The organism is Cytobacillus sp. EB106-05-05-XG126 (assembly GCF_058791715.1).
The window spans coordinates 440,821-497,433 of sequence record NZ_JBYTDU010000002.1; the positions used below are offsets into that span (position 1 = coordinate 440,821).

Annotated in this window: 62 protein-coding genes, 1 tRNA gene and 1 riboswitch (2 of these 64 cut by a window edge); of the genes, 50 read left to right on the forward strand and 13 right to left on the reverse strand. The window is 41.8% G+C overall.

Annotated elements, in window-relative coordinates; all coding sequences use genetic code 11:
- Positions 1-114: the 5' end (the start) of a hypothetical protein gene (locus AC3WTL_RS12620; RefSeq protein WP_248348399.1), read on the reverse strand. Its footprint begins 366 nt before the window's first position; 114 of the gene's 480 nt are visible here — the first part of the coding sequence; the start codon lies at positions 112-114; its stop codon lies off the left edge, out of view.
- 87 nt (positions 115-201) lie between these two features.
- Here AC3WTL_RS12620 and AC3WTL_RS12625 point away from each other — a divergent pair, with 87 nt between their 5' ends.
- Positions 202-837: an MBL fold metallo-hydrolase gene (locus AC3WTL_RS12625; protein ID WP_492369474.1), complete on the forward strand. Its 636-nt coding sequence runs from the start codon at positions 202-204 to the stop codon at positions 835-837.
- 204 nt (positions 838-1,041) lie between these two features.
- Positions 1,042-2,100 carry a class I SAM-dependent methyltransferase gene (locus AC3WTL_RS12630; RefSeq protein ID WP_492369507.1) on the forward strand — a complete coding sequence of 353 codons (1,059 nt, stop codon included), beginning with the start codon at positions 1,042-1,044 and terminating at the stop codon, positions 2,098-2,100.
- 45 nt (positions 2,101-2,145) lie between these two features.
- Here the strand turns inward: AC3WTL_RS12630 and AC3WTL_RS12635 are convergent, their stop codons facing one another.
- Together AC3WTL_RS12635 and AC3WTL_RS12640 are read right to left on the reverse strand one after the other, a co-directional pair.
- Positions 2,146-2,391, reverse strand: a complete 246-nt coding sequence (locus AC3WTL_RS12635; protein ID WP_009332938.1) for a DUF2626 domain-containing protein — start codon at positions 2,389-2,391, stop codon at positions 2,146-2,148.
- 153 nt (positions 2,392-2,544) lie between these two features.
- Positions 2,545-3,243, reverse strand: a complete 699-nt coding sequence (locus AC3WTL_RS12640; protein ID WP_492369475.1) for a helix-turn-helix transcriptional regulator — start codon at positions 3,241-3,243, stop codon at positions 2,545-2,547.
- 246 nt (positions 3,244-3,489) lie between these two features.
- Between AC3WTL_RS12640 and AC3WTL_RS12645 the strand changes: the two genes are divergently transcribed.
- Positions 3,490-3,843 carry a Spx/MgsR family RNA polymerase-binding regulatory protein gene (locus tag AC3WTL_RS12645; protein WP_048008265.1) on the forward strand — a complete coding sequence of 118 codons (354 nt, stop codon included), beginning with the start codon at positions 3,490-3,492 and terminating at the stop codon, positions 3,841-3,843.
- A gap of 49 nt (positions 3,844-3,892) precedes the next feature.
- Here the strand turns inward: AC3WTL_RS12645 and AC3WTL_RS12650 are convergent.
- A tRNA-Gln gene (locus AC3WTL_RS12650) sits at positions 3,893-3,964 on the reverse strand.
- Positions 3,965-4,112: 148 nt separating this feature from the next.
- Here AC3WTL_RS12650 and comGA point away from each other — a divergent pair.
- The 9 genes from comGA to AC3WTL_RS12695 all read left to right on the forward strand — a co-directional run bounded on the left by comGA (position 4,113) and on the right by AC3WTL_RS12695 (position 8,851).
- Positions 4,113-5,183, forward strand: coding sequence for a competence type IV pilus ATPase ComGA (comGA, locus tag AC3WTL_RS12655; protein WP_492369476.1), 1,071 nt, complete (start codon positions 4,113-4,115; stop codon positions 5,181-5,183).
- On the forward strand, positions 5,170-6,201 hold the full coding sequence (gene comGB / locus AC3WTL_RS12660; RefSeq protein WP_492369477.1) for a competence type IV pilus assembly protein ComGB: 1,032 nt from the start codon (positions 5,170-5,172) through the stop codon (positions 6,199-6,201). Before comGA ends, comGB begins: the two co-directional genes overlap by 14 nt.
- The gene (comGC, locus tag AC3WTL_RS12665; protein ID WP_197247508.1) at positions 6,201-6,524 is read left to right on the forward strand and encodes a competence type IV pilus major pilin ComGC; all 324 of its coding nucleotides are present in this window, start codon (positions 6,201-6,203) and stop codon (positions 6,522-6,524) included. Before comGB ends, comGC begins: the two co-directional genes overlap by 1 nt.
- Positions 6,521-6,961: a competence type IV pilus minor pilin ComGD gene (gene comGD / locus AC3WTL_RS12670; RefSeq protein ID WP_048008261.1), complete on the forward strand. Its 441-nt coding sequence runs from the start codon at positions 6,521-6,523 to the stop codon at positions 6,959-6,961. The genes comGC and comGD overlap by 4 nt, the downstream gene beginning before the upstream one ends.
- Positions 6,945-7,274 carry a phosphatase gene (locus AC3WTL_RS12675; protein WP_492369478.1) on the forward strand — a complete coding sequence of 110 codons (330 nt, stop codon included), beginning with the start codon at positions 6,945-6,947 and terminating at the stop codon, positions 7,272-7,274. Before comGD ends, AC3WTL_RS12675 begins: the two co-directional genes overlap by 17 nt.
- The gene (comGF, locus tag AC3WTL_RS12680; protein WP_492369479.1) at positions 7,231-7,704 is read left to right on the forward strand and encodes a competence type IV pilus minor pilin ComGF; all 474 of its coding nucleotides are present in this window, start codon (positions 7,231-7,233) and stop codon (positions 7,702-7,704) included. Before AC3WTL_RS12675 ends, comGF begins: the two co-directional genes overlap by 44 nt.
- A complete protein-coding gene (comGG, locus tag AC3WTL_RS12685; protein WP_492369480.1) occupies positions 7,694-8,077 on the forward strand; it encodes a competence type IV pilus minor pilin ComGG in 384 nt (127 codons plus the stop codon). Before comGF ends, comGG begins: the two co-directional genes overlap by 11 nt.
- A gap of 12 nt (positions 8,078-8,089) precedes the next feature.
- Positions 8,090-8,587: a shikimate kinase gene (locus AC3WTL_RS12690; RefSeq protein ID WP_492369481.1), complete on the forward strand. Its 498-nt coding sequence runs from the start codon at positions 8,090-8,092 to the stop codon at positions 8,585-8,587.
- Between the two features lie 78 nt (positions 8,588-8,665).
- Positions 8,666-8,851: a YqzE family protein gene (locus AC3WTL_RS12695; protein WP_035329975.1), complete on the forward strand. Its 186-nt coding sequence runs from the start codon at positions 8,666-8,668 to the stop codon at positions 8,849-8,851.
- A 43-nt stretch (positions 8,852-8,894) separates the two neighbouring features.
- Here the strand turns inward: AC3WTL_RS12695 and AC3WTL_RS12700 are convergent, their stop codons facing one another.
- Both AC3WTL_RS12700 and AC3WTL_RS12705 read right to left on the reverse strand, forming a co-directional pair.
- Positions 8,895-9,689 (reverse strand): YqhG family protein, encoded by a 795-nt coding sequence (locus AC3WTL_RS12700; protein ID WP_492369482.1) that lies wholly within the window; start codon positions 9,687-9,689, stop codon positions 8,895-8,897.
- Positions 9,667-11,355 (reverse strand): DEAD/DEAH box helicase, encoded by a 1,689-nt coding sequence (locus tag AC3WTL_RS12705; RefSeq protein ID WP_404322376.1) that lies wholly within the window; start codon positions 11,353-11,355, stop codon positions 9,667-9,669. The genes AC3WTL_RS12700 and AC3WTL_RS12705 overlap by 23 nt, the downstream gene beginning before the upstream one ends.
- Before the next feature lie 180 nt (positions 11,356-11,535).
- A riboswitch (glycine riboswitch) is annotated at positions 11,536-11,624 on the forward strand.
- Between the two features lie 159 nt (positions 11,625-11,783).
- Between AC3WTL_RS12705 and gcvT the strand changes: the two genes are divergently transcribed.
- Genes gcvT through gcvPB form a run of 3 tightly spaced genes read left to right on the forward strand, consistent with a single transcriptional unit; the run spans position 11,784 to position 15,703 of the window.
- Positions 11,784-12,887 (forward strand): glycine cleavage system aminomethyltransferase GcvT, encoded by a 1,104-nt coding sequence (gcvT, locus tag AC3WTL_RS12710; protein ID WP_492369483.1) that lies wholly within the window; start codon positions 11,784-11,786, stop codon positions 12,885-12,887.
- Positions 12,888-12,903: 16 nt separating this feature from the next.
- The gene (gene gcvPA, locus AC3WTL_RS12715) at positions 12,904-14,250 is read left to right on the forward strand and encodes an aminomethyl-transferring glycine dehydrogenase subunit GcvPA (protein ID WP_492369508.1); all 1,347 of its coding nucleotides are present in this window, start codon (positions 12,904-12,906) and stop codon (positions 14,248-14,250) included.
- Complete coding sequence (gene gcvPB / locus AC3WTL_RS12720) at positions 14,243-15,703, forward strand: aminomethyl-transferring glycine dehydrogenase subunit GcvPB (protein WP_048008252.1); 1,461 nt, start codon at positions 14,243-14,245, stop codon at positions 15,701-15,703. Before gcvPA ends, gcvPB begins: the two co-directional genes overlap by 8 nt.
- A gap of 48 nt (positions 15,704-15,751) precedes the next feature.
- Here the strand turns inward: gcvPB and AC3WTL_RS12725 are convergent, their stop codons facing one another.
- Entirely contained in the window at positions 15,752-16,135 is a 384-nt protein-coding gene (locus AC3WTL_RS12725) for a rhodanese-like domain-containing protein (RefSeq protein ID WP_035329981.1), read from the reverse strand.
- 182 nt (positions 16,136-16,317) lie between these two features.
- On the opposite strand from AC3WTL_RS12725, the gene AC3WTL_RS12730 reads away from it, so the two are divergent.
- The 4 genes from AC3WTL_RS12730 to AC3WTL_RS12745 all read left to right on the forward strand — a co-directional run bounded on the left by AC3WTL_RS12730 (position 16,318) and on the right by AC3WTL_RS12745 (position 22,515).
- A complete protein-coding gene (locus tag AC3WTL_RS12730; protein ID WP_163143372.1) occupies positions 16,318-17,154 on the forward strand; it encodes a lipoate--protein ligase family protein in 837 nt (278 codons plus the stop codon).
- Positions 17,155-17,503: 349 nt separating this feature from the next.
- Positions 17,504-20,065: a vitamin B12-dependent ribonucleotide reductase gene (locus AC3WTL_RS12735; protein WP_492369484.1), complete on the forward strand. Its 2,562-nt coding sequence runs from the start codon at positions 17,504-17,506 to the stop codon at positions 20,063-20,065.
- A gap of 434 nt (positions 20,066-20,499) precedes the next feature.
- On the forward strand, positions 20,500-21,525 hold the full coding sequence (splB, locus tag AC3WTL_RS12740) for a spore photoproduct lyase (protein ID WP_492369485.1): 1,026 nt from the start codon (positions 20,500-20,502) through the stop codon (positions 21,523-21,525).
- 105 nt (positions 21,526-21,630) lie between these two features.
- A complete protein-coding gene (locus tag AC3WTL_RS12745) occupies positions 21,631-22,515 on the forward strand; it encodes a patatin-like phospholipase family protein (protein ID WP_492369486.1) in 885 nt (294 codons plus the stop codon).
- Between the two features lie 61 nt (positions 22,516-22,576).
- Here the strand turns inward: AC3WTL_RS12745 and AC3WTL_RS12750 are convergent, their stop codons facing one another.
- Positions 22,577-22,963, reverse strand: coding sequence for an SA1362 family protein (locus tag AC3WTL_RS12750; protein ID WP_282172653.1), 387 nt, complete (start codon positions 22,961-22,963; stop codon positions 22,577-22,579).
- Between the two features lie 427 nt (positions 22,964-23,390).
- Here AC3WTL_RS12750 and AC3WTL_RS12755 point away from each other — a divergent pair, with 427 nt between their 5' ends.
- The 4 genes from AC3WTL_RS12755 to efp all read left to right on the forward strand — a co-directional run bounded on the left by AC3WTL_RS12755 (position 23,391) and on the right by efp (position 26,238).
- Complete coding sequence (locus AC3WTL_RS12755; protein WP_076258072.1) at positions 23,391-23,921, forward strand: YqhR family membrane protein; 531 nt, start codon at positions 23,391-23,393, stop codon at positions 23,919-23,921.
- Between the two features lie 224 nt (positions 23,922-24,145).
- A complete protein-coding gene (aroQ, locus tag AC3WTL_RS12760) occupies positions 24,146-24,592 on the forward strand; it encodes a type II 3-dehydroquinate dehydratase (RefSeq protein WP_492369487.1) in 447 nt (148 codons plus the stop codon).
- 1 nt (position 24,593) lies between these two features.
- On the forward strand, positions 24,594-25,655 hold the full coding sequence (locus AC3WTL_RS12765; RefSeq protein ID WP_492369488.1) for a M24 family metallopeptidase: 1,062 nt from the start codon (positions 24,594-24,596) through the stop codon (positions 25,653-25,655).
- Positions 25,656-25,680: 25 nt separating this feature from the next.
- Entirely contained in the window at positions 25,681-26,238 is a 558-nt protein-coding gene (gene efp, locus AC3WTL_RS12770) for an elongation factor P (RefSeq protein WP_035329990.1), read from the forward strand.
- 33 nt (positions 26,239-26,271) lie between these two features.
- Here the strand turns inward: efp and AC3WTL_RS12775 are convergent, their stop codons facing one another.
- The 3 genes from AC3WTL_RS12775 to AC3WTL_RS12785 form a co-directional block, all read right to left on the reverse strand.
- A complete protein-coding gene (locus AC3WTL_RS12775) occupies positions 26,272-26,439 on the reverse strand; it encodes a hypothetical protein (protein ID WP_035329991.1) in 168 nt (55 codons plus the stop codon).
- An 83-nt stretch (positions 26,440-26,522) separates the two neighbouring features.
- A complete protein-coding gene (locus AC3WTL_RS12780) occupies positions 26,523-27,209 on the reverse strand; it encodes an SIMPL domain-containing protein (protein ID WP_197213527.1) in 687 nt (228 codons plus the stop codon).
- Between the two features lie 74 nt (positions 27,210-27,283).
- Positions 27,284-28,666, reverse strand: coding sequence for an alkaline phosphatase (locus AC3WTL_RS12785; RefSeq protein ID WP_492369489.1), 1,383 nt, complete (start codon positions 28,664-28,666; stop codon positions 27,284-27,286).
- Positions 28,667-28,856: 190 nt separating this feature from the next.
- Here AC3WTL_RS12785 and spoIIIAA point away from each other — a divergent pair, with 190 nt between their 5' ends.
- The 22 genes from spoIIIAA (at position 28,857) to spo0A (ending at position 49,308) form a co-directional block, all read left to right on the forward strand.
- Positions 28,857-29,780, forward strand: coding sequence for a stage III sporulation protein AA (gene spoIIIAA, locus AC3WTL_RS12790; protein ID WP_492369490.1), 924 nt, complete (start codon positions 28,857-28,859; stop codon positions 29,778-29,780).
- Positions 29,781-30,296, forward strand: coding sequence for a stage III sporulation protein SpoIIIAB (spoIIIAB, locus tag AC3WTL_RS12795; RefSeq protein ID WP_048008240.1), 516 nt, complete (start codon positions 29,781-29,783; stop codon positions 30,294-30,296).
- A 52-nt stretch (positions 30,297-30,348) separates the two neighbouring features.
- Entirely contained in the window at positions 30,349-30,555 is a 207-nt protein-coding gene (spoIIIAC, locus tag AC3WTL_RS12800; RefSeq protein WP_009332905.1) for a stage III sporulation protein AC, read from the forward strand.
- Between the two features lie 15 nt (positions 30,556-30,570).
- Entirely contained in the window at positions 30,571-30,960 is a 390-nt protein-coding gene (gene spoIIIAD / locus AC3WTL_RS12805; protein ID WP_172581968.1) for a stage III sporulation protein AD, read from the forward strand.
- Between the two features lie 89 nt (positions 30,961-31,049).
- Positions 31,050-32,249, forward strand: coding sequence for a stage III sporulation protein AE (gene spoIIIAE, locus AC3WTL_RS12810; protein WP_248348434.1), 1,200 nt, complete (start codon positions 31,050-31,052; stop codon positions 32,247-32,249).
- A 12-nt stretch (positions 32,250-32,261) separates the two neighbouring features.
- A complete protein-coding gene (gene spoIIIAF, locus AC3WTL_RS12815) occupies positions 32,262-32,894 on the forward strand; it encodes a stage III sporulation protein AF (protein ID WP_048008238.1) in 633 nt (210 codons plus the stop codon).
- Positions 32,887-33,555, forward strand: a complete 669-nt coding sequence (spoIIIAG, locus tag AC3WTL_RS12820; protein ID WP_048008237.1) for a stage III sporulation protein AG — start codon at positions 32,887-32,889, stop codon at positions 33,553-33,555. Before spoIIIAF ends, spoIIIAG begins: the two co-directional genes overlap by 8 nt.
- Positions 33,556-33,558: 3 nt before the next feature.
- Positions 33,559-34,098, forward strand: coding sequence for a SpoIIIAH-like family protein (locus AC3WTL_RS12825; protein ID WP_197208301.1), 540 nt, complete (start codon positions 33,559-33,561; stop codon positions 34,096-34,098).
- Between the two features lie 374 nt (positions 34,099-34,472).
- Positions 34,473-34,979, forward strand: a complete 507-nt coding sequence (accB, locus tag AC3WTL_RS12830; protein ID WP_248348436.1) for an acetyl-CoA carboxylase biotin carboxyl carrier protein — start codon at positions 34,473-34,475, stop codon at positions 34,977-34,979.
- 14 nt (positions 34,980-34,993) lie between these two features.
- Positions 34,994-36,346: an acetyl-CoA carboxylase biotin carboxylase subunit gene (gene accC, locus AC3WTL_RS12835; protein ID WP_048008234.1), complete on the forward strand. Its 1,353-nt coding sequence runs from the start codon at positions 34,994-34,996 to the stop codon at positions 36,344-36,346.
- Between the two features lie 20 nt (positions 36,347-36,366).
- Positions 36,367-36,774, forward strand: coding sequence for an Asp23/Gls24 family envelope stress response protein (locus tag AC3WTL_RS12840; RefSeq protein WP_197247544.1), 408 nt, complete (start codon positions 36,367-36,369; stop codon positions 36,772-36,774).
- Between the two features lie 270 nt (positions 36,775-37,044).
- Positions 37,045-37,434, forward strand: a complete 390-nt coding sequence (gene nusB, locus AC3WTL_RS12845) for a transcription antitermination factor NusB (RefSeq protein WP_048008233.1) — start codon at positions 37,045-37,047, stop codon at positions 37,432-37,434.
- A 94-nt stretch (positions 37,435-37,528) separates the two neighbouring features.
- Positions 37,529-38,386 carry a bifunctional methylenetetrahydrofolate dehydrogenase/methenyltetrahydrofolate cyclohydrolase FolD gene (gene folD / locus AC3WTL_RS12850; RefSeq protein ID WP_048008232.1) on the forward strand — a complete coding sequence of 286 codons (858 nt, stop codon included), beginning with the start codon at positions 37,529-37,531 and terminating at the stop codon, positions 38,384-38,386.
- A 374-nt stretch (positions 38,387-38,760) separates the two neighbouring features.
- Entirely contained in the window at positions 38,761-40,101 is a 1,341-nt protein-coding gene (xseA, locus tag AC3WTL_RS12855; RefSeq protein WP_248348440.1) for an exodeoxyribonuclease VII large subunit, read from the forward strand.
- 5 nt (positions 40,102-40,106) lie between these two features.
- The gene (gene xseB, locus AC3WTL_RS12860) at positions 40,107-40,340 is read left to right on the forward strand and encodes an exodeoxyribonuclease VII small subunit (protein WP_048008230.1); all 234 of its coding nucleotides are present in this window, start codon (positions 40,107-40,109) and stop codon (positions 40,338-40,340) included.
- A 2-nt stretch (positions 40,341-40,342) separates the two neighbouring features.
- On the forward strand, positions 40,343-41,236 hold the full coding sequence (locus AC3WTL_RS12865) for a polyprenyl synthetase family protein (protein ID WP_248348442.1): 894 nt from the start codon (positions 40,343-40,345) through the stop codon (positions 41,234-41,236).
- A gap of 368 nt (positions 41,237-41,604) precedes the next feature.
- Positions 41,605-43,497: a 1-deoxy-D-xylulose-5-phosphate synthase gene (dxs, locus tag AC3WTL_RS12870; RefSeq protein WP_159344688.1), complete on the forward strand. Its 1,893-nt coding sequence runs from the start codon at positions 41,605-41,607 to the stop codon at positions 43,495-43,497.
- A 3-nt stretch (positions 43,498-43,500) separates the two neighbouring features.
- Positions 43,501-44,346 carry a TlyA family RNA methyltransferase gene (locus tag AC3WTL_RS12875; protein ID WP_250800945.1) on the forward strand — a complete coding sequence of 282 codons (846 nt, stop codon included), beginning with the start codon at positions 43,501-43,503 and terminating at the stop codon, positions 44,344-44,346.
- 171 nt (positions 44,347-44,517) lie between these two features.
- Positions 44,518-44,967, forward strand: a complete 450-nt coding sequence (ahrC, locus tag AC3WTL_RS12880; RefSeq protein WP_009332889.1) for a transcriptional regulator AhrC/ArgR — start codon at positions 44,518-44,520, stop codon at positions 44,965-44,967.
- 85 nt (positions 44,968-45,052) lie between these two features.
- The gene (recN, locus tag AC3WTL_RS12885; RefSeq protein WP_492369491.1) at positions 45,053-46,735 is read left to right on the forward strand and encodes a DNA repair protein RecN; all 1,683 of its coding nucleotides are present in this window, start codon (positions 45,053-45,055) and stop codon (positions 46,733-46,735) included.
- A gap of 182 nt (positions 46,736-46,917) precedes the next feature.
- Positions 46,918-48,207, forward strand: coding sequence for a SpoIVB peptidase (spoIVB, locus tag AC3WTL_RS12890; protein WP_163143354.1), 1,290 nt, complete (start codon positions 46,918-46,920; stop codon positions 48,205-48,207).
- A gap of 312 nt (positions 48,208-48,519) precedes the next feature.
- Positions 48,520-49,308: a sporulation transcription factor Spo0A gene (gene spo0A / locus AC3WTL_RS12895; protein WP_492369492.1), complete on the forward strand. Its 789-nt coding sequence runs from the start codon at positions 48,520-48,522 to the stop codon at positions 49,306-49,308.
- Positions 49,309-49,698: 390 nt separating this feature from the next.
- On the opposite strand, the gene AC3WTL_RS12900 is transcribed toward spo0A, so the two are convergent.
- Together AC3WTL_RS12900 and AC3WTL_RS12905 are read right to left on the reverse strand one after the other, a co-directional pair.
- Entirely contained in the window at positions 49,699-49,839 is a 141-nt protein-coding gene (locus AC3WTL_RS12900) for a YycC family protein (protein WP_082138922.1), read from the reverse strand.
- A gap of 17 nt (positions 49,840-49,856) precedes the next feature.
- Positions 49,857-50,093 carry a DUF2627 domain-containing protein gene (locus tag AC3WTL_RS12905; protein ID WP_048008222.1) on the reverse strand — a complete coding sequence of 79 codons (237 nt, stop codon included), beginning with the start codon at positions 50,091-50,093 and terminating at the stop codon, positions 49,857-49,859.
- Positions 50,094-50,245: 152 nt separating this feature from the next.
- Between AC3WTL_RS12905 and AC3WTL_RS12910 the strand changes: the two genes are divergently transcribed.
- The 5 genes from AC3WTL_RS12910 to lpdA all read left to right on the forward strand — a co-directional run.
- On the forward strand, positions 50,246-52,309 hold the full coding sequence (locus tag AC3WTL_RS12910; RefSeq protein WP_048008221.1) for a sigma-54 interaction domain-containing protein: 2,064 nt from the start codon (positions 50,246-50,248) through the stop codon (positions 52,307-52,309).
- Between the two features lie 182 nt (positions 52,310-52,491).
- Positions 52,492-53,394 carry a phosphate butyryltransferase gene (gene yqiS / locus AC3WTL_RS12915; RefSeq protein ID WP_248348454.1) on the forward strand — a complete coding sequence of 301 codons (903 nt, stop codon included), beginning with the start codon at positions 52,492-52,494 and terminating at the stop codon, positions 53,392-53,394.
- A gap of 83 nt (positions 53,395-53,477) precedes the next feature.
- The gene (gene bcd, locus AC3WTL_RS12920; RefSeq protein ID WP_048008219.1) at positions 53,478-54,572 is read left to right on the forward strand and encodes a branched-chain amino acid dehydrogenase; all 1,095 of its coding nucleotides are present in this window, start codon (positions 53,478-53,480) and stop codon (positions 54,570-54,572) included.
- 175 nt (positions 54,573-54,747) lie between these two features.
- Positions 54,748-55,857 (forward strand): butyrate kinase, encoded by a 1,110-nt coding sequence (gene buk / locus AC3WTL_RS12925; protein WP_492369493.1) that lies wholly within the window; start codon positions 54,748-54,750, stop codon positions 55,855-55,857.
- A gap of 14 nt (positions 55,858-55,871) precedes the next feature.
- Positions 55,872-56,613 carry the 5' portion of a dihydrolipoyl dehydrogenase gene (gene lpdA / locus AC3WTL_RS12930; protein ID WP_248348456.1) on the forward strand. It continues 680 nt past the right edge of the window, so only the first 742 of its 1,422 coding nucleotides appear in the window; its start codon is at positions 55,872-55,874; its stop codon lies off the right edge, out of view.

Genomic DNA, 56,613 nt, shown 5'->3' on the forward strand with positions numbered 1-56,613 from the left:
CAAAAAGATGCTCTGCTGAAAATCGAACAGTTCCGTATTATTTTTTATTAAGTTCATGAATTCTGGCACATCTTGAATAATATAGCTGGCTTCAACGCCATATAGGATTTTCATCTTATACTCCTTTTGCAGATATAAGGCATTCCATTCTGATATAGTGTAAAATAATAGACAAATAAATCAACTATGGAGGTGTAGGCAATGGAATGGAATCAGATCCCTCTTGGCCCATTGCAAACAAACTGTTATGTCCTTTCGAATGAAAACAAAGATTGTTTAATCTTTGATCCGGGTGAAGAGAGCGGAAAACTGAGCAGTATTATCGAACAAAAAGGACTGAAACCTCTTGCTGTCATACTTACTCATGCCCATTTTGATCATATTGGCGCTGTAGACGAAATAAGAGATGCATTTTCTATCCCAGTATACATACATGAAAAAGAAGCAGCGTGGCTTCCGGATCCAGCCCTAAATGGTTCTCACCTATTTAAAATGGGCAAGCTGATAAAAGCAAGGCCTGCCGACCATATTATAACAGCTGAACAAGAGTTGAGCATAGGTGAATTTACCTTTAACATTCTGGAGACACCAGGCCATTCTCCAGGGAGTGTTTCTCTGTATTTTAGAGATGCTGGTCTTGTGGTTGCCGGTGATGCGCTGTTCAGCGGAAGCATCGGACGCACAGATCTGCCGGGCGGCAATCATCAGCAGCTCCTTGAAAGGATACATAATAAGCTTTTGTCATTGCCTGAAGAAACAGAAGTGCTTCCTGGACACGGACCGGTGACGACAATTGGCCGGGAAATGGATTCAAATCCATTTCTGAATGGATTCTGATTGGAAAATAGAAAAGCCCTTCTTCAATGAGAAGGGCTTTTCTGGGGGATGTTTTATTCATATAAAATGGGAGGGGATATAGTTAAGCTACTACATTAACAATATAACAGGGAAAACACTATGTCAATAGTGAAAACAGTGTCCAAAACAATAAAAATGGCTGTTTCCAGGGATCCAGATTTTTCAATCGAAAAGGGAGTTTATATGCTGAATTTACTAATAAATTATATAGAAAATACTCCTCAAAAAATGATCAGCTATGCTGACTATATCCAGCAGGCCCTTTATCATTCCGAATATGGATACTATATGAAAGATGATGAAAAAATTGGGCCGGGGGGAGATTTTATTACAACCAGCAATGTTTCTGATATATATGGAAGGACCATATCAAAGTGGTTTCATCAAATGGCAGAGAAAAATAAGCTGCCTTTTCAGGTCTGTGAAATAGGGGGCGGAAATGGACGCTTTGCAAAAGCTTTCCTTGATGAGTGGAATCTTATTTCTGATGAAGAGATTCATTATTATATCTTTGAAACAAGCCCCTATCACAGGAAGCTGCAGCAGGATCAGATAATATTTTCCGAACATATCAGACAAATAGATAGCTGGAACGAGATTTCTCCATTTTGCGGCCTGATTTTTTCAAATGAGCTGTTCGATGCCTTGCCTGTACATGTGGTTGAAAAAACAAATGATCAATTGACTGAAATTATGGTAACCGTAAAAGATGGAAAGCTTGCAGAACAAGCTGTACCATTAGCAAATAGAGATATTTCCTTATACCTTGAAGAAAGCGGTTTGTCACTTAGTGAAGGCCAAAGAATTGAAATCCCTCTGCAAATGGAGCAGATGATCAAGAGTATCTCTGCTGCTCTGAATAAAGGGTTTGTTCTGACAGCCGATTATGGCTATACAGATGAGGAATGGCAGGAACCGATTAGAAGGGATGGAAGTCTCAGAGGTTATTACAAGCATTCTTTAATTCCTAATGTACTCGAGCACCCTGGCGAGATGGATATAACCAGCCATATTCATTTTGATTCCCTGATCCGATTGGGAGAGAAAGAAGGGCTGAATTTTCATTTTATGATGAGACAGGATGAATTCCTGCTGTCTGCAGGCATTTTACAGGAGCTTGAAAATCATTATGATCCTAATCCGTTTTCTCCTATCAGCAAAAGAAACAGGGCAATAAGAAGTCTGATAACGCCTTCAGGCATGAGTGCAGCATTTCACCTGATCCTGCAGGGGAAAAAATAGGTGGAAAATAAAAAAGCGATGATTTCATCGCTTTTTTATCGGCTATTAGTGGCCGCCGGCACCAGGTGTCATCATAAATGTTGACCAGTAAGTGAAGCCTACGAAGAAAACAGTTAAGTATGCTCCAAAAACATAAATATACATACGTTCGGAAAGCTTTAAGTAGCTTAAAAGCAGGAAAAATCCTGTTTGGCCGAAGAAAATTAAGGACGTTGTATACATATCGCCAAGGTAAAACATAACAGCGAAAATTCCCGTCCAGAATCCTAATACTCTGTACATACGATCCATATGTATCCCTCCTTTTACCCTTACAAGTCCATCACTACAATATTATAAAGTAAATGCTTAATAAAAGTAAATAATGGTTTCTAAATAGTCCAGAAAAGGGCGGAAAAAAAGTTTAGAACGGTTTTTTTTTTCGCCATTTTTCAGCGGATGCCTTTAATTTCCAACAATTGCTTTGTATGCGCACGAATCACAGCCAGTGAGCATATTTTGCTTTTCCACCAGTTGAATGGAATCAAACAGACTTTCAAACATCCCCTTTAAAAATTCATAATGCATATTGCAGACTGGTTCAGCATGCCGGGCTGCAACCTCTTTAAATGGACAATTATATATTTGGAAATAGACGATGGTCTTTTCCTCATTTGCATCAAATTCAGGGTGAAAACCTGATAAATCGGCAGCATGCTTTAAGATGTTTATTTTCTGTTCAAAAGTAAGCTGATCTGTGTTTCCATACCGTTTAAGCTCTTGCCCGATCAGTTCACTGCCAAACTTCTTCCCTGTTGCATACAGTGCTTTTCGTCCTTCTTCACCTAAGTCAAGCATTGTTTCCATGGCTATTTTGGCCAGCAGCTGATAATCCCTGTAAGGGAAATGCAGCTGAACAACATCATCAGACAACCGATATAACCGGCTGGGCCTTCCGCCTTTGCCCGTTTTTTTTGTTTCAGAAACAAGCATATTTACATCTTCAAGCTTGGATAAATGCAGCCTTGCAACATTGGGATGGATGCTGAAATTATCTGCAATCTCCTGCACAGTAACATCTTTATGCCGTTTAGTAATGTATTGATAAATATAATAGCGGGTTGGATCGGATAACACATTTGTTATTTTTAATGTTTGCTCCATTTATTGTCACCTCAAAAGGATTATTTATTCCCGAGGTCATCAGCTGTCACTTATAGCATTTAGCTGGCGCCTTCCTGGCCTGCTTCCATTATAATACAGCCAATTAAGGTTAACACTGTAATCACTATAAGTTTAGAAAATGTTCACAAATGAAGTTTAATAACGTATGCAAAGGTGTATACATATATTGTACAATTGATATACAATGAGTATAGGCAAAATAATAAATTTTTGAGGTGAAGAGGTATGAGCCAATTGACATTTTTCACATATCCCAGCTGTACTTCCTGCAGAAAGACGAAAAAATGGCTGACAGCCCATTCAATTGATTTTGAAGAAAGGCATCTCTTCAGGGAGACTCCATCACCAAGAGAATTATTAAAAATCCTTTCTTTAACAACAAGCGGCCTTGATGAGATTCTCGCGACCCGCAGCCAGACCTACAAAGAACTGGGAGAGAACCTTGAGGAATTATCATTATCAGAAGTGGTGCAAATGGTTATTAAGGAGCCAAAACTGCTGCGGAGGCCGATTCTGACAAACGGAGATAAGATTGTCATAGGCTATAATCCGGATGCATTTAAGAATATGGCTAAATAGATTATTCTAAATTGAAAAAGGAAGGACATCCGGTGTCCTTCCACAACTACTGGGCTAGCAGGATTCGAACCTGCGCATGACGGAGTCAAAGTCCGGTGCCTTACCGCTTGGCTATAGCCCATCAATTCGCTATATCCTTTTTTTATTATGGAAAGAAATAAATAATCTATTCACAAATTCGTCAAAAAAATTTGCCGAAAAATGAAGGAAATGCTTTGGATAAGTCGAATAATTATCCAGAACAATTAAAAAAGGTGGTGCATAATTAGTTGAGTATAATTGAAAGATTGGCAGAACGAATTATTAAAGACGCGGTCAGAAGCCATGCTTCCGACATTCACATCATTCCCCGAAGAATAGACACACTCATTCAGCTGAGGTTAGGCAGCCAATTGACCCCAAGGCTTTATCTTCCCAAAGAAGAGTGTGACAGATTGATTTCCCATTTTAAATTTACAGCATCGATGGATATTGGTGAAAAAAGAAGGCCGCAGAGCGGTGCATACTCACTTGAAGTAGACGGACAAATGATTGGCCTGCGCTTTTCAACCCTCCCATCAAGCCACAGCGAAAGCCTCGTTATCAGAATCCTTCCCCAGCAGGAACAAATTCCTTTTTACCAAATCAGCCTTTTTCCAGACATGACAAGAAAAATGCTGGCACTGCTGAAGCATGCTCATGGTTTAATTATTTTCACTGGCCCGACCGGCAGCGGTAAAACCACAACTTTGTATTCCCTTCTGAATGAAACCTCCCATATGTTCCATCGCAATGTCATCACCCTGGAAGATCCCATTGAAAAAGAGAATGACTTAGTTCTTCAAGTCCAAGTGAATGAGAAAGCGGGCGTGTCTTATTCTGCAGGCTTAAAAGCAATCCTTCGCCATGACCCCGATATCATTATGGTCGGTGAAATCCGGGATGCGGAAACGGCGAAGATTGCAGTTAGAGCAGCTCTCACCGGTCACCTTGTTTTAAGCACCATGCATACCCGGGATGCCGAGGGGGCTGTTTACCGTTTAGCTGAGTTTGGAGTGAACATGCTGGAAATTGAGCAGACTTTGGTGGCGGTCACCGCACAGCGCCTCGTCGAATTGAATTGTCCATATTGTGAAAAGGAATGCTCCCCATTCTGCTATGGATATGGCAGGTGGAAAAGGGCGAGTGTGTTTGAATTGCTCGCAGGAAGGGCGCTCAATGCCTCCATAAAGAAGGCAAGAGGGGAAAGCAGCCATGTTAAGTATCGAACACTGAAGGAAGTCATAACTAAAGGGATTGCTCTAGGCTATATAAAGGATACAGAGTACAGCAGGTGGGTGCATGACGATGGAGAAGCATAAATGGACCATACAGGAACAGGGTTTGTTTTTGAAGAATACAGGGGAACTTTTGTCCAGAGGCTACCCTTTATCTGAAGCCCTGGAGTCACTGGTACATCAGCTGCCGCTAAAAAGAAAACATGAAATCAGGCAGTGCCTCTCTCAATTGAGAGAAGGGTTTCCTTTTTATCAAATACTTTCAAACATGAACTTTAATAAAAATCTGATTGGCTATGTTTTTTTTGCAGAACAGCACGGAGGCCTTGCTTCTGCATTTCTTGAAGGAAGCGAAATGGTGCTTCGAAAAGGCAGGGACACTGAAAAATTGAAAAAGCTGCTGGCCTATCCGATTTTCCTGATGCTCATTACCGCATTCTTATTTATTTTCGTTGATAAAATCCTGTTGCCCCGTTTCACTTCCTTATTCGATTCAATGCAGCTTCAGCCAAATTTCTTTACGAAAGCCGTTTATTTGTTTGGTGATTTTCTCCCATTTTTTCTCCTTATCCTGCTCTTCGGCTTGGTCGCTTTGCTTATATACTATTTTGCCAGATTCAGAAATCTTTCCCCTATCCATCAAAAAAAAATCCTGGTTAGAGTACCTGCAGCAGGCCAGTTTCTTCGCCTTTACTATACCCACTTCTTTGCAGTGCAGCTCAGTTATCTTTTAAATGGGGGCTTATCTATATCTGAGGCGCTGAGTCTTTTTGAGAAAAATGAAAAGCAGCCTTTTTACAGTGTCCTCGGCAAAGCCGTGAAGCTCAAGCTCCGTGAAGGGAATAAGCTGGAAGACATCCTTGTAAGTTTTCCGTTTTTTGACAGAGAACTGTCTAATATTATCAGACATGGTCAAAAAAATGGCAGGCTGGACCAGGAATTAACGTTTTTCAGCAGGCATTGTCTGCACAAAATAGAGGAAAAAACAGAAAAACTTCTTAAGATCATTCAGCCCGTTTTATATATGTTTATCGGTTTTTTAATAGTTTCGATGTATTTGGCAGTTTTGCTGCCTATGTTTCATTTACTGGAGGGATTTTAATGAAATGGCGTATGTTAAACAATAACAGAGGATTCACGCTTATTGAAATGATGATTGTTTTATTGGTGATTTCAGTGCTCTTAATCATCACCATTCCCAATGTAACAAAACACAATTCAAAAATAAACAGCAAGGGATGCGATGCGTTTGTTAAAATGGTGCAGGCGCAGGTTCAGGCATATGAAATCGATAAAAAAGCACTTCCTTCGAATATACAGGATTTAGTGGATGACGATTATCTAAATGAAAATAACACGACTTGCCCAAATGGAAAAGCCATTACAATTTCTGCAGATGGGAAGGTTGAATCTGAAGAGTCATGATGAAAAATAAAGCAGGCTTTACATTGATAGAGTCGCTATTCGTTCTCAGTATTTTCCTTATTATTGCCTCTGTTACAGCCCTGCTTCTAAAACCGCATTTTTTCTATCTTGAAAAGATAATGTTCTTTTCCCAATTAAAATCTGACCTCCTTTATGCCCAAAACTATGCCATAACCCACCAGACAGATGTAGCTATTCAGATTATTCCAGAGGAAAATAGGTATTTCGCTAAGGAAAAGCTTGCGGCTGATCCTATCTTTAGCAGAGAATATTCAGGAATCATTGAGATTAAGCCGGGAACAATGCCATTGTATTTTCAATATGGACCTGGCGGAATTACAAATAAATTTGGAAGCTTCTATATTAAAGCAGACAGGGAGCAATACAAACTAACATTTTTTATCGGAAGAGGACGATTTAATGTGGAGAAGGAATGAAGGTTTTTTTCTGGCTGAGCTCCTGCTGTCTTTATCAGGGATGCTGCTTGCAGCGGGAATAATATTTCCCCTTGTCATAAATGCACTTGTGCATTCTGAAGAAGTAAAACAGGATTATGAAAGCACCCAGCTGCTTTATGAAAGCCTTATGGAGGCTGCATCGGAGGGGAGTTTTCCTGGGGGGAAGACCATAAAAAAAAATCAGACAGTCTATCAAATATTCCTTAAGGAAAACCAAGGATTTATGGAGGTTTGCATAAGGTATGAAAATGTACGGGATAACACAAAGGAAAAGTGTGAGGTATTTCAGTGATAAGGGGTTTACCATGCTTGAAATGCTGTTTTCATTTTCAATATTTTTATTGATTGTTTCCTTTTTGACGGTGGGCTTAAATTTCCTTTTTCAGGACTGGAAAATGGAAGCTAGGACACAAAGACTTGAATGGCATGTATTTATCAACCAGCTGAAAAAAGAAATCAGGCTTGCTGATGCTGCAAATATAACAGCTGGATCAATTGTTTTGACTATAGACGGGAAAAGTGTGCTTTATGAAAAATATGGATCTAACTTGCGGAGGAGAGTGGATATGAAGGGCCATGAGATTGTCCTTCAAAAACTAAATGCCATTACCTTTACGTCTGTCAATGGCGGGGTTGAAATAAATGTTTCGGATCATTTTGATCAGAAGCATTCCGCGTTTCTTTATTACTTAATGGATATGGAGGATATTGATGTACCGTAATCAGGAAGGATTTTCTTATCCTCTTACTTTAACAATTATTCTGGGTGCACTCTTTCTTCTTACAATTCAATTAGACCAGTTTATTTCCGAGAAAAGGATTGTGAATCAGGCGGAAACCGTCCTAATGCAGGAATACTACCTGCTGAGTTCCTTTAAAAAAACAGAAAAAAGGCTGAGTGAAAATGCAGAACCGGAAGAGTCAGGCGTTTATTCGTTTAAAAAAGGATCGGTTTCCTATGAGATTTCTCCAGTGGCAACAAGCTTAATCCAGATTACCTTCAAAACAAAAATTGGATCTGATAAAGAAATTTCCGGTTATGCTTACTATGACACAGACCTGCAAAAAATGATAAAATGGATTGAAAAAAACTGAGTGGGGATAAAAATGAAGCCTATTTATTTAATCGGATTCATGGGTTCCGGCAAAACTACGATAGGAAAAGAGCTGGCAGCCTGCTTAAATCAGGAAGTAATTGATACAGATGAAGAAATAGTGAAGCGCGAGAATAAAAATATTAATGATATTTTCGCTCAGCATGGAGAGGGATACTTCAGAAGCCTTGAATCACTTATATTAATTGAAATGGATGGCAGAGCGGGAGTTATAACCACTGGCGGCGGCATTGTAATAAATCCTGTAAACAGAAAAAGGCTTAGCGAAACAGGAATTGTTTTCTTCCTTTATGCTTCTCCTGAAGAAATCTTCAAACGGATTGAGAAGGATCATTCACGACCGCTGCTGAAAGGCGATAAAAAAAGGCTGATCCGCGAACTTTATGAAAAAAGGATGCCGCTCTATATAGAAACCGCCCATGTGATCATTGATACAACTAATAAAGATAAAGCAGAAATTATACAAGAAATAATCGATTGTTTAGAGTGAAAACCCGTTGGACATACTTGTAAATGATAAATAGCAGGCAGCTCTTGCGATTCTGTACGGAAAAAGGCAGGTATGAACATGAAATCCAACGATTATGTAAAGTATCTTACACAGACAGTAGTAAAATATATTGATCAGCCAAAAGATGAGCGAAAACGGCATCGTATTGAAAAAAAGGATATGAAAGAGCCGTTTTTATTCAGATGGTTTGGAATGTTTTCTTATCTGTTTTACTTGGGCATGAGAAAAAAGAAACATAAATAGCTTTTATGCAAAAAACCGGCTAAATTGCCGGTTTTTTGCATTTTTAGACAGCGCTGTCTGTCAGATAAAAGAGACCGCCATTTATGATGGAGATATTAACCTTTGGTTCATATTGCTCCTGTAAGGCTGTTTTTTCGTTTTCATAACTTTCGCCCTTTTCTTCTGCCTCCTCATAAAAATGTTCAAGAAGGCTGAGATCTTTTTGCCAGCGCATACGGGCCTCATCAGCCCATATATGATCTTCTTGTTCAATTTCGGCTTTAATAAAATTTGCTACCCTGTATACTCCGCTTCCCGGCATAATAAGCGGAGACAGTGTGAACGAGTAGTCGGGGATTTTGGGCGTAAGGCTCATGCCAAGCAATCTGTCATGAAAACTTTCGACCATCTGGCCATTTATCAATTGCAGGCCGATGGATTTGAAGACATCCCGTTTTCGGTCGCATTGATAGGATACGCGAATGTTCATTCCCAGCCATGGTCTTAGCGGCACCTGCTTTCCAGGTGCCTGCCGGTGATTTTCATATAATCGGATATAGCCGGCCAGATTCCTGGCCGAATCAAAAATCTGGTGAAGCCTTGGGGAGCCAAAATGAATGACTTCCCCCTTAATATGCGGAGGGGCCAGCTGCTGGTTTGTAATAAGCGTCAGCTGCATCGGGTTAGGAATTCCGCCTGTTTTTTCGAGATAGTGCCAATAAAAGGGACGATTCATTAACTCCTTATCCAAATCAATCGTCAGCTGTACGGTCATATACCCCGGACCTCTATCAATTATTTCACACCCATTTGCGTGAAAATACCTTTCAAGGAATTTATGAATTTCCTGTTGCTGCATTCAGTTCACCTTCTTTCAGATCCTCTGCGAATTGAATCATGCTCGTCAAGTTCTCCATTTTAATTCTCATTTCACCTTCTGAAGACGATTTTCCGAAAATATCAACAAGATGATCGTCAATACTGCCGAATTCAAGCTTTGTTAAAATGTCGTCTAAATCACCGATGACTTTTTCAAAGAGATGTATTTTCTCATAAAGAAGCTTCATTATGTGTTCTTCGACTGTTTCTTTCGTGGCAAAATTATAAATCATGACATCCTTTTCCTGTCCGAGACGATGGATGCGCCCAATCCTTTGTTCGAGCCGCATTGGGTTCCAGGGGAGATCAAAATTAATGATATGATTGCAGAACTGCAGGTTTATTCCTTCTCCTCCCGCTTCTGTTGCAATCAGGACTTGAGCATTCTTTTGGAAAAGCTCCCTCATCCAGTCCTTTTTGCCTCTTTTAAATCCACCCCTGAACGGAACCGATGTGATCCCATATTGCTTTAAAAACCACTGCAGGTACATTTGCGTTGCCCTGTATTCAGTAAAGATTATGACCTTGTCATTTATTTTCTGTATTAATTCCAGTGCTTTTTGAGCTTTTGAGTTTTGCTGGACCGCTTCAACCTTTTTAATAAGGTATTGTATTTGCTCCTGGAAAGCTATTGAAGGCTGCTCCTGTCTTTTCAGCATATTCTGAAGCGTAAAATAGACAGCTTCTCTGCTTGAGCATGCCTCTCTTTGCAGGGTCATTACTGAAAACTGGCTGGAACCCACCCAATTTTCTTCACTCCGCAGCTCTGTTACAGCTTCATAGAGCTCACGCTCGGCCTGCGAAAATTCTATCGGTATGGTTTCCACATGCCGTTTGGTCCATTCAATCCCGGTATCTGCCCTGCGGTTGCGGATCATGACTTTGTTTACGAGTTCCTTTAGATGTGCATCATCGTTTAATGATCGCGAGTCTTTTTTATAATTCTCATAAAAAGCTGATTCATTGCCAAGATGTCCGGGTTTAAGGAGGGACACAAGATTGAAAATCTCACTTATTCGATTTTGAATGGGTGTTGCTGTTAATAGGAGGCAAAACTTCTTTTTAAGGTTTTGTACAAATTCATAGTTTCTCGTTTTATTATTTTTTAGCTTGTGAGCTTCGTCTATAATGATCAGGTCATAATCAAGGCTGTAAATAATGTCTCTATGAGGATTGCGTTTGGCTGTATCGATGGATGATACCACAACGTCGCATTGTTCCCATACATAGCTTTTCCGCTGCGCCACAGCCGGAATAAAAAATTTGCTGTTCAGCTCCATGGCCCACTGGGAAACGAGGGAAGCTGGAACGAGTATTAGGACTTTTTTTACGAGTCCCCTGATCATATATTCCTTTAATATCAGCCCAGCTTCAATCGTTTTTCCAAGACCGACCTCATCAGCCAGGATCGCCTTGCCGTTCATGCTTTCGACTACCTGCTTGGCCACTTCCAGCTGATGTGGAAGAGGAGTAAGGTTCGGAAGATGCTTTGGAGCCTGCAAGCCTTCAAATTCAGGAATAGTTGTATGGTTCTCAACCTCAACAGCCAGTTTATAAAGCTCCCAATTTCCCCATGGGCCGTCGTCATCAATCCTTTTTAAGAATTCATCCTGCCAGGCAGAATCAAAGCCAATTTGCACTGTCATAAAAACAGCTCCTTTTATCTATATAAAGATATTGCCCAAACCTTGTTTAGGTGGTACGATGTTAATAGCTTTGAAAGTTTTGAAAGTTAACACATTACATTTAGTGAACCGAAGTAATGGATGGTTAATTTTTTCTGTTTGGTATAAGTATGACCATCTTGGAAAATTTTATAAATGCGAATGACAACAAGGGGAGAGACTACATTAGTAGCGCCGAAGGAGCAAGCAAAATCTGTGAATCTCTCAGGCAAAAGAACTCTTGTTTGACGCAGCTCTGGAGAGTGCTTTTTAATAAGCCACCCAAGGGGACAGCCGGTTTCGGTAAACTTTCAGGTGCAAGGACAGAGATCTTCTCATAATTGAGGGGATATTCTGTCCTTTTTTATGTTCCTAAAACAAATTTCAAGAGATTTAAGGGGGACGAGTAAATGTCACAGTTAAAACGCACGCCTTTATTTGAGGTGTACAAGGATTACGGAGCAAAAACCATCGACTTCGGCGGCTGGGACCTTCCTGTTCAATTTTCAAGCATTAAAGAAGAACATGAAGCAGTCCGTACAAAAGCCGGCCTTTTTGATGTATCCCATATGGGTGAAATCGAAGTGAAGGGGACGGACAGTCTTAAATACCTTCAAAAAATGATGACGAACGATATTTCCAAACTAAAGAACTCAGGTGCTCAATATACGGCCATGTGCTATGAAAATGGCGGAACTGTTGATGATTTACTTGTCTATAAAATAGAGGATGACCACTATTTGCTGGTTGTAAATGCTTCCAATATCGAAAAGGATTTCAACTGGCTGCAGGACCATGCTGAAGGCAATGTGGAATTGAAAAACCTTTCAGAAGATATGGCACAGCTGGCAATTCAGGGGCCGCTTGCAGAAAAGGTGCTCCAAAAGCTTGCTGGCACGAATCTGTCGGATATCGGATTTTTTAAATTCCAGCAGGATGTTGATTTGAATGGCAAGAAAGCCCTTGTCTCCAGAACTGGATATACAGGAGAAGACGGATTTGAAGTTTACTGTGGTGCCAAGGATGCAGCCGCATTATGGAATGAAATTCTTGAAGCAGGCAAAGAAGAAGGCGTTCTCCCATGCGGACTTGGCGCAAGGGATACCCTTCGCTTCGAAGCCAACCTGGCACTATACGGCCAGGAGCTCTCACCTGATATCACGCCGCTTGAGGCAGGAATCGGCTTTGCTGTCAAGGTGAATAAAGAAGCGGATTTTATCGGAAAAGAAGTGCTTAAGAACCAAAAAGAAAACGGAGTGCCGCGCAAGCTGGCCGGAATTGAAATGATTGACCGCGGTATTCCGCGCCATGGATATCCTGTATATAAGGGAGAAGAGCTGATCGGGGAAGTGACAACAGGCACTCAATCTCCGACATTGAAAAAGAACATCGGCCTTGTTCTTATCAAGAAAGAGCATGCGGAGCTTGGATCTGAATTGGAAGTGGAGATTCGCGGCAAACGGCTGAAGGCTAAGATTGAAGCAACACCTTTTTACAAAAGAGAAAAGAACTAACCGGGGGGAGAAAATGATGAAACATCGCTATTTACCGATGACAGAGTCTGACCAGAAAGCAATGCTTGAGAAAATCGGCGTCAGTTCTGTGGAAGAATTATTCAGTGATATTCCCGAGAGTGTAAGATTTAAGGGCGAATATAAAATCAAGCCGGCGAAATCAGAGACAGCCTTACTGAAAGAGCTTACTAAAATGGCTCAAAAAAATGCTGATCTTCGCACAAATACATCTTTCCTTGGTGCGGGAGTTTATGATCATTACATGCCGGTCATTGTCGATCATGTTTTATCCCGTTCAGAGTTTTATACTGCCTATACTCCTTACCAGCCGGAAATTTCCCAGGGAGAGCTGCAGGCAATTTTCGAATTTCAGACCATGATCTGTGAATTAACAGGAATGGATGTTGCCAACTCATCCATGTATGATGGCGGAACTGCTCTTGCTGAAGCAGCCATGCTAAGCGCAGGCAGCACACGCCGGAAGAAAATATTAATCTCAAGCGCAGTTCACCCTGAATCGAAGGAAGTAGTCAAAACATACGCAAAGGGCCAGTATATTGAAGTGATTGAGATTCCTCATAAAGATGGCACCACTGACCTTGAAGCCCTAAATGAAATGATTGGCGATGACATCGCAGCTGTGATTGTACAGTACCCTAACTTTTTTGGGAGAGTCGAGCCTTTAAAAGAGCTTGAGGAAATTATTCATGCCCACAAGTCCATGTTTGTTGTTTCAAGCAACCCGCTTGCTCTTGGCGCGCTTACTCCTCCAGGGAAATTCGGAGCAGACATCGTAGCAGGAGATGCTCAGGTTTTCGGTATTCCTACTGCTTTTGGAGGCCCTCATTGCGGATATTTTGCTGTAACATCCAAGCTGATGAGAAAAGTGCCGGGACGTCTTGTTGGACAAACGGTAGACGATCAGGGACGCCGCGGTTTCGTGCTTACCCTTCAGGCGCGTGAACAGCATATACGCCGTGATAAGGCAACATCCAATATCTGTTCCAATCAGGCACTCAACGCACTGGCGGCATCTGTAGCGATGACTGCTCTCGGCAAGAAGGGCGTAAAGGAAATGGCTGCTGCCAATATGCAAAAAGCCCATTATGCAAAACAGCAATTAAAGGCCGCCGGCTTTGAAGTCCCATTCGATGGCCCTTCATTTAATGAATTCGTCATCAAACTAAATAAGCCTGTTAAGGAAGTAAATCAAAAGCTCCTTGAAAAGGATATTATTGGCGGTTACGATTTGGGCAGAGATTATACTGACCTGAAAAATCATATGCTTGTTGCTGTAACGGAATTGAGAACGAAGGAAGAAATCGATGCATTCGTTAAAGAAATGGGGGATTACCATGCATAAGGAAGATCAGCCACTCATCTTTGAATTAAGCACAGAAGGCCGTATCGGCTACAGCCTGCCGGAGATGGATATTCCGGAAATTGACCTGGGCGAGCTTCTTCCTGAGGGCTATCTGCGAGAAGAAGAGCCTGAGCTGCCGGAAGTGTCAGAACTTGATATCATGCGCCACTATACTGCACTTTCCAAACGAAATCATGGTGTTGATTCGGGATTTTATCCACTTGGATCCTGCACAATGAAATATAATCCTAAAATCAATGAGAATGTAGCGCGCTTCAACGGTTTTGCCCACTTACACCCGCTGCAGGATGAAAGCTCTGTTCAGGGTGCGCTGGAATTAATGTATGATCTGCAGGAGCACCTGATTGAGATTACAGGAATGGATGAAGTTACACTTCAGCCGGCTGCAGGAGCGCACGGAGAATGGACTGGATTAATGATGATCCGTTCTTATCATGAAGCGAATGGCGATACCAAACGCACTAAAGTTGTCGTTCCTGACTCTGCCCACGGAACAAATCCGGCATCCGCAACAGTTGCAGGCTTTGAAACAGTAACGGTTAAATCGGATGAAAATGGGTTGGTGGATTTAGAGGACCTGAGAAGAGTGGTTGGCGAGGATACTGCTGCTCTTATGCTGACTAACCCGAACACATTAGGGTTGTTTGAAGAAAACATTCTTGAAATGGCAGAGATTGTTCACAGTGCCGGCGGAAAGCTTTACTATGATGGAGCTAACCTGAATGCTGTACTTTCAAAGGCACGCCCTGGAGACATGGGATTTGATGTTGTTCACCTTAATCTTCATAAAACATTTACAGGACCGCATGGTGGCGGCGGACCGGGATCTGGCCCTGTCGGCGTAAAAGCGGATTTGATCCCATACCTTCCGAAGCCTGTTTTAGTTAAGAAGGGTGACCAGTATGAATTTGATTATGACCGCCCGCAATCAATCGGCCGCGTGAAACCGTATTATGGAAACTTCGGCATCAATGTCCGGGCTTATACTTATATTCGTACTATGGGGCCGGATGGCCTGAAGGCAGTTACGGAAAATGCGGTACTAAACGCAAACTATATGATGAGAAGGCTTGAGCCATTCTTTGACCTGCCATTTGACAGACATTGCAAGCATGAATTCGTTTTAAGCGGCAAGCGCCAGAAGAAGCTTGGCGTGCGTACTTTGGATATTGCCAAGCGCCTTCTTGACTTTGGCTATCATCCGCCAACCATCTACTTCCCTCTTAACGTGGAAGAGTGCATCATGATTGAGCCGACAGAAACAGAATCTAAAGAAACCCTGGACGCTTTTGTCGACGCGATGATTCAAATTGCAAAAGAAGCTGAGGAAAACCCTGAGATTGTTCAGGAAGCACCTCATACAACAGTGATTGGCCGTCTGGATGAAACCATGGCTGCAAGAAAGCCGGTTCTTCGTTACCAAAAACAATAATAAACAAGAGGCCCCGTCAAACTGACGGGGCCATTTCAAATAACACTATTATTTTTTCGCCTTCACTTTTCCGGACCACTTTTTAAACCCGCCCTGCAGGTGTGAAAGGTCTTTATAGCCTTTACGGTGCAAAAACTGGGCAGCTCTCGCACTTCTCATGCCGCTCTGGCAATATAAGTAGACTGGCTTGTCCGGACGCAATTCTTTCATGCGCATTTTCATTTGTGAAAGCGGTATATTGCGTGCACCTAAAATATGGCCGTTTTCAAATTCATTTGGTTCGCGAACATCGATTAACTGGGCTTTTCTATAGCCTTCTCTAAACTGGTCTTCAGTAAGCGTTTTAACAATTCGGCGCTGATAAAACCATGTTATGACAGAATAGGTAATGATTGCACCCAAAATGATAAGAATGAAATAAAGTGTTTCCAATATGTCTTTCTCCTTTCACGCATAGGTAAGCCAACTAATATTATATAAGTCTTTCCTGATTGGAGTAAAGGAAATCAGGTAAATTTGTTCTGGAAATTCAACTTGCTTTAAATTTCAATGGAATTTTGTTAGACTAATAACCGCAAATGACCAGTTAAAGAAATTGAAAATGAGGGTTACATATGACTAAAGAAGTATGGCGGTTTATCGATTCAGGAGAAGGTTCGCCTTCTTTTAATATGGCTTTGGATGAAGCCTTGCTTGATTGGAACAGTGAGGGGAAGATGCCACCTGTAATCCGGTTTTACGGCTGGAATCCCGCAACTCTTTCAATTGGATACTTCCAAAAGGTTGAAAAAGAAATAGATATGGAAGCAGTGAAGCACCATGGACTGGGATTTGTCCGCAGACCAACAGGCGGAAGAGGGGTGCTGCACGAACATGAACTCACATACAGTGTCATCGTTCCTGAAGCTCATCCGGAAATGCCAAGTACAGTAACTGAAGCATACAGAGTCATTTCTGAAGGAATTCTAAAAGGTTTTCACGCCCTGGGGATGGAAGCTTATTTTGCTGTACCAAAGACGGCTGAAGAAAGGGACTCTCTAAAAAATCCAAGATCTGCTGTTTGTTTTGATGCCCCAAGCTGGTATGAACTTGTTGTAGAAGGCCGTAAAGTAGCAGGGAGTGCACAAACAAGACAAAAAGGTGTAATCCTTCAGCATGGCTCTATTTTGCTTGATTTGGATGAAGACAAGCTGTTCAGCTTATTCAAATATCCTAATGACCGGGTAAAAGAGAGAATGCAAAAGGCTTTTAAAAATAAAGCTGTTGCCATAAATGAGCTGACAGCAGAAAATATTACTCTTGAACAGGCTAAGGCAGCTTTCAAGAAGGGGTTTGAGGAAGGCCTGGATATTGTACTGGAACCTTACGAGCTCTCAGAAGAAGAGATGGCATATGTACAAAAAATCGCAAAAGAACGATATGAAAGCGATGACTGGAACTATAAGAGATAAAAGCGGCTAAGTCGCTTTTTCTCTTTTTTTAATGAATAATTTTCCAATTGCTGCTCTTAAAAAGTGCAAGCTTCAAAATATGTTAAAATTTATCGTTAATTGTCGGAAATCGGCTGTTAACTCTGTTTTTCTTTTATTTTTAGTATATTTTAAGTTTGACAAAATCAGATTCAGTTGAATCAGACACAATATGTAGTGGTGTCGAAAATATTTAGGACACTATATATTGATTTTGGGGTTTGAGTTATGGTAACTTTAGGGTACTCTTTTAAAACAGATAGATTTACCCTATCTGACAGAATACTTACACACATTAATTAGATAATTGAATTTAGAAGGAGTTGTAACAATGTCTGTTGCTCTAGGACAAAAAATGAAATTGAACATTGAACGTTTAAACAAGGACATCCGTCTCTTTCCTCAGGTTCACCCAGTAACCTCAGATATGAAAATGACCCACAAAGGTGTTTCCCGCTTGGTTATGCTAGATCGCTATACCTTCAAAGACACCGAGAAAGTGACACTCACAAACGGTGACTTCGTTGTCCTTACCATCAAGGAAGATCCCAAATTTCCTGCACGCGGCTTAGGCTACATCATCGATATTGACTGGGAAAACAAGACAGCCAAGGTTTTAGTAGAGGAAGATTACAGAGGAGTCCTGGATGATCCGGAAGAATCGAGAACAGGCATTATTACAAAGCCTCTTGATGTAATCGAGAAGCCTTTGGAAATCTACTATGAGCAAATCGCCAAGCGTAACGCAACAGGCCTTGCATCGGTTGAGAAGACCGAAGAAAAGAAAATAGAGTGGTTTGAGAAGTTCTATCAGGAATTGAAAAACCTTAATTTCATTCCAGCTGGCCGCGTGCTGTATGGAGCTGGTGCTGACACAGATGTTACGTATTTCAATTGCTATGTAATGCCATTCGTGCAGGATTCCCGTGAAGGAATCTCCGAGCACCGCAAGCAGGTAATGGAGATCATGAGCCGCGGCGGCGGAGTAGGGACAAACGGTTCAACTCTGAGACCTCGCAATACACTGGCCAAAGGTGTAAACGGCAAATCCTCCGGTTCGGTTTCCTGGCTGGATGATATTGCGAAGCTTACACACCTGGTGGAGCAGGGGGGATCCCGCAGAGGTGCGCAAATGATTATGCTGTCTGATTGGCATCCGGACATTATCGAATTCATCATCTCGAAAATGCAAAACCCGAGAATTTTACGCTTCCTTCTTGAAAATACAAATGATGAAACAATAAAAAAATATGCTAAAGAAAAATTAAAATTTACTCCATTTAATGAACAGGAAATTGCCATGTATCAGGGCATTATTAATTATAAAAGCATTCCAGGCTATGGCGGCTTCAGTGAAAACATCATAAAAGATGCTGAGGAGAAGCTGGCAGCTGGCGGTACTTTTAGTGTTCATAACTCTGAGTTCCTTACAGGAGCAAACATTTCAGTCTGCCTCACGAAAGAATTTATGGATGCGGTTGAAAATGATGGAGAATATGAGCTTCGTTTCCCGGATGTTGAATGCTATGATGCCGAAACGATGAAAACATACAACGAAGAATGGCATAAAGTCGGTGATGTCAGAGAGTGGAAAAAACTAGGCTATAAAGTCCGCGTTCACCGTAAAATTAAAGCGAAAGAGCTTTGGAACCTGATTAACATCTGTGCAACATACTCAGCTGAACCAGGCATTTTCTTTATCGATAATGCAAACGACATGACGAATGCACAGGCTTACGGACAAAGGGTTGTAGCTACAAATCCTTGTGGCGAGCAGCCTCTGGCGCCAAATTCGGTATGCAACCTTGCAGCAGTAAATCTTGCAGAAATGGCAGATAAAGAAAATAAAACTGTTGATTTTGAAAAGCTGAAACGTACTGTTGAAGTAGGTGTACGGATGCAGGACAATGTAATAGATGCTACACCATACTTCCTTGAAGAGAACAAAAAGCAGGCATTAGGCGAGCGACGAGTTGGTCTTGGCGTTATGGGGCTTCATGATCTGCTCATCTATTGTGAAACAGAATATGGCTCTGAAGAAGGAAACGTGCTGATTGATAAAGTCTTTGAAACCATTGCTACATCAGCTTACAAAGCTTCTGTAGAGCTTGCTGAGGAAAAAGGAAGTTTCCCGTTCTTAACAGGTGACAATCCTGAAGAAACGAATCGTCTGCGCAAAGCTTTTACCGAAACAGGCTTCATGCAGAGAATGCCTGAGGATATCCGTGCTTCCATTTTAGAAAGCGGAATCCGCAATTCACATCTTCTAACCGTTGCTCCTACGGGATCCACAGGAACAATGGTTGGAGTTTCTACAGGCCTTGAACCATATTTCTCCTTCTCATACTTCAGAAGCGGCCGCTTAGGCAAGTTCATTGAAGTGAAGGCAGATATTGTTCAGGAATATTTAGACCGCAATCCGGATGCAGATCCTGAAAATCTGCCTGAATGGTTTATCGCAGCGATGGATCTTGCTCCAGAAGCGCACGCAGATGTTCAATGTGTAATTCAGCGCTGGATCGACAGCTCCATCAGTAAAACTGTCAACGCACCGAAAGGCTACAGTGTTGAACAGGTTGAGAAGGTGTATGAACGTTTATACCGCGGCGGAGCAAAGGGCGGAACAGTATATGTGGACGGATCACGCGATTCTCAAGTATTGACGCTGAAAGCAGAAGAGAACAGCTTTGATGGTACTGATACAGTCAAAAAAGAAAAATCCAAGCAGCATGTTGTGCTGGTTGATACAATCAGTGACCTGCGTTCCACCGATGTAACAATCGGTTCAGAAGTAGGCAATACATGCCCGGTATGCCGCAAAGGAAAAGTCAAAGAAATCGGCGGCTGCAATACTTGCACAAACTGTAATGCCCAGCTGAAGTGCGGTTTATAAAAATGGCTGTTTTCGCAAGGTTTGTTGCTATTTTTAAATTATTTACTGAGTTAATTGGAGCGGAAGGTGCGAGATCCTCGAAAATGCAACCGCATTTTCTTCGTGCGGTGTTTTTTCCGGGAAGCTTATTCAACGTCCTTCGGGAGTAGCGGGACAGGTGAGACCCCGCAGACGCGCAGCGTCGAGGAGGCTCACCGCCTGCCCCGCGGTTCGCTGAGCATCCTGTAGCGGAAATCAACGGGCAGCATTGGTAGGCGAAAAACAAAAATTTCTACGAAAAAAGCCATAAAAATAAATAAAACGAATTAGAGAAGATGGAAATAATTGTTCCATCTTCTTTTTTTGCTGTTGGATTAATTGGCTCATACTACAGTCATAGGGTTCATCCGAAATTATAAAACGGCAGGACAAATTGACAAAGAGAGGTTAATCCAATGAAGCCATTTATCCCTCAGCTCGTTTATATAGAGCCTCAAGCTCTTGAGTATCCGTTAGGAAGAGAACTAAAGGAAAAATTTGAGAAAATGAATATTGAAATCAGGGAAACAACTTCACATAATCAGGTGAGGAATATTCCTGGCGATAATGAATTGCAGAAATACCGCAATGCTAAATCTACTTTAGTGGTAGGAATCAGACGAACTCTGAAATTTGATACATCCAAGCCTTCGGCAGAATATGCCATTCCCCTTGCAACTGGCTGCATGGGTCACTGTCATTATTGCTATCTGCAAACCACACTTGGCAGCAAGCCGTATATTCGGACGTATGTAAACCTCGAAGAAATCTTTGATCAGGCCTCCAAATATATGGAAGAGCGCAAGCCTGAGTTAACACGCTTTGAGGCTGCTTGTACTTCCGATATCGTAGGGATTGATCATCTGACCCACTCACTGAAAAAAACGATTGAATTTATCGGTCAGACTGAATACGGCCAGCTCCGTTTTGTCACAAAGTATCATCATGTCGATCATTTGCTGGATGCGAAACATAATGGGAAAACCCGGTTCCGATTTAGCATCAATTCCCGCTATGTAATAAAAAACTTTGAGCCGGGTACTTCCTCTTTTGATGAACGGCTTGAAGCTGCCCGTAAAGTAGCCAATGCCGGCTATCCGCTTGGATTTATCGTGGCGCCTATTTACATGCATGATGATTGGCGAGAAGGCTATCATGAACTTTTTCAAAGGTTAAGCAAAGCACTTGATGGCATCAATCTGGAAGGCTTAACTTTCGAATTGATCCAGCACAGATTTACGAAACCGGCCAAAAAGGTAATTGAAAAGCGCTACCCGAAAACAAAGCTTGAAATGGATGAAGAAAAGCGAAAATATAAGTGGGGAAGATACGGTATAGGCAAGTATGTTTATCCGACAGATGAAGCAAAGGATCTGGAACATACAATCAGGGAGTATATACTCTCATATTTTCCAGAAGCAGAAGTGCAATATTTTACTTAATTATGAAATTTTGCTTGTCAGCCGTACTATTTTAAAAAGCTCCTGATTAAAGATGTATAAGTAAAGGTTCCTCTATGAGCAAGTACATCGACAGGAGTGGCTTACATGTATATAGATGGTGTTTTTTCAGGTGGAGGCATCAAAGGATTTGCCTTAATCGGCGCATATGAAGCAGTTCATAGAAGGGGATTTTGCTTCAAGCGGGTTGCTGGTACCAGTGCAGGATCCATTGTGGCTGCGTTAATAGCTGCTAATTATACAAGTGAGGAAATATATCAGCTCGTCGATGAATTTGAAGTCAAAAAGCTCCTTGATGAAAGAAAAACATTTATCCCTTTTGCAGTTGGAAAATGGATTAATCTCTATTGGCGTTTGGGATTATATAAAGGATCTGAGCTGGAAAGCTGGATGGCTCAGAAACTTGGCGATAGGGGAATTAGGACATTTTCAGATCTGCCGCCTCAATCGCTGAGAGTCATTGCGTCAGACCTGACAAATGGAAGATTGATGGTACTTCCGGATGATCTTGTGCATTATGGCATTGATCCAGCTTCATTTCCGGTGGCAAAAGCTATCAGGATGAGCTGCAGCCTCCCGTATTTTTTTGAGCCTGTCAAGCTAAATGGCTTCAGCAGCACAAGTGTGATTGTGGATGGAGGGGTTTTAAGCAATTTTCCGATGTGGCTTTTTGATAAGGAAAATGTGAAAAAAACCAGGCCTGTGCTCGGGATAAAGTTAAGTCATAACTTAAGCCAACGGCCCCCGAATAAAATCGACAATGCTATACAAATGTATGCGGCGCTTTTTGAGACGATGAAGGACGCTCATGATGCAAGATACATCTCGAGAAAGCATGCACAAAATATTATTTTCATTCCAACCGATGGTGTACTGACTGCGGAATTCAATATAACTGAACAGAAGAAAAAAGACCTTCTGGAGCACGGCAGGCAATGTGCGGAGCAGTTTTTTACCTCATGGAGCTACTAATTAGAATGCTAAGGAGCTTTCAAGTCAAGCAATATATAAACATAAAAAAATCGAGCCCTGATTAAAGGGAGGCTCGATTTTTCTTTTTGCCTTTTTTGCCTTCTATGACTGTCAAATGTGGAGAAGACTTTTTCTTGGACTTTTTTATAGAAGTTATGGAACCGACAGATCCTTTTCTTCCATTAACAGTGCCAGATTCTTTATTATTAAAGCGTCTTTTTGATTTTTTGGCTGCCTTTATAAAAGCTCGCTGCTCTCGCTTTGAGGGATTAGATCTGTTAAAGCGCTGAAAAAGAAAGTATACAACAGCTCCAATGATGACAATGACAGCTATTCTCTGCAAAAAACCGGCAGGATTTGAGATCAAGCTGACGGCAACTCCGATAACAGCTAGAATAATAAGACCGGAGACAATATAAAATGTAAATGGTTTTTTCAAGAAAGCCACCTCCCTAAAAGCATGATGAGCAATTTTATAAGCTTTTAAACTCTATAAGCTAAAGTTTATCGAAATAATTATGAATGCTGTCTTCATTTTTTTATTTTCCTATTTCTTTACAATTTAAACAGAAGAACATTAACTTTTAATAAGTCTTAGTAAGGTTTTCCAAAAAATCACGAAAATGCTTATACTTAAATTTATGCTGTGCACCCCAGTCCCGGAACTCGCATAACCGGAAAAGCACAAAATTAAAGAGCTTCATCCTTAATTATTTTATTCGACTTAAAATCTCATAAAACCTCTATATAACAGGAAAATATATAAAAAATATGAACGGTTTTTGCAGCAGAAATTATTCCGGCCGCTTTTATTTAAAAATGGATGCAATGGAATAATTGTGTGTGGACATAATAGGAAAAGGAGGTGGCGCAAAGTGGCAGAAGAAAAAGAGCGCTTGGAACAGGATCAAAGGGAAAAACCGATGTCTTTTATGACAATGGTGGTCATTACCGGACTGGTTGGAGGCATTCTTTGGAGCGGTCTGGCCTATCTTGCTTATGTGTTTAATTTCACGGAAATTCGCCCTAATGTCATTCTCGAGCCCTGGACGATTGGAGCCTGGAAAGAGGGGTGGCTTGGAACATTGATCTCAATTTTCCTAATAGGGGGAGTATCTATTATAGCTGCCCTGATCTATTATGCAGCGCTGCGGAAATTTCAAAGTATTTTCGTGGGGGCAGGCTATGGAGTTGCCCTTTTTTTACTGGTGTTTTTTGTTCTCAATCCAATCTTCCCTGGTATCAGCCCGTTTTGGGATCTTGAGCGAAATACAATTATTACATCACTTTGTTTCTATATTTTATTTGGCGTATTTGTAGGATATTCCATTTCATATGAAGCTCAAGAACTCAGAGGCAAAACCGAAGATGAAAAAAAGGCCCGTACAGATCCGGATTTAATTTAATGGATTAGAGTCAGACTTCTTGCAGATTAAAGCAAAATGACGAACGGTAAATTTTCTAGCATGGAATAATGAAAAATAATGAGAAAAGCGCTATACATCAGAACTGTATGAAATTTTGCTTTATGATAGAATGTTCTTAAGTGGGCATTCTTTTTCAGTGCTTTCATCAGGATGTTAAATAGAAGGAGAAGCCTGTAAGCAATTGTTAAAAAAGGGGGTTGAATATGGGGAAAATACTCCTGTTAAATGGGCCGAATTTAAACCTGCTAGGCAAAAGGGAACCAGGTGTTTATGGAAAAGAAACACTGGGTCAGCTTGAGCAAAATATGAAAGCATTGGGTGCTTCATATGAGTCAGAAGTAATCTGTTTTCAGTCAAATCACGAAGGTGAACTCATTGACAGGCTACACCATGCCAATGAAGATGGCACACAGGGTATAATTTTCAATCCCGGGGCATTTACTCATTATAGCTACGCAATAAGGGATGCTGTTGCAGGAATACAGGTTCCTGTGATCGAAGTACATATTTCAAATGTTCATGCCAGGGAAGAGTTCAGGCATATTTCTGTCATTGCACCCGCTGCAATGGGCCAGATAGTCGGCCTTGGATTTAAAGGTTATGAACTGGCACTTTATGCATTAATGGATTTTGTCAAGGGGAGAGGATAATATGGAGAAAATACAAAAATTACGAGCACGCTTTACAGAGTCAGGGATTGATGGGATGCTGATTACCAGCAATTACAATCGCCGTTATATGACTGGTTTTACCGGTTCATCGGGCGTGGTTTTAATCAGTGCAGATAAAGCGCTCTTTATAACCGATTTCCGCTACACGGAACAGGCTGCCAAACAATGTGAAGGGTATGAAATTGTAAAACATACTGGTGCAATTCCGGAAGAAGTCGCCAAACAGGCAGAGCAGCTTGGGATTAAAAAGCTTGGTTTTGAAGAGAATCATGTAACCTTTTCATCCTATAAAGCCTATGAAAAAGCTGTTAACGCCGAGCTTGTCCCTGTTTCTGACACTATTGAAAAGTTACGCTTGATAAAGACCGATTCAGAGATTAAGATAATAAAGGTGGCGGCAGACATTGCAGATGCTGCGTTTAAACATATTCTTGATGTCATTCGGCCAGGTATTACGGAACTGGAAGTTTCGAATGAATTAGAGTTCTTTATGAGAAAAGCGGGTGCAGATTCATCTTCGTTTGACATTATCGTAGCATCCGGGTACCGTTCTGCTTTTCCGCATGGAGTTGCCAGTGATAAGGTTATTGAAAAAGGCGATTTTGTCACTCTGGACTTCGGCGCTTATTATAAGGGGTATGTTTCAGATATTACCCGCACAGTTGCTGTTGGGGAACCGGAAGATAAGCTGAAAGAAATTTATACAATTGTGCAGGAAGCCCAGGAGCGGGGAATGGAAGGCATCAAACCTGGAATGAGCGGCAAAGAGGCAGATGCCTTAACTCGTGATTATATTGCAGGTAAAGGCTATGGCGAATATTTTGGCCATTCTACCGGACACGGGATCGGCCTTGAAGTGCATGAAGGTCCTGCATTATCATTTAAGTCTGATGTTATCCTTGAACCCGGAATGATTGTGACGGTGGAGCCTGGCATTTACATACCGGGACTTGGCGGTGTCCGCATTGAGGATGATACAGTCATAACAAATGATCATAATGAAACGCTTACTCATTCTACTAAAGAATTGATTATTCTTTAATTGTACACATTAGGAGGACAAACTTATGATTTCAGTAAACGATTTTCGTACGGGATTGACGATTGAAGTTGATAACGGAATTTGGCGCGTAATGGATTTCCAGCACGTTAAACCAGGAAAAGGAGCGGCTTTTGTACGTTCCAAATTACGCAATCTTCGCACGGGCGCGATTCAGGAAAAAACCTTCCGTGCAGGTGAAAAAGTAGGGAAAGCTCAGATCGATAACCGTAAAATGCAGTACCTTTATGCAAATGGAGATCAGCATGTTTTCATGGACAATGAGTCTTATGAGCAAATCGAGCTGCCTGCGTCAGCAATTGAGTATGAATTAAAGTTTTTAAAAGAAAACATGGAAGTTGCTATTATGCTTTATCAGGGAGAGTCTCTTGGAATCGAGCTTCCTAATTCTGTTGAGCTTACAGTAACGGAAACAGAACCAGGCATTAAAGGGGATACTGCATCCGGCGGAACAAAGCCTGCAACAGTTGAAACCGGCCTGATTGTGCAAGTTCCTTTCTTTGTTAACGAAGGGGATAAACTGATCATCAATACAACTGATGGTTCATACGTATCGCGTGCATAGGATAAAAAAAATCCCGAGAAATCGGGATTTTTTTTATCCTTTATATTTCCTGCCTTCTGCGCCGGGGGATATGTCAGTGTCATTGCGATTATTATAATCAGGATCAGATGTGGGAGCAGTTCTGTTATCGCGGGTTCCGCCCAGATAAGCCCTGTCGCCTTTTTTCTGATTTTTTAAAAATTCATCTAAATTTTCATTCATCCAATAACCTCTTTTCTATAAAATTGCTCAGTGCCGCCTTATTAGTATTTGCTTCTTCACTGCGATTATAAGCCGAAGATTTCCTAGCTGTAGAATATGAAATCTGCCGTGATGCGGCTTTCGATTTCTATTGTTCCCGGCTGAATAGGTGTGCTGACGGCACTTTTAACTAAAGCGGAGGATTGAAATGAGACAGGCTGCACCATGCCTGAATTTCCTTCTGAAACTGATACTGGAGTTCTGATTAATTGGACTCTTAGTGAAGCAGCGATTGTTTCTGCCTTTCTATAAGCATCCATTACGGCCATGCTTAGTGCCTGCTGATACAATTCCTGCTGGTTTTCTGTTTCAAACGTAATTCCTCTTACCGTATTTGCGCCGCTGTCTACTGCTGTGTCCACTACAAGTCCTGTTTTTTCTATCTTATCGGCCGTAATGTTCAGTATATGCTCAACCTTGTACCCGCGGAAAATTTGCTTGCCATCCACAAAATCATACTGCGGAAAAATGGAGAATTCTGACGTTTGAATTTGTTTATCTGTTATTCCAATGGCATTAAGAGCCTTTTTGACATTTGAAATGGCTGAAGCATTCTGCTCCTGTGCCTTCTGAAGCTCCTGGTCTTCTGTTAAAACTCCAAGCTTTATACTAGCCTGATCTGGCTGTACAGCTATCTTTCCTTCACCTGAAACCCTTATAGTATTTGGCTTGGATCTGGAATGCCTTCCAGTCTGCACAGTATTGCGGACGAATGGCTGATAATAATACATAACTTTCTCACCCCGCTTTCATGAATGTATCTTTCTAGAATTACGCGGGAGAAGGAGAGAAAATGCGCATAATATTAATGCAAGCTATAATCCATCAGTTCGGCAATTTTTTTCGGTATATCTGTATTCTCCAGCACTCCAGTAAAAGTTTCACTCCCATTGCCATAAGCAAATAAAGGGATCATATTGCCTGTATGACCGCCGGTTGAGCTGAGAGATCTTACTGTATCCGTTAAAATTCCCCCATGATATTTCTCGGCAATCAGGCTTCCTATTTCCCATGCTGCTAAATATTGAGGATAAACCTTGCTGTCTGTGTTCATTAGCTTTCCATTAAACGCTTCAATCTCCTGCTGGGTTAAATCAATATTCGCATACTTTTTTAGAACACCCTTCACACTTTCTGATCGATAAATGCCCCTAACTTCATCTCTTGCCAATTGGCTGACCATATACTGCGGTGTCGCCTTGATTTCCTTTAATTCCTGTATCTTCAGCGGCTCTGATGCTGATATTCCCATAGTCTCATGATCTGCGACAACCAAAACCAGTGTTTCTTTGTCCTTTTTTGCCCATTCAACTGCATATTTGACAGCTTCATCAAATTCAATGGTTTCTTTCCAGATGCTTGTAATATCACCTGCGTGCGAAGCATGATCAATTCTTGCTCCTTCCGCCATGAGGAAAAATCCCTGTTCTCCTTTTGCGAGTACATCGATCGCTTTTTCAGTCATTTCTTTTAAACTGGGTTCTTTGCTGTTCAGTAAAGGCCGGTCCAGTTTAAAGCTCATATATCCGTCATTGAACAAACCGAGCAGCTTTGGGGCTTCGGCATTAAGCAATTCGTCGCGACTTCCGGCATAGGCATATCCTTGTTGCTTTGCCTCTTTTATTAAATCCCTTCCGCTTTGCTTTTCCTGTGTGAAGTATGCTCTGCCGCCTCCCATCAGCACATCCACCCCTGATTTCAGCTGCTGGCGTGCAATTTCCTCCTGTCCGGACCATCTGTTGGCAACACTTGCTGTAAAGGCTGCGGGCGTTGCATCTGTAACTGAATTGGTGGATATCACCCCTGCTTTTTTACCGTTTTTTCTGAATAAATCAAGGATACTGTCTGCTTCCTTCCCATCCGGCGTAACTCCGATCATCTCATTATTTGTTTTTTTTCCAATTGCAAGTGCCGTACCACCGGCAGCTGAATCTGTCACAAAATTATTGGCAGATTCGGTATGCACCAACGCGGTGTGAGGCAGAGATTCCAGGAACAGCCGACCGTCCTTCCCATATTCCAGTTTTCTTGCAATCTCAATCTGACCTATTCCCATTCCATCGCCAATCATCAGAATGACATTTTGCGGTCCGTTTGTATTTCTCTGATGAGCTATTCCTTCCGCAGGTAAGAAACCAAGAACAATCAGGTGAAAAATAACCATGATGTAAATGCATTTTGCTTTCATAAATGACACCAGCCTTTCTCTATGTTCTATTTGAATTATTTTTTGAAGAAAGATATTTTTTTACTCAGGCAAAAGCTTGTACTAAATAAATGTGAAGCTTTCAAATCTAAGTCATATTGTTTTGCCGCAGGCATACATTTTAAATAATGAGAAGCTAGTCCGAAATCAGATTGGGAATGGAGGAGCAGATTTGGAAACGATTATAGCCTTTTTGCCGAAAAAAATTGCCGAACAATTACAGAGAATCCCTCCGAAAATCTTAAAGGATCTGGAGGAAATCAGGGTCCGCATTTCGAGGCCTATTGAGCTGACAGCAAGGGGCGTACCGCATTTTCTCCCTTATATAATTGATTCAGAGGATGCCGTGCATTTATTGAATAAAATAAGCCATTTTTCGATTTACACACTCGAGGAAGAGCTGAAAAGAGGTTATATCACGATTGAGGGCGGCCATCGGGTTGGGCTTGCCGGAAAGGTTATTCTTGAGCAGGGCAAGGTTAAAGCGATCAGGGATATTTCCTCTTTTAACATTAGAATTGCCAGAGAGAAAGTCGGCATTGCCCAAACGCTGATTCCAAGGATTTACAGGGACGGATGGCTGCATACGATGATTATTGGACCGCCGCAGACTGGTAAAACCACATTGCTGCGCGATATTGCAAGAATCATTTCATCTGGTGATCAAGGCAGCGGCCTTCCTGCAAGTAAGGTTGGGATTGTGGATGAACGCTCCGAAATAGCAGGATGTGTGAATGGGATCCCCCAGATGACTTTTGGAAACAGGATTGATGTCCTGGATGCCTGTCCCAAAGCTGAGGGCATGATGATGATGATTCGTTCCATGAGCCCCGAGGTTCTCGTTGTCGATGAAATTGGCAGGCATGAAGATGCAGAGGCCATAATGGAGGCAGTAAATGCCGGAATAAAGCTGATTATGACTACACATGGAAATTCCCTGGAGGAAATTAAGAGGCGCCCGACTTTACAGGCCATACTTGAAATGGGCGTTTTTCAGCGATTTATTGAATTGAGCAGAAAAGATGGGCCTGGCAGCATTGACTGGATACGAAACACAGATGGTGCAAGATATCAGCATCAAGCGGGCGTGATGTAAATGATGAAACTTATTGGAGCTGTTTTGATCATCATTGCAACAACATGGGCAGGGTTTGAAGCTTCAAGGCACCTGACAGAACGGCCGCGCCAGCTTCGTCAGCTTAAATCGGCACTTCAGTCCTTGGAGGCTGAAATTATGTATGGCCATACACCTCTTCATGAAGCAGCCAGACGGCTTTCTGACCAGCTTTCCAAGCCCTTATCCTGGTTCTTTGAATCCTTTGCGAAAAAACTGACCGATTCCGAGACGACAGTAAAGGACGCCTGGGAAGAAAGCTTGACGGAAATATGGAAAATGACCGCCTTTAAACAAGGGGAATTCGAAATCATGAAGCAATTTGGCGAAACACTTGGAAGACATGACCGTCTTTCTCAGCAAAAGCAGATCATGCTGACCCTTACCCACCTGGAACGTGAAGAAGCTGATGCACATGACAGACAAGTGAAATACGAGAGAATGGTCAAAAGTCTGGGGTTTTTATCCGGATTGCTCTTAATCATTTTACTAATGTAGGAAACGCCGGCTTGATTTGCCGGACGCTGATCAGAGCTTAGGGGGAGAAAAGATGGGCTTAGAGGTAGATATCATATTCAAGATTGCGGGTGTGGGAATTGTTGTAGCCTTTTTGCATACTATTCTGGATCAGGTGGGCAAAAAAGAATACGCCCAATGGGTTACGCTTTTCGGATTTATTTATATCTTATTTATGGTTGCTTCCATTGTAGATAACCTTTTCCAAAAAATTAAATCAGTCTTCTTGTTTCAGGGATAAAAGGGGGGCTCAGCCATTGAAATTCTCCAGATAGTCGGATTTTCGCTTGTTGCCACGTTCCTGGCGCTGATTGTTAAGGAGCAAAAGCCGAATTTTGCCTTTTTGCTGATTGTTTTTGTCGGCTGTGCCATCTTTCTTTTTCTTGTCGATCAAATTTACGCCATTATCCATATGATTGAAAAGATTGCCGTCAATGCAAAAGTGAATATCGTCTATGTTGAAACCATTTTAAAGATAATCGGAATAGCCTATATTGCTGAATTTGCTGCACAAATTACGAAGGATGCAGGACAGGGAGCCATTGCTGCAAAAATCGAAATGGGCGGGAAAATTCTTATTCTTGCCATGGCCATTCCAATCCTTACTGTATTAATCGAAACCATTATTCGCATGATTCCGAGCTAGCCGGCTGCCTGCTGAAACGACAGGCAGCAGGACTGGACAAGCTCATATTGCTGGAATTAGAGAGGGTCCTTTAAAAAGAGGTGAAAAAAATGAAGCAAAGGATGCAGAAAATTTTAGGGTTCAGTTTATTTCTATTCTTTTTCCTGGCACCAATTGTACAAGCCTCACCTAAGACCGGCGAAGCAGAAGAAACGATATCCACGCAGGATTTAATTGAATCCCAGGTGGATAAGTTAGATCTTAATGAATTAGTGAGCTTTTGGGAAGAGATCACAACAGAGTATGGAGGGTTTTTGCCCGAGAGCCAAAAGGGGAGTCTCTATGAATTCATAAAGGGAGAAAAGGAGTTTTCACTAAAAGAGTGGGCTGGCGGCGCGATGAAGTTTGTATTCCATGAGTTTATAGTCAACGGGAAACTGCTTGGGACTCTGATATTGCTGACGGTATTCAGCATGTTCCTGCAGTCGCTGCAGAATTCATTTGAAAAAAGCACTGTCAGTAAAGCCGCCTATTCAATCGTCTTCATGGTGTTGATTATTATCGCACTGAATAGCTTCCATGTAGCGATCACCTACACAGAAGAAACCATTTCAACTATGGTGTCATTCATAATGGCTCTCATACCGCTGCTGCTTGCGCTGATTGCTTCTTCCGGGGGTTTGGTATCTGCAGCATTTTTCCACCCGGTGATACTGTTTTTGATGAATGTCAGCGGGTTATTTATCCAGTATGTCATTCTTCCGCTTCTATTTTTATCAGCCCTGTTAAGCATTGTCAGCACCTTGTCTGAACACTATAAGGTAACTCAGCTTGCCAATCTGCTCCGAAATTGGAGCATTGGACTTCTTGGGATGTTTCTGACGGTCTTTCTCGGAGTTATATCAGTTCAGGGAGCATCTGCAGCGGTTACCGATGGAATTACCATTCGTACAGCAAAATTTATTACGGGGAATTTTATTCCGGTCATTGGAAGGATGTTTACAGATGCGACAGATACCGTAATCAGCGCATCGGTGCTTTTGAAAAATACTGTCGGGATAGCAGGAGTAGCCATTCTCCTTATTATTGCAGCCTTTCCTGCAATCAAAATTCTAATGATTGCGTTTATATATAAATTCGCGGCAGCAATTTTGCAGCCGTTGGGAGGAGGGCCGATCATATCCTGCCTGGATATAATCAGCAAGAGCATCATCTATGTTTTTGCAGCTTTGGCCATTGTCTCCCTGATGTTTTTCCTTAGCATTACGGTTATAATAGCGGCCGGCAATTTGACCATGATGGTCAGGTAGGGAGGGAATGAAGTGGATTTCATAAAAGAATGGGTTACCAACATCATATTATTTGTTCTGCTTGCCACTGTCATAGATATGCTCCTCCCGAGCTCCAAGCTTCAGAAATATACAAAAATGGTGACAGGGCTGCTATTAATAGCGATTATTCTTACACCGATTTTGAGAATTATATCAAGTGATTTTGAAGAAGCTCTTGTTTCCGTGCCGGTTTTTGAGGCATCCGGAGAAAAAAATATGGAAAATTTAATAGAAATGAAGAAAAAAGAAATACAAGCCTCAAGTGATGCATATATTTTAGAACAAATGGCTGTCCACATGAAACAGGACGCAGAAGAGGAGTTGATGGAACAGTACGGTCTGGAAATTGCTAACATTGATATTTTAGTAGATGAAAGCAGTGATCAAGCCTTCCCGGATAACCTGCAAAAGGTCATGATCCAACTCAAAGCAGAAGATGCAGAAGCTGAAGCTGTAGAAGTGGTTAAAACAGTGGAAATCAATGCCGGGAAACCTCTTCCATCCAGCGGGCCCGAACATGAAGATGCAGAAAGAATTGCTTCTCTTCTCGCACAAAAATGGAATGTAGACGCAAACTCAATCGAAGTTCTGGTAGAAGGGGGGAATATGGATAGGGATGGATAATGAAAAAGGTCCTTTCACATGGTTAAAGAAGATAATTTCCAAGGATGGACAGTCTGATAAGAAGCCCGGAAAATTCCACTATTTGCTGCTGGTTCTCCTATTTGGGGCAGCGATCATGCTGATAAGCAATACGCTGTTTCAAGAAGACGGTTCCACCGGTGATTTGCCCGTATTTAAAAATGGGGAAGAAGTGAAGCAGGAGGAAGAAGTGCCAGTCTTCGGCCAGCAGAAATCTGGAGGAAATGACACCATCGCCAATTATGAAAAGGCATATGAAGCCCAAATAAAAGAGGCGCTTGATGCAATCGTAGGGGTGGAAGATGCCACTGTTGTGGTGAATGTCGATGCCACAGAGAAGAAAGTCCTTGAAAAAAACAAAACTACGCAAACTCAGAAAACTGATGAAACAGATCGGGAAGGCGGCAAAAGGAAGGTTGAGGATCAGTCACAGGAGGAACAGCTCGTGATTGTCCGAAATGGAGAAAAAGAGGTTCCCATTGTCATAGAAACCAAGAAACCTGAAATAAGGGGAGTGCTGGTTGTGGCAAAAGGGGCTGAAAATATACAAGTGAAAAAGTGGATTATTGAGGCAGTAACCAGAGCTCTGGATGTTCCAAGCCATAGAGTATCCGTAATGCCTAAAAAAACTAAGGGGGAATAATAGATGCTTTTAAAGAAACAAACGGTCTGGCTATTAACAATGCTGAGTTTGGTGGTTGTATTATCGGTTTATTATGTAACATCGCCGGAGCAAAAAGGCAGTGACCTTGCTGGAATGGAAGAAAAGGCACAGGGTGAAATGGAGTCAGTTGAGAGTGAAGACGGCAAAGCGATCATTACAAACACTGCCAGTGATGAAATGTTTGAAAATCTCCGTCTTCAGCTTGATGACGAGCGCAGCCGCATGAAGGAAGACCTGCAGGAGGTCCTTGGTCAAACTGACCTTCCTGCCGAAGAAAGAATGAAGGCGAAAGATCAAATTGATGAATTAAATGAAATTGCACAAAAGGAAGCGATGCTTGAAACATTAATCAGAGCGATGGATTATGAAGATGTGCTTGTCCGTGCCGATGGCAAGAAGGTTCAAATTACTGTTAAAGCAAAAGATCATTCAGCTTCAGCTGCAAACAGCATTATCCAGGAAGTAAGAAACGAAATTGGAAAGCTTGAGGCAGTGGCTGTTGAATTTCAGGTTGAAAAATAAAAATGTAGCGGGAGCCTGCAAAATTTTGCGGGCTCCCCTTTTCTTTTTATTGGCAGTTTGGTAACTATTGCATCAGGAAATGGTATAAAAGTCCTGAATGTGAAGTGATTTTGGATGAAATTCGGTTAAATCCAATGAAACATTTCACAAACATTTAGAAAAATATTAAAATGGAACATAGAACGGATAGAGAAATTATTATCCAGTACACAATAGAATGTTGAAGTTTTATAAGGTCTTATCGTATGATATTAGTATCTAGTCATAATTCAAACCATGCAGAACATTCCAGCCGTATGTTTCTAAATCTTTCAGCAAAATCAGCATACGGATTAAGGGAATTATCATGCAATGAGAAAACAAGGGGTGCAAAAATGTTAAAAGTACAAGAAATCCGTGAACTGATTAAATTGGTAGATCAGTCAAATATCGATGAATTTGTATATGAGCATGAAGGTTCTAAAATTGAAATGAAGAAAAAAGGCAATGAAGCCGCTGTTGTACAGCAAGTTCAGCCTGCAGCTGCCCAAGTGTTAGCGCCTGCTCCACAGCCGGTCCAGCCAGCTGCTGTGAAAGTGGAAGAGTCAAAAGCAGAAGCGCCAGCAGCTGCTCCTGAACCAAAGGCGGAAGCCGCGGAAGATTTACATAAGATTGTCTCACCAATGGTAGGGACCTTTTATCAGTCATCCTCACCTGATGCTGATGCATATGTAAAAGCCGGTTCAAAAGTTACGAATGATTCCATTGTCTGCATTGTAGAGGCAATGAAATTATTTAATGAAATCGAAGCAGAAGTTAATGGTGAAATTGTAGAAGTGCTTGTAAAGGACGGCCAATTAGTAGAATATGGCCAGCCACTATTTTTAGTAAAGCCTGAATAAGGAGCGGTTACAGAATGATAAAAAAACTCTTGATTGCCAACAGAGGAGAAATAGCTGTCCGCATTATCAGGGCAGCCCGCGAAATGGGGATTGAATCTGTTGCTGTCTTTTCAGAAGCTGACAGGGAAGCGCTCCATGTTCAGCTGGCGGATGAGGCATACTGCATTGGTCCAACAGCATCTAAGGACAGCTATTTAAATTTTACAAATATAATAAGTGTCGCCAAGCTTACCGGCTGTGACGCCATTCATCCCGGTTATGGATTCCTTGCAGAGAATGCGGACTTTGCCGAATTGTGCAGAGAATGCAATATTATTTTTGTAGGACCTACACCTGAAGCCATCAGCAAAATGGGCACAAAGGATATTGCAAGGGAAACGATGAAGGAAGCAGGAGTTCCGATTGTTCCGGGCTCTAATGGAATCATTAAGGATGCTGAAGATGCTATCCAGCTGGCAGAAAAGATTGAATATCCGGTCATTATTAAAGCGACTGCGGGCGGAGGCGGGAAAGGAATCCGCGTAGCGCGCAATGAGCAGGAGCTTATTAAAGGAATTACAATTACACAGCAGGAAGCACTTACAGCATTCGGGAATCCTGGCGTTTATATCGAAAAATATATCGAGGACTTCCGTCATGTGGAGATTCAGGTTCTTGCAGACAATTACGGGAACACCGTCCATCTAGGGGAAAGGGATTGTTCCATCCAAAGGCGTCTGCAAAAGCTGCTTGAGGAAACGCCTTCACCTGCGCTTGACGGTGAAACACGCGAAGAGATGGGAAATGCTGCTGTAAAAGCTGCAAAAGCGGTTGATTATACAGGCGCTGGCACGATAGAATTTATATATGATTATAAAAATCGCAAGTTCTATTTCATGGAAATGAACACACGTATTCAGGTGGAGCATCCTGTTACAGAGATGGTAACGGGGGTCGATTTAATCAAGGAGCAAATTAAGGTTGCTTCAGGAGAAAAGCTTAACTTCACACAAAGTGATGTGACATTTAACGGCTGGTCAATCGAATGCAGAATTAATGCGGAAAACCCGGAGAAGAATTTTATGCCATCAGCAGGAAGGATCAATATGTATCTGCCTCCTGGAGGGCTTGGTGTCCGAGTCGACTCTGCTGCCTACCCGGGCTATATGATTCCTCCATATTACGATTCAATGATTGCAAAAGTGATCACTTATGGCAATACTAGAGAAGAAGCCATTTCCAGAATGAAAAGGGCATTAAGCGAATTTGTAGTTGAAGGGGTTCATACAACAATCCCGTTCCATCTCAAGCTCTTAAGCCATGAAAATTTTGTGGAAGGGCAGTTTAATACGAAATTTCTTGAATTGCATGATGTAATGAATTCTTAAAGACTTGTGGAGGTGCTAAAATGAACGAAAATAACATTCTCGAAATGAGCCCTGAGAATTCAGGCCTGGGCAAGGTGGAAATTGCACCGGAAGTTATTGAGGTTATTGCCGGCATTGCTGCTTCAGAAGTAGAAGGTGTTGCGCAAATGCGCGGGAACTTCGCTACAGGAGTGGTTGAGCGGCTTGGTAAAAAGAACCACGGCAAAGGTGTTAAAGTTGAATTAACAGAAGAAGGCATCAAAGTCGATGTTTATTGTCTGATGAAATTCGGCATTTCCATCCCAAGCGTTGCCCAAAAAATCCAGGACAACATCCGTCAGGCACTGTTGAATATGACAGCCCTGGACGCCCAGGAAGTAAACATTCACGTAGTAGGAATCATGTTTGAAAACCAAAAGCATGAAGTTGAATACGAACAGGAAATGTAACACACACATCAAGCCAAAGACATCAGACTCGTCTTTGGCTTTTTTATGGTTCATTCTCTTCATCATTCACTCCCTAAATCGTTATAAAGGCGTTTGTAAAGGGGAAATTAATATTATAAGTTTTCTTGCATATGTTTCTGACCAAACATAATGCTCTTGTTGTAGTGCGAAGATTCCTTACTTATGCTATTATCTTCTTATGCAATTTTTGGACGTGCAAATGCTCAAAAATGAAAATTACTATGCTAGCCATAAAGGAGTTTTATAAAGATGAAGAGAAGAACAGCCAGAGAAAAAGCATTGCAGGCGTTATTTCAAATTGATGTAAGCGGGACAGAACCAGAGACCGCCATCGAACATGTTTTAGAGGGCGGAAAGAACGATGAATATCTAAGCAAACTTGTATCTGGTGTGCTGGAGCATAAAGAAACAATTGATAGTGAAATCAAAGGATTTCTTGAAAAATGGACGCTGGAGAGACTTGCCACTGTAGACCGCAATCTTCTGCGCTTATCTGTTTTTGAACTGCTGTATTTAACAGAGGAAGTGCCAGCCAATGTGGTGCTCGATGAAGCAATTGAGATTGCCAAACTATACGGCGATGATCAGTCAAGCAAGTTTATTAATGGTGTTTTATCAAAGGTAAAAGAAAAACTCTAAAAAACATACACTGGATATGCTGGCACTTTCTAGATGCAAGCAAGCCGGCAGTCCTTATCAAAGGCGCTTTCGAGTTTCTGATAGGGGGATACAAATGGCTGCAGAATTAATAGATGGAAAAGAAATTGCAAGAAAGAAACAGGATCGTATCGGTGCTGAAGTGCAAAAGCTTAAGGCAGAAGGAGTCACGCCAGGATTGGCTGTTATTTTAGCTGGGGATAATCAGGCATCCAGAACGTATGTGAATAACAAGCAGAAAACCTGCAATAAGCTGGGCATGTATTCTATGCTTATTGAACTTCCCGAAAGTGTCAGCGAACAAGAGCTTATCAGAAAAATCACTGAGTTAAACAAAAGTGATGCAATCCATGGAATCCTGGTCCAGCTGCCGCTCCCAAGCCATATTAATGAAAAAGCCATCATCGAGACCATATCTCCTGAAAAAGATGTGGATGGATTTCATCCCATAAATATCGGCAGGATGATGACAGCTCAGGATGCCTATATCCCATGTACTCCTGCAGGGATCATTGAAATGCTTGAAAGCATCGGGGCGGACATTTCCGGAAAGCATGTAGTGGTTATTGGCAGAAGCAACATTGTAGGTAAACCTGCAGGGCAGCTGTTTCTTAATAAAGATGCAACTGTCACCTATTGTCACTCGAAAACAGCTAATCTAAAGGAATATACAAAGCGGGCAGATATTCTGGTGGCAGCAGCAGGTAAAGCCAATTTAATTACGGAGGACCATGTTAAAAATGGTGCAATCGTGATTGATGTGGGCATGAATCGAAATGCGGCAGGAAAGCTTTGCGGCGATGTTGATTTCGAGACAGTTAAGCACAAAGCAGGGTATATTACTCCTGTTCCGGGCGGAGTGGGGCCGATGACTATTACCATGTTAATGCATAACACATTAAAGGCAGCAAAGTATTCTATAAGCAAAATCTAAAATTCCTGGCCGCCATAGATGCAAAATCTGTCCATTTCCATTATCCTGTATTTAGGAAGCCTGTGATGCAGGCTGAATGGAAGGACAGTTTTTTTTATTGGTAAGATAGAATAACCTCGAACTTGATAATTGTCCAGCTCCACAAGGAAAGCTTCGACAGCTTTTAGGAGGAGCGCCTGCCCCCTCGAGGTCACTTGAGGCCCCCAGTACAAGGAAGGCTTCGTAAGCATAAACATCGCACGACCGAAAGCGGCAGCTTTTAGGAGGACGTGGCGTTCTTAGTCTGCGTTCCTTCGTGGGCAAGGCGCTTGCGCTTTTCATGTGTTATTGCTTTGCAGGAGGTTCAATACGACTTCTGCATAAAGGAGATTGTTATGAAGGAACAGCAGTATCTGACAGTTCACGCACTGACCAAATACATAAAAAGAAAATTTGACGCCGACCCTCATTTACAAAATATTTTGGTTAAGGGAGAAATCTCAAACTTTAAACAGCACTCAAGCGGCCATATGTATTTCACTTTAAAGGATGAGAAAGCCAGAATTTTAGCTGTAATGTTTGCAGGAAATGCGAGATCCATGAAATTCAGGCCGGAGAACGGCATGAAAGTATTAGTTCGCGGAGCGATTTCCGTTTATGAATCCAGCGGGCAATATCAAATGTATGTACAGGAAATGCAGCCGGACGGGGTTGGTGAGCTCTATCTGGCATACGAGCAGCTTAAGGAGAAACTGGAGAAAGAAGGATACTTTTCGTCTGCGCATAAAAAAAATATCCCTCGTTATCCACGTACAGTTGCTGTTATTACATCCCCTACCGGTGCTGCAATCAGAGATATTTTGACAACGCTCAAAAGGCGCTATCCAATCGCGAACATACTTATATACCCTGCGCTTGTCCAGGGTAACCAGGCAGCTCCGTCGATTGTGAAAGCGATAAAGGATGCAAATGCCTCCAGGGAAGCGGATGTCTTAATTATCGGCAGAGGCGGAGGTTCCATTGAAGAGCTTTGGGCCTTTAATGAAGAAGCTGTGGCAAGGGCCATATTCAAGTCGGAAATACCTGTAATATCAGCTGTTGGCCATGAAACAGATTTTACAATAGCCGATTTTGTTGCAGATTTAAGGGCTCCAACCCCAACGGGAGCTGCTGAATTGGCAGTCCCGCATATTGATGATTTGTCAGAAAGGCTTTTTAACAGGCAATCAAGGCTGATAAGAGCGATGAAGGAACAAATTGCACTGCAAAATGAACGGCTTCTAAGGGTACAGAAATCCTATGCTTTCAGGTTCCCCCAAAAATTGTATGAACAAAAACTGGAACAGCTTGACAAAGTCACCGAACAGCTGCTGCGGGGATCAAAGAGGCTGCATGATTTAAAGCAGGAACAGGCTGATATCCTCCAAAAAAGGCTGGTTCGTAGTCACCCCGGTCAGCTGATGGATCAGGCAAAGGAAAAACATGATCGGCTGCATAAGCTTTTAAACAAAACAATGGTAAATACCCTGGCTGCAAAAGAAAAGGATTTTGCGGGAGTTATTTCAACCCTTGAGGCGCTCAGTCCTCTCAAAATCATGGATAGAGGCTATAGCCTTGCTTATACAGAAAAGGAATCCCTGGTAAAGACTGTGTCTCAGGTTAAAGTGAATGATATGTTAAAATTGAAGGTATCTGATGGAACTATTGAATGCCGGGTAACGGATATTGAGGAGTGAATGGCATGGCGGATGAAAAGCAACTTTCATTTGAGCAAGCGATGGAAGAACTTGAAGTGATTGTGGAAAAGCTTGAAGAGGGCGATGTTCCTCTTGAGGAGGCTATTAATATTTATAAAAAGGGCATGGAGCTTTCAAAATTATGCCATGATAAGCTTAAAAATGTGGAATCACAGCTTACGGAAATACTGACGGAAGATGGCCGAAAAACGAACTTCGCCATTCCGGAGGAGGAATAATCTTGCAGCAGCAATCCTTACGTTCTTTCTCTGAATTGCATAAGCGAAAACTGGAAATTCATTTAAAAGAATATGTACATAAATTGAATGCTCCACCTGAAATCAAGGAAGCGATGAATTATTCACTTGAAGCCGGAGGAAAGCGGATCAGGCCGATGCTGTTATTTGCCACATTGGCTGCTTTTGGCGAAGATACGGCAAAAGGGTTATGGACTGCGGCGGCAATCGAAATGATCCATACCTATTCGCTCATTCACGATGACCTGCCAAGTATGGATAATGACGATTTAAGAAGAGGTAAACCGACTAACCATAAAGTATATGGAGAAGCTTTTGCCATCCTGGCAGGTGATGCCTTGCTCACATACAGCTTCCAAACCATTGCGGAAACCCCGGACGAATTTGCTTCAGCCGAAACCAGGCTGTCTTTAATTAAAGTGCTTTCAAAAGCTGCAGGTGCTGAAGGGATGGTTGGAGGTCAGGCAGCAGACATTAAAGGAGAGGGCAAACAGCTGGACTTAGAGGACCTGGAGTATATCCACGTGCATAAGACCGGCAAATTGCTGGAATGCAGTGTGGTTTCAGGTGCTATTTTGGCAAATGCCAATGAAGACACGATTCAGGCACTATCCCATTTTGCTTATCATCTGGGACTTGCTTTTCAAATCAGGGATGACATTCTCGACCTTGAAGGAACAGAAGAGATAATCGGGAAGCCCGTTGGCAGTGATGAATCAAAAAATAAAAGCACCTATCCAGCTCTTCTTACAATGAACGGCGCGAAAGAGGCGCTCGAATACCATATCAGATCTGCAAAAGAGAAGCTGAAGGAAACAGGCCTTCAAACAGAGCTGCTCGAAGAAATAACAGATCTAATTGCAAACAGGGACCACTAATTTCTGGATTACATACTCATAATCGCAAAGACAGGGTACAAAAATGAATGAAGAAACGATGGTCTTGCCGCTGTACTATTTGTACCAGCGGCATTTGCTGTTTAATAAAATGATGGTCTTTATTGTATATATTTTGGTATGATAGGAATTGCTGCCGGGAGTCTTTCCGAAGTAAGACTGGCCGGAGTGATAGACTGTTTAAAATGAAAAGCATTTGGAAAATCTCCTGTAATAAGGTAATCTTAAGATATTATCTTTTAGACAGGCTGGAAGCCGTAAAAAACAGGCTTTGATTTGTTATAAACATGATTGCCAAAATATACGTAAAAAAACGGACGAATAAGAAACGAAAGTGAGTGGTCCGCAGTATGGATCTGTTATCAATTAAAGACCCTTCCTTTTTAAAAGGGCTCTCGAATAAAGAATTGGAAAGTCTCAGTCAGGAAATCCGCACTTTCCTGATTGAGAAGCTATCAGGCACAGGGGGACATATTGGCCCTAATCTTGGAGTTGTTGAGTTGACTGTTGCATTGCATAAGTGTTTCGACAGTCCGAAGGATAAAATTATCTGGGATGTCGGACATCAGTCATACGTACACAAAATCCTTACAGGCCGTGCGTGCCAATTCGATACTCTTAGACAATATAAAGGTCTTTGCGGCTTTCCAAAGATGATTGAAAGTGAGCATGATGTATGGGAAACAGGTCATAGCTCTACTTCTTTATCTGCCGCGATGGGAATGGCCATTGCAAGAGACTTGAAAAAAGAGAGCAATTATGTCATTCCCGTTATTGGGGATGGTGCCTTAACAGGCGGAATGGCTTTAGAGGCCTTAAATCATATCGGCCATGAAAAAAAGGATATGATTGTCATATTAAATGATAATGAAATGTCGATTGCTCCTAATGTAGGTGCCCTGCACAATGTTCTTGGAAGGTTAAGGACTGCAGGTAAATATAATTGGGTTAAAGATGAACTTGAATATTTATTAAAAAAGGTTCCGGCAGTCGGCGGCAAATTGGCCTCAACTGCTGAAAGACTAAAAGACAGCCTAAAGTATCTGTTTGTTTCAGGCATGTTCTTCGAGGAATTAGGCTTTACCTATTTGGGGCCTGTCGATGGGCATAATTATGAAGCTTTATTTGAGAACCTTGCGTATGCTAAGAAAACAGAAGGTCCGGTGCTTCTCCATGTTATAACGAAAAAAGGGAAAGGCTATCACCCTGCAGAAAACGACAAGATTGGCACTTGGCACGGTACAGGCCCTTATAAAATGGAAACAGGGGACTTTGTGAAGCCTTCAGCTGCGCCGCCTGCATGGAGCAAGCTTGTGTCAGAAACTGTCAGGGAACTTGCGAGAGAAGATGAAAGAATTGTTGCAATCACTCCAGCAATGCCTGTTGGTTCGAAGCTTGAAGGCTTTGCAAGTGAATTTCCGGAACGGATGTATGATGTGGGTATTGCTGAACAGCATGCAGCAACAGTAGCTGCTGGCCTGGCAACTCAAAACATGAAGCCGTTCCTTGCGATATATTCTACTTTCCTGCAGCGTGCTTATGATCAGGTCGTACACGATATTGCACGCCAGAACTTGAATGTATTTATTGGAATCGACCGGGCAGGACTTGTTGGCGCAGATGGTGAGACGCATCAGGGTGTATTCGATATCGCTTTTTTAAGGCATTTGCCAAACATGGTTTTGATGATGCCAAAAGATGAAAATGAAGGCCAGCACATGGTGAAAACAGCCATTGAGTATAACGATGGCCCAATCGCCATGCGGTTCCCGCGCGGAAATGGCATCGGGGTGCCGATGGACACAGAACTTAAAGCTATTCCAATTGGAACATGGGAAGTTCTGCGCGATGGCAGCGACGGAGCAATTTTAACCTTTGGGACAACCATTCCAATGGCATTGAAGGCAGCTCAGCTCCTGGAAAAACAAGGGCATTCCATTAAAGTCATTAATGCAAGGTTTATTAAGCCATTTGATGAAAAAATGCTGCATGAATTGTTCGGAGCGAATATGCCTATTCTTACGATAGAAGAAGCTGTCCTGCAGGGAGGCTTTGGAAGTGCCATTCTTGAATATGCACATGAGCATGGCTTCCACCATTCCGAAATCGACCGTATGGGAATACCTGATAAATTTATTGAGCATGGCAGTGTAAATGAACTACTAGAGGAAATCGGGATGACTGTAGACGATGTTGTGGAGAGAATGGGAAAACTGGCAAGAAAAAAACAAAAAAGGGCTTAAAAAATGAAAACAAAGAAAGAACGATTAGATGTTTTATTAGTTGAAAGAGGTCTTGCTGAAACGAGAGAAAAAGCGAAAAGGGCCGTTATGGCCGGTTTGGTGTTCAGCAATGAAAGCAGATTGGATAAACCGGGCGAGAAGGTTAGTACAGATATTCCGCTGGCAATCAAGGGAAAGGTTATGCCCTATGTCAGCCGCGGTGGCTTAAAGCTTGAGAAAGCTCTGAAGGTTTTTGATTTAGAAATCGAAGGCAAGATCCTCCTTGACATTGGATCCTCAACCGGAGGCTTCACAGATTGCGCCCTGCAGAATGGCGCAAAAATGTCCTATGCTTTGGATGTCGGATATAATCAGCTTGCCTGGAAATTAAGGCAGGATGAACGGGTTGTTGTCATGGAAAGGACCAATTTCCGGTATGTAACTCCTGCAGACCTCTCAGCCGGTATGCCTGATTTTGCTTCCATCGATGTTTCGTTCATCTCTCTAAAGCTTATATTGCCTGTATTAAAAACACTGCTGGTTCCAGGCAGTGACACAGTTGCCTTAGTGAAACCGCAATTTGAAGCCGGACGGGAGCAGGTTGGAAAAAAAGGAATTGTCAGAGATCCTAAAATACACGAAGCCGTCCTTGATAAAATTATCCAATTTGCTTTGGGTCTTGGCTATGATGTCAAAGACGTTTCTTATTCACCGATTACTGGCGGAGATGGCAACATAGAGTTTCTCCTCCATCTGTATTGGTCAGGCAGCAAAGAAGAAGGAGAAAATCTCCTTAAAGCCCAGACCGATAAGATTGTAAAAGAAGCCCACGCCGAATTGAAAACAAAGCAGGTTAAAGAAGAGGAATAGGCAGATGCCTGTTCCTTTTTTTAAAGGAATTTGTCGAGTAAGGACGAATTATAATAATAATATACGGGAAAATTGTACTTTATTGAGAAAATCAGCTAACATTATAGTACAAAACACTATAAATTAATTTTTTCTGCCTGCTGTCAAGCGGCTGATTATAGAGGTGAAAAAATGAATAAAGGGCAAAGACATATTAAGATACGCGAAATTATTACTAATAACGATATCGAAACACAGGATGACCTGGTAGATGAATTGAAAAACGCAGGATTTAATGTTACCCAGGCGACAGTCTCAAGAGATATTAAAGAGCTTCATCTGGTAAAAGTACCTTTAATGGACGGAAGGTATAAATACAGTCTTCCAGCTGATCAGCGTTTCAATCCACTGCAAAAACTTAAAAGAAACTTAATGGATGCCTTTGTTAGAGTGGATACTGCAGGACATCTCCTTGTAATGAAGACTCTTCCAGGAAATGCCATGGCTATAGGCGCACTTATTGATAACCTTGACTGGGAAGAGATTCTGGGGACAATTTGCGGGGATGACACATGCCTGATCATTTGCAAAACCCCAGAAGACACAGAAGCCATTTCAAACCGTTTTCTTGAAATGCTGTAGATAATTTTTCAAGTTCAGAGCGCCTGTCCCCCCCTCGAGGTGCCGGTGGCAAAGCGCTTCTGCTTTTTCTAATGAGGTGATAAGCTTGTTAAATGAAATAACGATACGAAATTTTGCTATAATCGAAGCCCTTTCTGTCTCATTTGAAAAGGGCTTAACTGTTTTAACTGGTGAAACAGGGGCAGGGAAATCCATTATTATTGATGCCATTCACTTGCTGGCTGGAGGCAGGGGATCTGCAGAGTTTGTCCGGCATGGTGAAGATAAAGCTGAGTTAGAGGGGCTCTTTATCCTGGGTGATCCTAAGCACCCTTGCTATAAACGAGCTGCAGAATTTGGGATAGATATTGAAGATGGAATGATTGTTCTCCGCAGAGATATATCAAAGACAGGAAAAAGCATTTGCAGAGTGAATGGAAAACTGGTCACTATTTCTGCTTTGAGGGAAATCGGAAGTTCACTTATTGATATACACGGTCAGCACGAACATCAGGAATTAATGAATGAAACCTTGCATCTTCCTCTTCTCGATCAGTTTGGAGGAACGAAGATTTCTGCTTCCCTTTCTGAATATCAGGATATCTACAGATTATATGAAAGCACCTTGAAAAAGCTTAAGAATTTAAGCGAGAATGAACAGCAAATGGCACACCGGCTTGATTTAATCCAATTTCAGCTTGATGAAATCCAGTCAGCACAGCTGAAATTGAATGAAGATGAGGATCTGATTGAAGAAAAGAGAAAGCTATCCAATTTTGAACGTATTTTTGACTCAGTTCAGTCTGGCTATAATGCTCTTCAAGGAGAGCAAAAAGGGCTCGATTGGATTGGGCTGGTTATGGGGTATATGAATGATGCCGCGGAATTGGACCCATCGTATAAAGAAATAGCGGAAAATGTAGCAAACAGCTTCTATTTGCTTGAAGATGCGGCCAGTTCCCTGCGCAATGAAATGGACTTTATGGAATATGATCCCCAGAGGCTCAATGAAATCGAAAACAGACTGAATGAAATAAATGGTCTAAAAAGAAAATATGGAAAAACGGTAGAAGAAGTGCTGGAATACGCAGCAAAAATAGAAGAAGAAATTGAAACCTTGCAAAATAAAGAAACCCATATTGATAAGCTGCAAAAAGAAGTCACTGCCCTGAAAAAAGACCTTATGGTTGAAGGGGAAGAACTGAGCAAGCTGCGGAGAAAATCTGCCCTAAAGCTTACGAAGTTAATTCATAAAGAGCTTAAGGAATTATACATGGAAAAAACAGTTTTTGAGGTAAGATTCTTTTCTGATCCCGAAGTCCTTCTGAAAAATGGCATTGACAGAGCGGAATTCTATATTTCCACCAATCCGGGAGAACCGCTCAAGCCTCTGTCTAAGATTGCATCGGGAGGGGAATTATCCCGAATCATGCTTGCCTTAAAGAGTATTTTCTCAAAACATCAAGGTGTTACAAGTATTATCTTCGATGAAGTGGATACAGGCGTGAGCGGAAGAGTGGCACAAGCTATCGCGGAAAAGATTCATCATGTTTCCGTGGATTCACAAGTGCTTTGCATCTCTCACCTGCCACAGGTTGCAGCGATTGCAGATACTCATTTATTTATTGCTAAAAACACGAATGAAGGACGGACCAAAACTACAGTGAAGCCTCTGAATGAAGAAGAGAAGATAAAAGAAATCAGCCGTATGATTTCTGGTGTGGAAATTACCGATTTGACGAAAGAGCATGCAAAAGAGCTGCTGCATATGGCTAAACAGCTGAAATAATTATGACCCAATATCCCGTGTGTGCCCTTAAGCTGCGCAGCGAGATCTAATACCTTGAAAAGCTATCCAAAGCAGGATAGCTTTTTTTATGTCACTGGCAGTTATAAATGCCATCGATGCAGGCAAAATTAAAGATGTAGCCATTTGACGTGGATGGACTAGAAGCGAGGAGAGTGAAAAATTTGACATATGATGTTTTGCGCAAAATAATTGGTGGAATTCTCCTTGTTTCATTAATTGCTTTAGGTTTTTCCAAGCCTGTTCAGGAATATTTGCAAATACCTGCAAATATTACCCTTTTTGAAGGGCAGCAGCTGGATATTGCAAAGGCAGAAGCAGTGTCAGCCGGGCTGTCCATAGATAATACAAGTGTTGCACTTAAAGAAGATAACCATTCGATTTTGCTTTCAGCAAAAGAAAATGGAAAAAATGAAATGCTTCTCGAACTGGCAGGTTTTCCGATAAAGAAGGTTGATGTAAATGTCTTAAAAGATTTTAAAGTAATTCCAGGAGGCCAATCAATCGGGGTTAAACTAAATACAGTAGGTGTGTTAGTAGTGGGGCACCATCAGGTTAATACGGCTGAAGGAAAAGCTTCGCCAGGCGAAACGGCCGGGATTAAAATCGGAGATATCATTACAGAAATTAATGGCAAGAAAATTGAAAAGATGTCAGATGTTGCCCCTTTTGTTCAAGAAGCAGGAAAAAGCGGCAACCCGCTCCAAATCATTGTCAGCCGTGAAAGCGGGAAGGTGAAAACGGAGCTTACTCCTCTTAAAGAAAACGGGGAAGAAACCTATAAGCTTGGTTTATATATACGTGATTCAGCAGCAGGCATTGGGACGATGACATTCTATCATCCGGAATCGAAAAAGTATGGAGCACTCGGACATGTTATTTCCGATATGGATACGAAAAAACCCATTGTTGTTGAAGACGGCCAAATTGTAAGATCGACTGTTACTTCCATTGAAAAAGGAAGTAATGGCAATCCAGGCGAAAAACTTGCACGATTTTCCTCAGACAAAGAAATAATCGGGAATATTGTCAGGAACAGTCCTTTCGGAATTTTTGGGGAATTAAACAGGGATATGAAAAATGGGATCTTTGACAAACCGATGCCAATAGCACTATCCCATCAGGTGAAAGAGGGAGCTGCTCAAATATTGACTGTAGTTGACAATGATGAAGTACAATTGTTTGATATTGAAATTGTCAGCACGATTCCGCAAAAGTTTCCGGCAACAAAAGGAATGGTCATAAAAGTGACGGATCAGAAGCTCCTAGATAAAACAGGCGGCATTGTCCAGGGGATGAGCGGAAGCCCGATTATACAGGATGGCAGAATTATTGGAGCGGTAACGCACGTATTTGTAAATGATCCTACTTCAGGATATGGTGTTCATATCGAATGGATGCTGAATGAAGCGGGAATCAATATATATGAAAAAGCAGAAGAAAAAGCATCCTAATTAGGGAATGGATCAAATAAAAAGGCGGGGATATCCCGTCTTTTTGATTTTTTATGTTAAAATGACGATAATTAAAGATTTTTCGACAAGTATACACGAATTGTAAAGAGTATGGCGAAACTGGTCGAAAACAGAAGAAAACCAAAGAAAAAATGAGATTTCGGTGGTTTTTTAAGAAAATTTCAAAAAAGTAGAGGATTTTTTGTTGCATTGTCGAATTTCTCATTTAGAATAGAAAATAGAAATCATAAAAAGAGCGTGTTCAAATGAACATTCATTAAAGAGACCATAATGGGCCGAGGAGGAAAGTAAGTGAAGAAAATAAAAGTTTGTGTTGTGGATGATAATAGGGAGCTGGTCGGGCTTTTAGAGGAATATATATCTTCTCAGGAGGATATGGAAGTTGCGGGTGTTGCACATAATGGACAGGATTGCCTCGACATTTTAGAGCAGACACAGCCTGATGTTCTTGTGCTGGATATCATCATGCCTCACTTGGATGGACTTGCTGTACTCGAGAAAATGAGAGAATTAAATTTGAATGCACTTCCTAATGTAATTATGCTTACTGCATTCGGCCAGGAGGATGTCACCAAAAAGGCAGTGGATTTAGGAGCATCTTACTTTATTCTTAAACCATTTGATATGGACAATTTGGCAAGCCATATCCGTCAGGTCAGCGGAAAATCCAGCTCTTTTCTCCGCAAACCCGCTCCATCTTACCGTCCCCAGGCAGAAGCAAAGCCGAAGAACCTGGATGCCAGCATTACCAGCATCATTCATGAAATTGGCGTACCTGCTCATATTAAAGGATACTTATATCTTCGTGAAGCGATTTCAATGGTGTACAATGATATCGAACTTCTCGGTTCCATTACAAAAGTGCTGTACCCTGATATTGCTAAAAAATTTAATACGACTGCAAGCCGGGTTGAGCGTGCGATCCGCCATGCGATTGAAGTTGCTTGGAGCCGCGGCAATATAGATTCAATTTCCTCTCTTTTTGGGTATACAGTCAGCATGACCAAAGCCAAGCCGACAAATTCCGAGTTTATTGCCATGGTCGCCGATAAACTTCGTCTCGAGCATAAGGCTTCTTGAAAGGGTAAGGACTTATAACAATTTTTATTTAATTTGCTGCGCTCCTATTGGGGCGTTTTTTATTTTCCTCATGAAATAAGCTGAGATATAAAAAGGTTCAGTTTGAATGCTTCAAACTGAACCTTTACTTTATCGCAGTCTAACGGGCAGTAAGACCCCCACTTCAAGACTTAGAAGAATCAAAGGAGGATAAGTGGGGGTCAAACTGCCCGTAAAGGCCCGATTGGTGAGATACAGTGAAACTTGCCGACGCGCAGGCAGAGGCTTAGTTGAACCAATCGGGTTCGTAGTGTCGATTGATCAAAGCGCTTGCGGAGATCTTAGCGACACTAGAACGCGACTAACAATCAGTGGGGGATAAAGAAAACCCCCACTGATTGAAGTTTCACTTTATTTGTTTTCTTCTTTCTCAAGCTCCATCATTTTTTGGATCAGGATATGCTGAGGCATGTGCATGATTTGCTCAAGAGGAAGATTAAGTTTTTCAGCGAGCTTTAATGCTGTTTCCGGTGATATCTGCAGCGGCTTCACTATTATCCCCCACTAACTTATTTAGATTTAAAACGATCCTGGACTTTGTTTCTTTTTCGGTCACGATAAAGAATAAATCCTGCGATGAAGCCAAGCCCTATAATCAAGAAAAGGAAACCTGACACAAATTGAAGCCATAAATAGGGAAATGGGCTTTGCAGGATGCCAAAGACCATATCTCTCATTAATTTTATCCCATACACAGCCAATATGCCCGGCAGGAGTAAAATTAATAAAGCAATTAGTCTTATCATAAAAAAATTCCCTTCAAATCGAGTTGCCTACCGAAATCATAAATCATTAAAGAAATTTGTCAAGTGCTTCTCCTATGCTAAAATAAACATGAAGAATATTGCAGTAATTTCTATTGAATATGCAAGAATTTTCAATGAAAGCAGGTATGACTATGCAAACAGTGATGATTGTCGGTGCAGGAAAAGGCGGTACCGCCATCCTGAAAATAATAAAAGAAACGGCAGTTTTGGATGTAAAAGCCATGGTGGATATCGACCCTGATGCCGAAGGACTTCTGCTTGCCAACGAAAGCGGCATCCCAACCGGCGCTGATTGGCGACAGTTTATGAAACAAGATATTGACATCATTATTGAAGTTACCGGAAATGAGCAAGTGTTTATCGACATTAGGGAAGCCAGAAGCAAAAATACAGTTCTAATACCTGGAAGTGTAGCCTTTTTAATCGCGAAATTACTTGAGGAAAAGGAAGAGCTGATTTCGAAATTCAGAAATGAAACATATAAGCATGACTTGATTTTTAATTCGACCGATGACGGAATGATTGTAATAAATAACCAAACTGAAATTATAGTCTTTAATCGCAGTGCGGAGAGAATGACAGGAATAAAGAGGAAAGATGCTTTAGGGAAAAAAATTAATGAAATCATTACCGACAGCATGCTTCCCAGAGTTATGGCGACAAGGAGAATTGAAGCGAATCAGGAAATGACTTTGGCTAATGGCCTGAAGATTATTACGACAAGAATCCCTATGCTCGGTGAAAATAATGAATTAATGGGTGCCTTTGCCGTTTTTAAGGATATTACAGAAGTTGTTTCACTTGCGGAAGAAATAACGAACTTGAAAGACATACAGACGATGCTTCAGGCAATTATTCAATCAAGTGAGGAGGCCATCTCCGTTGTTGATGAAAATGGGAAAGGGATTTTGATCAATCCGGCATACTCCAGGCTTACAGGTCTGGAGGAGGAAAAGGTAATCGGAAAGCCTGCTACAGCAGATATATCAGAAGGTGAAAGCGTTCATATGAAGGTCCTTCAAACGCGAAGAGCGATGAGAGGTGTGGCCATGAGGGTCGGTCCAAAGAGAAAGGATGTAATTGTAAACGTTGCGCCTGTTATTGTTGATGGGAAATTAAAAGGGAGTGTTGGTGTTATACACGACGTCTCGGAAATTCAAAATCTGAACCGTGAATTAAACCGGGCCAGACAGATTATTCGTACGCTGGAAGCGAAGTATTCATTCGAGGATATAATTGGAACATCTGAAGAGATGACCATTGCAATCGAACAGGCAAGACTTGGAGCTAAAACTCCTGCCACAGTTTTGCTGAGAGGAGAGTCCGGGACAGGTAAAGAGCTTTTCGCCCACGCTATACATAATGCAAGCGACCGAAAATATAACAAGTTTATCAGGGTAAATTGTGCGGCATTATCAGAATCTCTTTTGGAAAGTGAATTATTCGGTTATGAAGAGGGGGCATTCTCGGGTGCAAAAAGAGGCGGCAAAAGAGGTTTATTTGAGGAAGCTGATAAAGGCAGTATTTTTCTTGATGAAATTGGCGAGCTGACAGCTAACACTCAGGCAAAGCTGCTCAGGGTTCTTCAGGAACATGAAATTACAAGAGTGGGAGGGACTAAGCCTATTACAATTGATGTTCGGATAATTGCCGCGACCAATGTCAATTTAGAAAAAGGAATTGCAGATGGCACCTTTAGGGAAGACTTATACTACAGGCTGAATAGAATGCCCATACATATTCCTTCATTAAGACGCAGGAAGGAGGATATTCCTTTGCTGTGCAGCAGACTTATTCAAAAGATAAACCAGGAATATGGGCGGAATGTAGAAGGTGTGACAGAAGAAGCTGTTGATAAGCTGATGGCCTATAATTGGCCGGGGAATGTGAGGGAACTTGATAATATCCTGGGCAGAGCCATCATTTTTATGAATTACAGCGAAACGAAAATAGAAGAACGGCATATTCCTGATCTGGGTGCCAATAATCCGTCACCCAATATTGAAGCTAGTGAAGAAGCGCAAAATAAATCATTAACGCAAATGATTGAGCAGTATGAGGCAAGGGTGATCAGGCAAACTCTTCAAAAGCTGGATGGAAATAAGACCAAGACAGCTAAAATGCTTGGACTCTCAGTCAGGAATCTTTACTACAAATTGGAGAAATATGAAATTGCAAAACCTGGCATGCAATAAATTTCATATTGTGCAATAAATTGCATGCTTTAGTTTAATGAATAAAGCGTTTTCACAGCTTTTTAAGTTGGCACACTTCTTGCAAGTATACTAAACGGAAGAACATCAAGAAAATGGCGTCGATTATTTTAAGTTTCCTGAACCTATGACGCCTGCGCTTTTCATGTAAGGGGGTTGAACAGATGACATTGGATTCGCTTCTAACGAAAGCAACCCAATATGGTGAGAAAACGGTAGCCGTAGCTGCAGCCGAAGACGAAGAAGTTCTCGAAGCAGTTTCTGAAGCAATTAAGCTGAACTTAGCAAGCTTTCTATTATTCGGGGATGAAGAAAAAATCCGCAAAATCCTGGACGAGAAGCATAGCGAAGCAGCTGAAAGCCCTAAAGTTAAAATCGTGCACGCAGAATCATCTGCGCATGCAGCGGAATTGTCAGTAAGGGCTGTGAAGGAACAGAAGGCCAATGTGCTGATGAAGGGTAATATTCCGACGGCAGGCATTTTAAAAGCTGTCTTAAATAAAGAATTTGGCTTAAGAACAGGAAATGTTTTATCACATGTGGCTGTTTTTGAGGTCCCAGGCTTTGAACGGTTTACAATCGTAACGGATGCAGCTATGAATATTACGCCAGATCTTAATCAAAAAGCACAAATCCTGAAAAATGCAGTTTATATTGCAAAAAGCATTGGGATTGAAAAACCTCTCGCAGCCCCAATTGCTGCAGTAGAGGCGGTTAATCCTGCTATGCAGGCTACTTTGGATGCTGCAGCATTAACTCTTATGAACCAAAGAGGGCAGATTAAAGATTGTATAGTCGATGGTCCTCTTGCTCTGGACAATGCAATTTCTTTTGAAGCAGCTGAACATAAGGGAATTAAAAGCAAAGTTGCCGGACAGGCAGATATTTTATTGGTGCCGACTATAGAAGTTGGGAATGCTTTATATAAATCACTTGTCTACTTTGCAAAAGCAAAAGTAGGAGCCGTTATCGCAGGGGCGACAGCGCCAATCGTTCTTACTTCAAGGGCTGATTCGGCCGAAAGCAAGGTTTATTCATTGGCTTTAGCGATATGCTCAGCAAAGTAATTTGCTGATATTCAGCATTTAAATAAAAAATTTTAATCAAACGAACATAAATTTTTTTTCATAATCCGGGGAGGAATTAGAACATGGAAATCTTCAAATACTTAGAAACTTACGATTACGAACAAGTGGTGTTTTGCCAGGACAAACAATCAGGCTTAAAAGCTATAATTGCTATTCATGACACTACTTTAGGTCCTGCGCTTGGCGGTACTCGCATGTGGACTTATGAATCTGAAGAGGCAGCTATTGAGGATGCATTGCGCCTTGCACGCGGCATGACTTATAAGAATGCAGCAGCAGGCTTAAACCTTGGTGGCGGTAAAACAGTTATTATCGGCGATCCGCGCAAAGACAAAAACGAAGAGATGTTCCGTGCTTTCGGACGTTACATCCAAGGATTAAATGGACGTTATATTACTGCAGAGGACGTAGGCACTACTGTAGCTGATATGGATCTGATCCATGAGGAAACAGATTATGTAACTGGTATTTCACCTGCCTTCGGTTCTTCAGGCAACCCTTCACCAGTTACAGCTTATGGCGTATACAGAGGAATGAAGGCAGCAGCAAAGGCTGCATTCGGAACTGACTCTTTAGAAGGCAAAACAATTGCCGTTCAGGGTGTTGGAAACGTAGCGTTCAATCTTTGCCGTCATCTGCATGAAGAAGGTGCACAGCTAATTGTAACAGATATTAATAAAGAAGCAGTTCAGCGTGCAGTTGAAGAGTTCGGTGCTAAAGCTGTTGAACCAAATGAAATTTATGGTGTTGAATGTGATATTTATGCACCATGTGCTTTAGGTGCAACAGTTAATGATGATACAATTCCACAGCTGAAAGCAAAAGTAATTGCTGGTGCTGCAAACAATCAGCTTAAAGAAACCCGCCATGGTGATTTAATTCATGAGATGGGCATTGTTTATGCACCTGATTATGTAATTAATGCAGGCGGAGTTATCAATGTTGCAGATGAGCTGTACGGATACAACCGTGAACGTGCAATGAAAAAAGTTGAAACTGTATACAACAATATCGAAAAAGTTATTGATATTGCTAAAAGGGATGGAATTCCAACATATAAAGCGGCTGACCGCATGGTTGAGGAAAGAATTGAAAGAATGCGTAATTCGCGCGGACAGTTCCTCCAAAACGGCCACCATATCCTTAGCCGCAGATAGGTTTTATGAGGAAGAGGAATTTAGCCTGTCTTTCCTGAAATGCAAAGCGCTGAATTATGAATTCAGCGTCTTTGCCTTTAAAAGCATCGTATAAAAAATGCAGCGGCAAATAAAGTCCCCTGAGTAAGAGTATGCTTTTACAAGGGAGATTTCCGCTCTTTATGGAGGTTTAAACGTGCTAGAACAAGAACATCGAATTCTCGTCATCAATCCGGGATCCACTTCAACTAAGATTGGAGTTTTCGATAATGAGATCTCTGTCCTGGAGAAGACATTACGCCATGATGCAGATGTCATTAACTCTTATGAAAGTATTATCGATCAATATGAATTCCGTAAGCAGACCATTTTAGAGACGCTGGATCATGAAGGAATCAATATTTCAAAATTAAGTGCAGTGTGCGGCCGCGGCGGGCTTCTTCGCCCAATTGAAGGAGGCACATATTCTGTTAATGATGCAATGCTAGGGGATCTTCGTGCAGGTTTTGCTGGACAGCATGCTTCTAACCTTGGCGGAATCCTGGCATATGAGATTGCTTCGGGTTTAAATATTCCATCGTTCATTGTTGATCCGGTTGTGGTTGATGAACTGGACCCAATTGCCCGTATTTCAGGCTTTTCAATGATAGAAAGAAAAAGTATTTTCCATGCTTTGAATCAGAAAGCTGTTGCCAGGAGAGTGGCCAAGGAGCTCGGCGAAAAGTATGAGGAGCTTAACCTGATCGTCACACATATGGGCGGAGGTATTACTGTTGGCGCTCATAAAAAAGGCAGAGTAGTGGATGTCAATAACGGACTTCATGGAGACGGGCCGTTCAGTCCGGAACGGGCAGGTACAGTACCTGCCGGTGATCTGGTGGGACTTTGCTACTCCGGCAGCTTTTATCGTGAAGAAGTGATGAAGAAACTTGTTGGACAAGGTGGCCTTGTTGGTTATCTGGGAACAAATGATGCTGTAAAGGTTGAAAAGATGATTGAAAACGGAGATGAGAAAGCAAAGCTTGTCTACTCCGCAATGGCTTATCAGGTGGCTAAGGAGATTGGTTCTGCCAGTGCAGTGCTTGGCGGAAAGGTTGATGCCATTATCCTTACAGGCGGTCTCGCCTATGGCAAGGGCTTTGTAAAAGAAATCAGTGAGCGGATTAACTGGATAGCAGATGTCATCGTCCAGCCTGGTGAAAATGAGCTTCAGGCACTTGCGGAAGGTGCACTTCGCGTCTTGCGCGGTGAAGAGACTGAAAAAGAATATCCCGGAAAAACAGCTGGGAAAGCAGCATTGAAATAGAAGGGGGAAGCAACTTGGCACAGGAATATGATTTGGTGATTTTAGGCGGAGGCACAGGCGGTTATGTAGCAGCCATCCGTGCTTCACAGCTTGGTTTAAAAACGGCAATCGTTGAAAAAGGAAAACTTGGAGGGACTTGCCTTCATAAAGGCTGCATACCAAGCAAGGCATTATTAAGAAGTGCTGAAGTGTTTGCAACTGCAAAGCACAGTGAAGATTTTGGTGTAATCACAAGTGATGTATCAATCAATTTTGGTAAGGTGCAGGAACGAAAAAACAAAATCGTTGATCAGCTTCATAAAGGTGTTCAGCACTTGATGAAGCAAGGTAAGATTGATGTTTTTGAAGGCACAGGCCGCATTCTTGGACCTTCTATTTTCTCTCCAATGCCAGGGACAATTTCTGTTGAAATGAACAATGGGGACGAAAATGAAATGCTGATCCCTAAAAATGTGATTGTAGCAACTGGATCTCGCCCCCGTACCCTGCCAGGATTGGACATTGATGGACAACTTGTCATCACTTCTGATGAGGCATTAGCTTTGGAAGAAGTGCCAAACTCCATTATCATTGTTGGCGGCGGAGTCATCGGCATCGAATGGGCATCCATGTTATCAGACTTTGGGGCTGATGTAACAGTGATTGAATATGCTGACCGCATTATACCTACAGAAGACAAAGAAATTTCAAAGGAAATGCAGCGCCTTATGAAGAAAAAAGGAGTCAAAATTGTTACTGGAGCAAAGGTTCTTCCTG

Excerpts from the sequence above, each read along its gene's own strand:
- AC3WTL_RS12645 (WP_048008265.1), top strand. The coding sequence starts at position 3,490 with ATGAGCCAATTGACATTTTTCACATATCCCAGCTGTACTTCCTGCAGA.
- AC3WTL_RS12910 (WP_048008221.1), top strand. The coding sequence starts at position 50,246 with ATGCAAACAGTGATGATTGTCGGTGCAGGAAAAGGCGGTACCGCCATC.
- accB (WP_248348436.1), top strand. The coding sequence starts at position 34,473 with ATGTTAAAAGTACAAGAAATCCGTGAACTGATTAAATTGGTAGATCAG.
- AC3WTL_RS12690 (WP_492369481.1), top strand. The coding sequence starts at position 8,090 with ATGAAGCCTATTTATTTAATCGGATTCATGGGTTCCGGCAAAACTACG.
- AC3WTL_RS12700 (WP_492369482.1), bottom strand. The coding sequence starts at position 9,689 with ATGCAGCAACAGGAAATTCATAAATTCCTTGAAAGGTATTTTCACGCA.
- AC3WTL_RS12625 (WP_492369474.1), top strand. The coding sequence starts at position 202 with ATGGAATGGAATCAGATCCCTCTTGGCCCATTGCAAACAAACTGTTAT.
- comGC (WP_197247508.1), top strand. The coding sequence starts at position 6,201 with ATGAAATGGCGTATGTTAAACAATAACAGAGGATTCACGCTTATTGAA.
- comGD (WP_048008261.1), top strand. The coding sequence starts at position 6,521 with ATGATGAAAAATAAAGCAGGCTTTACATTGATAGAGTCGCTATTCGTT.
- AC3WTL_RS12775 (WP_035329991.1), bottom strand. The coding sequence starts at position 26,439 with ATGAATGAAAATTTAGATGAATTTTTAAAAAATCAGAAAAAAGGCGAC.
- efp (WP_035329990.1), top strand. The coding sequence starts at position 25,681 with ATGATTTCAGTAAACGATTTTCGTACGGGATTGACGATTGAAGTTGAT.
- yqiS (WP_248348454.1), top strand. The coding sequence starts at position 52,492 with ATGACATTGGATTCGCTTCTAACGAAAGCAACCCAATATGGTGAGAAA.
- AC3WTL_RS12785 (WP_492369489.1), bottom strand. The coding sequence starts at position 28,666 with ATGAAAGCAAAATGCATTTACATCATGGTTATTTTTCACCTGATTGTT.
- AC3WTL_RS12735 (WP_492369484.1), top strand. The coding sequence starts at position 17,504 with ATGTCTGTTGCTCTAGGACAAAAAATGAAATTGAACATTGAACGTTTA.
- spoIIIAB (WP_048008240.1), top strand. The coding sequence starts at position 29,781 with ATGATGAAACTTATTGGAGCTGTTTTGATCATCATTGCAACAACATGG.
- AC3WTL_RS12730 (WP_163143372.1), top strand. The coding sequence starts at position 16,318 with ATGACTAAAGAAGTATGGCGGTTTATCGATTCAGGAGAAGGTTCGCCT.
- AC3WTL_RS12825 (WP_197208301.1), top strand. The coding sequence starts at position 33,559 with ATGCTTTTAAAGAAACAAACGGTCTGGCTATTAACAATGCTGAGTTTG.
- nusB (WP_048008233.1), top strand. The coding sequence starts at position 37,045 with ATGAAGAGAAGAACAGCCAGAGAAAAAGCATTGCAGGCGTTATTTCAA.
- dxs (WP_159344688.1), top strand. The coding sequence starts at position 41,605 with ATGGATCTGTTATCAATTAAAGACCCTTCCTTTTTAAAAGGGCTCTCG.
- AC3WTL_RS12875 (WP_250800945.1), top strand. The coding sequence starts at position 43,501 with ATGAAAACAAAGAAAGAACGATTAGATGTTTTATTAGTTGAAAGAGGT.
- AC3WTL_RS12840 (WP_197247544.1), top strand. The coding sequence starts at position 36,367 with ATGAACGAAAATAACATTCTCGAAATGAGCCCTGAGAATTCAGGCCTG.
- AC3WTL_RS12630 (WP_492369507.1), top strand. The coding sequence starts at position 1,042 with ATGCTGAATTTACTAATAAATTATATAGAAAATACTCCTCAAAAAATG.
- AC3WTL_RS12675 (WP_492369478.1), top strand. The coding sequence starts at position 6,945 with ATGTGGAGAAGGAATGAAGGTTTTTTTCTGGCTGAGCTCCTGCTGTCT.
- AC3WTL_RS12635 (WP_009332938.1), bottom strand. The coding sequence starts at position 2,391 with ATGGATCGTATGTACAGAGTATTAGGATTCTGGACGGGAATTTTCGCT.
- AC3WTL_RS12765 (WP_492369488.1), top strand. The coding sequence starts at position 24,594 with ATGGAGAAAATACAAAAATTACGAGCACGCTTTACAGAGTCAGGGATT.
- xseA (WP_248348440.1), top strand. The coding sequence starts at position 38,761 with ATGAAGGAACAGCAGTATCTGACAGTTCACGCACTGACCAAATACATA.
- AC3WTL_RS12640 (WP_492369475.1), bottom strand. The coding sequence starts at position 3,243 with ATGGAGCAAACATTAAAAATAACAAATGTGTTATCCGATCCAACCCGC.
- spoIIIAC (WP_009332905.1), top strand. The coding sequence starts at position 30,349 with ATGGGCTTAGAGGTAGATATCATATTCAAGATTGCGGGTGTGGGAATT.
- comGB (WP_492369477.1), top strand. The coding sequence starts at position 5,170 with ATGGAGAAGCATAAATGGACCATACAGGAACAGGGTTTGTTTTTGAAG.
- gcvPB (WP_048008252.1), top strand. The coding sequence starts at position 14,243 with ATGCATAAGGAAGATCAGCCACTCATCTTTGAATTAAGCACAGAAGGC.
- aroQ (WP_492369487.1), top strand. The coding sequence starts at position 24,146 with ATGGGGAAAATACTCCTGTTAAATGGGCCGAATTTAAACCTGCTAGGC.
- AC3WTL_RS12695 (WP_035329975.1), top strand. The coding sequence starts at position 8,666 with ATGAAATCCAACGATTATGTAAAGTATCTTACACAGACAGTAGTAAAA.
- comGG (WP_492369480.1), top strand. The coding sequence starts at position 7,694 with ATGTACCGTAATCAGGAAGGATTTTCTTATCCTCTTACTTTAACAATT.
- gcvPA (WP_492369508.1), top strand. The coding sequence starts at position 12,904 with ATGAAACATCGCTATTTACCGATGACAGAGTCTGACCAGAAAGCAATG.
- accC (WP_048008234.1), top strand. The coding sequence starts at position 34,994 with ATGATAAAAAAACTCTTGATTGCCAACAGAGGAGAAATAGCTGTCCGC.
- bcd (WP_048008219.1), top strand. The coding sequence starts at position 53,478 with ATGGAAATCTTCAAATACTTAGAAACTTACGATTACGAACAAGTGGTG.
- spoIIIAE (WP_248348434.1), top strand. The coding sequence starts at position 31,050 with ATGAAGCAAAGGATGCAGAAAATTTTAGGGTTCAGTTTATTTCTATTC.
- xseB (WP_048008230.1), top strand. The coding sequence starts at position 40,107 with ATGGCGGATGAAAAGCAACTTTCATTTGAGCAAGCGATGGAAGAACTT.
- AC3WTL_RS12905 (WP_048008222.1), bottom strand. The coding sequence starts at position 50,093 with ATGATAAGACTAATTGCTTTATTAATTTTACTCCTGCCGGGCATATTG.
- spoIIIAG (WP_048008237.1), top strand. The coding sequence starts at position 32,887 with ATGGATAATGAAAAAGGTCCTTTCACATGGTTAAAGAAGATAATTTCC.
- folD (WP_048008232.1), top strand. The coding sequence starts at position 37,529 with ATGGCTGCAGAATTAATAGATGGAAAAGAAATTGCAAGAAAGAAACAG.
- gcvT (WP_492369483.1), top strand. The coding sequence starts at position 11,784 with ATGTCACAGTTAAAACGCACGCCTTTATTTGAGGTGTACAAGGATTAC.
- comGF (WP_492369479.1), top strand. The coding sequence starts at position 7,231 with ATGTACGGGATAACACAAAGGAAAAGTGTGAGGTATTTCAGTGATAAG.
- AC3WTL_RS12745 (WP_492369486.1), top strand. The coding sequence starts at position 21,631 with ATGTATATAGATGGTGTTTTTTCAGGTGGAGGCATCAAAGGATTTGCC.
- ahrC (WP_009332889.1), top strand. The coding sequence starts at position 44,518 with ATGAATAAAGGGCAAAGACATATTAAGATACGCGAAATTATTACTAAT.
- AC3WTL_RS12705 (WP_404322376.1), bottom strand. The coding sequence starts at position 11,355 with ATGACAGTGCAAATTGGCTTTGATTCTGCCTGGCAGGATGAATTCTTA.
- AC3WTL_RS12780 (WP_197213527.1), bottom strand. The coding sequence starts at position 27,209 with ATGTATTATTATCAGCCATTCGTCCGCAATACTGTGCAGACTGGAAGG.
- splB (WP_492369485.1), top strand. The coding sequence starts at position 20,500 with ATGAAGCCATTTATCCCTCAGCTCGTTTATATAGAGCCTCAAGCTCTT.